The sequence below is a fragment of the Actinomadura sp. NPDC023710 genome, from assembly GCF_040639875.1.
Lineage (GTDB): Bacteria > Actinomycetota > Actinomycetes > Streptosporangiales > Streptosporangiaceae > Spirillospora > Spirillospora citrea.
The window spans coordinates 221,022-275,469 of sequence record NZ_JBFAGB010000004.1 but is presented as its reverse complement, the minus strand read 5'-3'; the positions used below and the strand labels follow the sequence as shown (position 1 = coordinate 275,469).

Annotated in this window: 54 protein-coding genes and 1 riboswitch (1 of these 55 running past the window's edge); of the genes, 27 read left to right on the top strand and 27 right to left on the bottom strand. The window is 71.8% G+C overall.

What is annotated here, in order from left to right; genetic code table 11:
• On the bottom strand, positions 1–549 hold the 5' portion of the coding sequence (locus AB0H37_RS07040; RefSeq protein WP_329096734.1) for a helix-turn-helix transcriptional regulator. 264 nt of this gene lie to the left of the window's left edge; only the first 549 of its 813 coding nucleotides appear in the window; its start codon is at positions 547–549; its stop codon lies beyond the left edge, outside the window.
• 200 nt (positions 550–749) lie between these two features.
• On the opposite strand from AB0H37_RS07040, the gene AB0H37_RS07035 reads away from it, so the two are divergent.
• From AB0H37_RS07035 to AB0H37_RS07025, 3 genes are all read left to right on the top strand, one after another.
• The gene (locus tag AB0H37_RS07035; RefSeq protein WP_329096732.1) at positions 750–1,508 is read left to right on the top strand and encodes an SDR family oxidoreductase; all 759 of its coding nucleotides are present in this window, start codon (positions 750–752) and stop codon (positions 1,506–1,508) included.
• Between the two features lie 158 nt (positions 1,509–1,666).
• On the top strand, positions 1,667–2,110 hold the full coding sequence (locus AB0H37_RS07030; protein ID WP_360611814.1) for a lamin tail domain-containing protein: 444 nt from the start codon (positions 1,667–1,669) through the stop codon (positions 2,108–2,110).
• A gap of 227 nt (positions 2,111–2,337) precedes the next feature.
• The gene (locus AB0H37_RS07025; protein ID WP_329096729.1) at positions 2,338–2,622 is read left to right on the top strand and encodes an antibiotic biosynthesis monooxygenase family protein; all 285 of its coding nucleotides are present in this window, start codon (positions 2,338–2,340) and stop codon (positions 2,620–2,622) included.
• Positions 2,623–2,651: 29 nt separating this feature from the next.
• On the opposite strand, the gene AB0H37_RS07020 is transcribed toward AB0H37_RS07025, so the two are convergent.
• Both AB0H37_RS07020 and AB0H37_RS07015 read right to left on the bottom strand, forming a co-directional pair.
• The gene (locus AB0H37_RS07020; RefSeq protein WP_360611813.1) at positions 2,652–3,971 is read right to left on the bottom strand and encodes a phosphotransferase family protein; all 1,320 of its coding nucleotides are present in this window, start codon (positions 3,969–3,971) and stop codon (positions 2,652–2,654) included.
• Positions 3,972–3,978: 7 nt separating this feature from the next.
• Entirely contained in the window at positions 3,979–4,599 is a 621-nt protein-coding gene (locus tag AB0H37_RS07015) for a TetR/AcrR family transcriptional regulator (RefSeq protein WP_329096726.1), read from the bottom strand.
• Positions 4,600–4,715: 116 nt separating this feature from the next.
• Between AB0H37_RS07015 and AB0H37_RS07010 the strand changes: the two genes are divergently transcribed.
• Genes AB0H37_RS07010 through AB0H37_RS07000 form a run of 3 tightly spaced genes read left to right on the top strand, consistent with a single transcriptional unit; the run spans position 4,716 to position 7,067 of the window.
• On the top strand, positions 4,716–5,288 hold the full coding sequence (locus AB0H37_RS07010) for a VOC family protein (protein ID WP_329096724.1): 573 nt from the start codon (positions 4,716–4,718) through the stop codon (positions 5,286–5,288).
• Positions 5,272–5,913 (top strand): carboxymuconolactone decarboxylase family protein, encoded by a 642-nt coding sequence (locus AB0H37_RS07005; protein ID WP_179831792.1) that lies wholly within the window; start codon positions 5,272–5,274, stop codon positions 5,911–5,913. The genes AB0H37_RS07010 and AB0H37_RS07005 overlap by 17 nt, the downstream gene beginning before the upstream one ends.
• Positions 5,913–7,067, top strand: coding sequence for an acyl-CoA dehydrogenase family protein (locus AB0H37_RS07000; protein ID WP_360611812.1), 1,155 nt, complete (start codon positions 5,913–5,915; stop codon positions 7,065–7,067). The genes AB0H37_RS07005 and AB0H37_RS07000 overlap by 1 nt, the downstream gene beginning before the upstream one ends.
• A gap of 66 nt (positions 7,068–7,133) precedes the next feature.
• Here the strand turns inward: AB0H37_RS07000 and AB0H37_RS06995 are convergent, their stop codons facing one another.
• Together AB0H37_RS06995 and AB0H37_RS06990 are read right to left on the bottom strand one after the other, a co-directional pair.
• Positions 7,134–10,100, bottom strand: a complete 2,967-nt coding sequence (locus tag AB0H37_RS06995; protein ID WP_360611811.1) for a DUF4132 domain-containing protein — start codon at positions 10,098–10,100, stop codon at positions 7,134–7,136.
• Positions 10,101–10,232: 132 nt separating this feature from the next.
• Positions 10,233–10,439 carry a cell division protein SepF gene (locus AB0H37_RS06990; RefSeq protein WP_179831795.1) on the bottom strand — a complete coding sequence of 69 codons (207 nt, stop codon included), beginning with the start codon at positions 10,437–10,439 and terminating at the stop codon, positions 10,233–10,235.
• Between the two features lie 121 nt (positions 10,440–10,560).
• Between AB0H37_RS06990 and AB0H37_RS06985 the strand changes: the two genes are divergently transcribed.
• From AB0H37_RS06985 to AB0H37_RS06975, 3 genes are all read left to right on the top strand, one after another.
• Positions 10,561–10,923, top strand: a complete 363-nt coding sequence (locus tag AB0H37_RS06985; RefSeq protein ID WP_360611810.1) for a DUF1801 domain-containing protein — start codon at positions 10,561–10,563, stop codon at positions 10,921–10,923.
• 46 nt (positions 10,924–10,969) lie between these two features.
• Positions 10,970–11,347, top strand: coding sequence for a hypothetical protein (locus AB0H37_RS06980; RefSeq protein WP_360611809.1), 378 nt, complete (start codon positions 10,970–10,972; stop codon positions 11,345–11,347).
• A gap of 186 nt (positions 11,348–11,533) precedes the next feature.
• A complete protein-coding gene (locus tag AB0H37_RS06975; RefSeq protein ID WP_229810190.1) occupies positions 11,534–11,929 on the top strand; it encodes an ATP-binding protein in 396 nt (131 codons plus the stop codon).
• 56 nt (positions 11,930–11,985) lie between these two features.
• Here AB0H37_RS06975 and AB0H37_RS06970 read toward each other — a convergent pair whose 3' ends face one another.
• The 3 genes from AB0H37_RS06970 to AB0H37_RS06960 all read right to left on the bottom strand — a co-directional run bounded on the left by AB0H37_RS06970 (position 11,986) and on the right by AB0H37_RS06960 (position 14,131).
• Positions 11,986–12,642, bottom strand: coding sequence for a choice-of-anchor P family protein (locus AB0H37_RS06970; RefSeq protein ID WP_329096713.1), 657 nt, complete (start codon positions 12,640–12,642; stop codon positions 11,986–11,988).
• 45 nt (positions 12,643–12,687) lie between these two features.
• Complete coding sequence (locus AB0H37_RS06965; protein WP_329096712.1) at positions 12,688–13,506, bottom strand: L,D-transpeptidase; 819 nt, start codon at positions 13,504–13,506, stop codon at positions 12,688–12,690.
• Positions 13,507–13,657: 151 nt separating this feature from the next.
• Entirely contained in the window at positions 13,658–14,131 is a 474-nt protein-coding gene (locus AB0H37_RS06960; protein WP_360611808.1) for a MarR family transcriptional regulator, read from the bottom strand.
• A 94-nt stretch (positions 14,132–14,225) separates the two neighbouring features.
• On the opposite strand from AB0H37_RS06960, the gene AB0H37_RS06955 reads away from it, so the two are divergent.
• Positions 14,226–15,416, top strand: coding sequence for a PP2C family protein-serine/threonine phosphatase (locus tag AB0H37_RS06955; RefSeq protein ID WP_329096710.1), 1,191 nt, complete (start codon positions 14,226–14,228; stop codon positions 15,414–15,416).
• A 144-nt stretch (positions 15,417–15,560) separates the two neighbouring features.
• Here the strand turns inward: AB0H37_RS06955 and AB0H37_RS06950 are convergent, their stop codons facing one another.
• Both AB0H37_RS06950 and AB0H37_RS06945 read right to left on the bottom strand, forming a co-directional pair.
• The gene (locus AB0H37_RS06950; RefSeq protein WP_329096709.1) at positions 15,561–17,240 is read right to left on the bottom strand and encodes an ATP-binding protein; all 1,680 of its coding nucleotides are present in this window, start codon (positions 17,238–17,240) and stop codon (positions 15,561–15,563) included.
• Positions 17,237–18,439 carry a SpoIIE family protein phosphatase gene (locus AB0H37_RS06945; RefSeq protein ID WP_329096706.1) on the bottom strand — a complete coding sequence of 401 codons (1,203 nt, stop codon included), beginning with the start codon at positions 18,437–18,439 and terminating at the stop codon, positions 17,237–17,239. The genes AB0H37_RS06950 and AB0H37_RS06945 overlap by 4 nt, the downstream gene beginning before the upstream one ends.
• A 213-nt stretch (positions 18,440–18,652) precedes the next feature.
• On the opposite strand from AB0H37_RS06945, the gene AB0H37_RS06940 reads away from it, so the two are divergent.
• Positions 18,653–19,285, top strand: coding sequence for a sigma-70 family RNA polymerase sigma factor (locus AB0H37_RS06940; RefSeq protein ID WP_360611807.1), 633 nt, complete (start codon positions 18,653–18,655; stop codon positions 19,283–19,285).
• On the top strand, positions 19,282–20,436 hold the full coding sequence (locus AB0H37_RS06935; protein WP_360611806.1) for a CU044_5270 family protein: 1,155 nt from the start codon (positions 19,282–19,284) through the stop codon (positions 20,434–20,436). The genes AB0H37_RS06940 and AB0H37_RS06935 overlap by 4 nt, the downstream gene beginning before the upstream one ends.
• 67 nt (positions 20,437–20,503) lie before the next feature.
• Here AB0H37_RS06935 and AB0H37_RS06930 read toward each other — a convergent pair whose 3' ends face one another.
• Positions 20,504–20,740, bottom strand: coding sequence for a hypothetical protein (locus AB0H37_RS06930; RefSeq protein WP_258944924.1), 237 nt, complete (start codon positions 20,738–20,740; stop codon positions 20,504–20,506).
• 145 nt (positions 20,741–20,885) lie between these two features.
• Positions 20,886–22,367 carry a pentapeptide repeat-containing protein gene (locus AB0H37_RS06925; protein WP_360611805.1) on the bottom strand — a complete coding sequence of 494 codons (1,482 nt, stop codon included), beginning with the start codon at positions 22,365–22,367 and terminating at the stop codon, positions 20,886–20,888.
• Positions 22,368–22,564: 197 nt separating this feature from the next.
• On the opposite strand from AB0H37_RS06925, the gene AB0H37_RS06920 reads away from it, so the two are divergent.
• Complete coding sequence (locus AB0H37_RS06920) at positions 22,565–24,649, top strand: RNA degradosome polyphosphate kinase (RefSeq protein WP_329096698.1); 2,085 nt, start codon at positions 22,565–22,567, stop codon at positions 24,647–24,649.
• Positions 24,642–25,514, top strand: coding sequence for an NUDIX hydrolase (locus tag AB0H37_RS06915; RefSeq protein WP_179831807.1), 873 nt, complete (start codon positions 24,642–24,644; stop codon positions 25,512–25,514). Before AB0H37_RS06920 ends, AB0H37_RS06915 begins: the two co-directional genes overlap by 8 nt.
• A gap of 85 nt (positions 25,515–25,599) precedes the next feature.
• On the opposite strand, the gene AB0H37_RS06910 is transcribed toward AB0H37_RS06915, so the two are convergent.
• Both AB0H37_RS06910 and AB0H37_RS06905 read right to left on the bottom strand, forming a co-directional pair.
• On the bottom strand, positions 25,600–27,090 hold the full coding sequence (locus AB0H37_RS06910) for a CYTH and CHAD domain-containing protein (protein ID WP_360611804.1): 1,491 nt from the start codon (positions 27,088–27,090) through the stop codon (positions 25,600–25,602).
• A 95-nt stretch (positions 27,091–27,185) separates the two neighbouring features.
• Positions 27,186–27,743: a TetR/AcrR family transcriptional regulator gene (locus AB0H37_RS06905; protein ID WP_329096694.1), complete on the bottom strand. Its 558-nt coding sequence runs from the start codon at positions 27,741–27,743 to the stop codon at positions 27,186–27,188.
• A 62-nt stretch (positions 27,744–27,805) separates the two neighbouring features.
• Between AB0H37_RS06905 and AB0H37_RS06900 the strand changes: the two genes are divergently transcribed.
• Positions 27,806–28,201 (top strand): nuclear transport factor 2 family protein, encoded by a 396-nt coding sequence (locus tag AB0H37_RS06900; protein ID WP_360611803.1) that lies wholly within the window; start codon positions 27,806–27,808, stop codon positions 28,199–28,201.
• Between the two features lie 20 nt (positions 28,202–28,221).
• Here AB0H37_RS06900 and AB0H37_RS06895 read toward each other — a convergent pair whose 3' ends face one another.
• Entirely contained in the window at positions 28,222–28,674 is a 453-nt protein-coding gene (locus tag AB0H37_RS06895) for a GNAT family N-acetyltransferase (protein ID WP_329098442.1), read from the bottom strand.
• Positions 28,675–28,859: 185 nt separating this feature from the next.
• Between AB0H37_RS06895 and AB0H37_RS06890 the strand changes: the two genes are divergently transcribed.
• The 3 genes from AB0H37_RS06890 (at position 28,860) to AB0H37_RS06880 (ending at position 30,630) form a co-directional block, all read left to right on the top strand.
• The gene (locus AB0H37_RS06890) at positions 28,860–29,189 is read left to right on the top strand and encodes a WhiB family transcriptional regulator (RefSeq protein ID WP_329096691.1); all 330 of its coding nucleotides are present in this window, start codon (positions 28,860–28,862) and stop codon (positions 29,187–29,189) included.
• A gap of 117 nt (positions 29,190–29,306) precedes the next feature.
• On the top strand, positions 29,307–29,924 hold the full coding sequence (locus AB0H37_RS06885) for a rhomboid family intramembrane serine protease (protein ID WP_179831812.1): 618 nt from the start codon (positions 29,307–29,309) through the stop codon (positions 29,922–29,924).
• Between the two features lie 241 nt (positions 29,925–30,165).
• On the top strand, positions 30,166–30,630 hold the full coding sequence (locus AB0H37_RS06880) for a hypothetical protein (protein WP_329096689.1): 465 nt from the start codon (positions 30,166–30,168) through the stop codon (positions 30,628–30,630).
• Between the two features lie 93 nt (positions 30,631–30,723).
• On the opposite strand, the gene AB0H37_RS06875 is transcribed toward AB0H37_RS06880, so the two are convergent.
• The 4 genes from AB0H37_RS06875 to AB0H37_RS06860 all read right to left on the bottom strand — a co-directional run bounded on the left by AB0H37_RS06875 (position 30,724) and on the right by AB0H37_RS06860 (position 34,362).
• Entirely contained in the window at positions 30,724–31,482 is a 759-nt protein-coding gene (locus AB0H37_RS06875) for an SDR family oxidoreductase (RefSeq protein ID WP_179831814.1), read from the bottom strand.
• Positions 31,483–31,567: 85 nt separating this feature from the next.
• The gene (locus AB0H37_RS06870) at positions 31,568–33,025 is read right to left on the bottom strand and encodes a hypothetical protein (RefSeq protein WP_329096686.1); all 1,458 of its coding nucleotides are present in this window, start codon (positions 33,023–33,025) and stop codon (positions 31,568–31,570) included.
• An 85-nt stretch (positions 33,026–33,110) separates the two neighbouring features.
• Positions 33,111–33,896 carry a sporulation protein gene (locus AB0H37_RS06865; RefSeq protein ID WP_179831816.1) on the bottom strand — a complete coding sequence of 262 codons (786 nt, stop codon included), beginning with the start codon at positions 33,894–33,896 and terminating at the stop codon, positions 33,111–33,113.
• Between the two features lie 142 nt (positions 33,897–34,038).
• Positions 34,039–34,362 (bottom strand): multidrug efflux SMR transporter, encoded by a 324-nt coding sequence (locus AB0H37_RS06860; protein WP_179838293.1) that lies wholly within the window; start codon positions 34,360–34,362, stop codon positions 34,039–34,041.
• A gap of 33 nt (positions 34,363–34,395) precedes the next feature.
• A riboswitch (guanidine-III (ykkC-III) riboswitch) is annotated at positions 34,396–34,467 on the bottom strand.
• 236 nt (positions 34,468–34,703) lie between these two features.
• Between AB0H37_RS06860 and AB0H37_RS06855 the strand changes: the two genes are divergently transcribed.
• Positions 34,704–34,904 (top strand): hypothetical protein, encoded by a 201-nt coding sequence (locus AB0H37_RS06855; RefSeq protein ID WP_179831817.1) that lies wholly within the window; start codon positions 34,704–34,706, stop codon positions 34,902–34,904.
• A gap of 69 nt (positions 34,905–34,973) precedes the next feature.
• Here the strand turns inward: AB0H37_RS06855 and AB0H37_RS06850 are convergent, their stop codons facing one another.
• Complete coding sequence (locus tag AB0H37_RS06850) at positions 34,974–36,311, bottom strand: UDP-glucose/GDP-mannose dehydrogenase family protein (protein WP_179831818.1); 1,338 nt, start codon at positions 36,309–36,311, stop codon at positions 34,974–34,976.
• A 267-nt stretch (positions 36,312–36,578) separates the two neighbouring features.
• Between AB0H37_RS06850 and AB0H37_RS06845 the strand changes: the two genes are divergently transcribed.
• The gene (locus tag AB0H37_RS06845) at positions 36,579–38,411 is read left to right on the top strand and encodes an acyl-CoA dehydrogenase (protein ID WP_360611802.1); all 1,833 of its coding nucleotides are present in this window, start codon (positions 36,579–36,581) and stop codon (positions 38,409–38,411) included.
• Between the two features lie 171 nt (positions 38,412–38,582).
• Positions 38,583–39,149, top strand: coding sequence for a dihydrofolate reductase family protein (locus tag AB0H37_RS06840; protein WP_360611801.1), 567 nt, complete (start codon positions 38,583–38,585; stop codon positions 39,147–39,149).
• An 80-nt stretch (positions 39,150–39,229) separates the two neighbouring features.
• On the opposite strand, the gene AB0H37_RS06835 is transcribed toward AB0H37_RS06840, so the two are convergent.
• Complete coding sequence (locus tag AB0H37_RS06835) at positions 39,230–39,679, bottom strand: hypothetical protein (RefSeq protein ID WP_360611800.1); 450 nt, start codon at positions 39,677–39,679, stop codon at positions 39,230–39,232.
• Between the two features lie 507 nt (positions 39,680–40,186).
• On the opposite strand from AB0H37_RS06835, the gene AB0H37_RS06830 reads away from it, so the two are divergent.
• Positions 40,187–41,548 carry a hypothetical protein gene (locus tag AB0H37_RS06830; RefSeq protein ID WP_360611799.1) on the top strand — a complete coding sequence of 454 codons (1,362 nt, stop codon included), beginning with the start codon at positions 40,187–40,189 and terminating at the stop codon, positions 41,546–41,548.
• Between the two features lie 38 nt (positions 41,549–41,586).
• On the opposite strand, the gene AB0H37_RS06825 is transcribed toward AB0H37_RS06830, so the two are convergent.
• The 4 genes from AB0H37_RS06825 to AB0H37_RS06810 all read right to left on the bottom strand — a co-directional run bounded on the left by AB0H37_RS06825 (position 41,587) and on the right by AB0H37_RS06810 (position 46,975).
• The gene (locus AB0H37_RS06825) at positions 41,587–42,993 is read right to left on the bottom strand and encodes a dihydrolipoamide acetyltransferase family protein (protein ID WP_329096675.1); all 1,407 of its coding nucleotides are present in this window, start codon (positions 42,991–42,993) and stop codon (positions 41,587–41,589) included.
• Between the two features lie 5 nt (positions 42,994–42,998).
• Entirely contained in the window at positions 42,999–43,982 is a 984-nt protein-coding gene (locus AB0H37_RS06820) for an alpha-ketoacid dehydrogenase subunit beta (protein WP_179831824.1), read from the bottom strand.
• On the bottom strand, positions 43,979–45,109 hold the full coding sequence (pdhA, locus tag AB0H37_RS06815) for a pyruvate dehydrogenase (acetyl-transferring) E1 component subunit alpha (RefSeq protein WP_329096672.1): 1,131 nt from the start codon (positions 45,107–45,109) through the stop codon (positions 43,979–43,981). The genes AB0H37_RS06820 and pdhA overlap by 4 nt, the downstream gene beginning before the upstream one ends.
• Positions 45,110–45,355: 246 nt before the next feature.
• Complete coding sequence (locus AB0H37_RS06810; RefSeq protein ID WP_179831826.1) at positions 45,356–46,975, bottom strand: hypothetical protein; 1,620 nt, start codon at positions 46,973–46,975, stop codon at positions 45,356–45,358.
• Between the two features lie 95 nt (positions 46,976–47,070).
• Between AB0H37_RS06810 and purS the strand changes: the two genes are divergently transcribed.
• The 4 genes from purS to purL all read left to right on the top strand — a co-directional run bounded on the left by purS (position 47,071) and on the right by purL (position 52,147).
• Positions 47,071–47,313 carry a phosphoribosylformylglycinamidine synthase subunit PurS gene (gene purS, locus AB0H37_RS06805; protein WP_089315160.1) on the top strand — a complete coding sequence of 81 codons (243 nt, stop codon included), beginning with the start codon at positions 47,071–47,073 and terminating at the stop codon, positions 47,311–47,313.
• Between the two features lie 225 nt (positions 47,314–47,538).
• Positions 47,539–47,979 carry an ATP-binding protein gene (locus tag AB0H37_RS06800; RefSeq protein ID WP_360611833.1) on the top strand — a complete coding sequence of 147 codons (441 nt, stop codon included), beginning with the start codon at positions 47,539–47,541 and terminating at the stop codon, positions 47,977–47,979.
• Between the two features lie 101 nt (positions 47,980–48,080).
• Positions 48,081–48,761: a phosphoribosylformylglycinamidine synthase subunit PurQ gene (purQ, locus tag AB0H37_RS06795; protein ID WP_179831828.1), complete on the top strand. Its 681-nt coding sequence runs from the start codon at positions 48,081–48,083 to the stop codon at positions 48,759–48,761.
• A 1,091-nt stretch (positions 48,762–49,852) separates the two neighbouring features.
• Entirely contained in the window at positions 49,853–52,147 is a 2,295-nt protein-coding gene (purL, locus tag AB0H37_RS06790) for a phosphoribosylformylglycinamidine synthase subunit PurL (protein ID WP_360611832.1), read from the top strand.
• 55 nt (positions 52,148–52,202) lie between these two features.
• Here purL and AB0H37_RS06785 read toward each other — a convergent pair whose 3' ends face one another.
• Complete coding sequence (locus AB0H37_RS06785; RefSeq protein ID WP_179831829.1) at positions 52,203–52,382, bottom strand: DUF1737 domain-containing protein; 180 nt, start codon at positions 52,380–52,382, stop codon at positions 52,203–52,205.
• 282 nt (positions 52,383–52,664) lie between these two features.
• Between AB0H37_RS06785 and AB0H37_RS06780 the strand changes: the two genes are divergently transcribed.
• Positions 52,665–52,922, top strand: coding sequence for a hypothetical protein (locus AB0H37_RS06780; protein WP_360611798.1), 258 nt, complete (start codon positions 52,665–52,667; stop codon positions 52,920–52,922).
• Between the two features lie 253 nt (positions 52,923–53,175).
• Here the strand turns inward: AB0H37_RS06780 and AB0H37_RS06775 are convergent, their stop codons facing one another.
• Positions 53,176–54,090, bottom strand: a complete 915-nt coding sequence (locus AB0H37_RS06775; RefSeq protein ID WP_360611797.1) for a LysR substrate-binding domain-containing protein — start codon at positions 54,088–54,090, stop codon at positions 53,176–53,178.
• Positions 54,091–54,448 lie beyond the last annotated feature (358 nt).

The following is a 54,448-nucleotide window of genomic DNA, read 5'->3' as shown; positions in this document are numbered from 1 at the left end:
CAGGAGGTGGGTGATCTGGTCGCGCATGATCTCGCGCGAGCCGACCAGTTGCGCCAGGGCGGCCCAGCTCACGAACGCGGTCATCCGGGGAGGCGACTCCCGGTCGAAGACGGCGGACCTGCGTGCCATCCGTCGTTCCAGGTCGGCGTCCAGATCGTTCGCCGGCCCGGCCGTGAGCGCCGCCCTGGCGTAGTCCGGGGTCTGGAGCAGGCCGGGGATCACCGTGGGCTCCCACATGCGGATCCGGGACGCGCGCCGCTCGAACCCGGCGAGGGACGAGAGCCAGTCGCCCTCGTCCGCCGCGCCGGCGAAGCCGACCAGGTTCGTGAACATCCCACCGGTGTTCCAGAGGCGGTCGACGGTCTCGGCGTGGGACGGCTTCAGGTGAAGCGTCGCGGACTCGTACCGGGAGACGGTCGAGCGGTCGCAGTCGAGGACGTCGCCGAGGGCCTGCCCCGACATGCCGTTCGCCTCGCGGTGGCGGCGCAGATGAACCGCGATGAAATGCCACATCGAGCGTGACGGGTCCAGTGAGTCCCGGGCGTGCATGGCCCCTCCGGTTTGTCGCGATCCATTCCGGAACGTAGCGAACCTATCGCGGAGAGTGCGGGTCGCGGGCCGCATCAGCGGAAACGTCCGAAGTGGCCGCGCCGACGCCGCCGCCCAGGGCGCCCGGGAGCCGGACGCCGGGTGTGGTCGTCGCGCCGGGGGCGGGCGATCATGGATATGGGTCCAGGGGAGGGGGCGGCGTGGGTCGGGCTTATGTGGTGACCGGTGGCGGGCGCGGCGTCGGGCGGGCGATCGTGGAGCGGCTGGCGGCGGACGGCGGGCATGTCGTCGTCATCGAGGTGGACGCGGCGGCGGTCGACTGGGCTCGGGAGCGGGCGGACGTGACGGCGGTCGTGGGGAGCGCGGCGGACGAGAAGGTCGCGGAGCGGGCCGCCGACGCGGCGCAGGACGCGGGGACGCTCGCCGGGTGGGTCAACAACGCGGCGGTGTTCCGGGACGTCGTCGATCCGTCCCCGCAGGAGTTGCTCGGACTCGTGGCGCTGAACTTCGACCCGGCGGTGGTGGGGTCGGTGACCGCCGTCCGGCGCTTTCTGGACGCGGGGGCGGGCGGCGCCATCGTCAACGTGTCGTCGCATCAGGCGCAGCGGCCGGTGCGCGGTTCGCTGCCCTATGCCACGGCGAAGGCGGCGGTGGAGGGGCTGAGCCGCGCACTGGCCGTCGACTACGGGCCGCACGGTATCCGGACGAACGTCGTCGCGCTCGGGTCGATCACCACCGCGCGGTACGAGGACTTCCTCCGGCGGCAGGAGCCCGGGGAGGCCGCGCGCATCGAGAACGAGATGCGGCTGCTCCACCCGGTCGGGCGGGTCGGGCGGCCGGACGAGGTGGCCGCCGCCGTCGCCTATCTGCTCTCGGACGAGGCGAGCTTCGTCAACGGCGCCGTGGTCCCCGTGGACGGCGGGCGGCACGCGGTCGGCCGCGATCCCGAGGAGGTCTGAGAACCCCGTGTTTCCCCGGACTACCTGGGACAACGCGGTAAGTGGGACGCGCGGTCGGGGCCTGCGGTTGGCCTCCGGCCCGGACACGGCCATAACCCCCTACGGGTCGGCGAATACCGGTACATCTAGGGATTCGTCGATCGAAGGGGTGCCCAGGGGTGAGGAAGCTTCTCGTTACGGGGGCCGCCGCCGTCGCGGTGGCGGGCGGGGTGCTGGTGGCGACGCCGGCGGAGGCCGCGAGCGCCGTTCAGATCTACCGGGTGTACTACGACTCGCCCGGGAGCGACAAGGGGTCGAACGCGTCGCTGAACGGCGAATGGGTGCAGCTGTTCAACACGTCGAAGTCGTCCAGGAGCTTGAAGGGGGTCAAGGTCCGCGACAAGACCGGGTACACGTACACCTTCGGTTCCTTCACCTTGAAGGGCCGCAAGTCGGTTTACCTTCACACCGGCAGGGGCTCCAACAGCGCGTCGCACCGCTACTGGGGCCGGAAGTGGTACGTGTGGAACAACACCGGTGACACCGCGTACCTCCTGTACGCCGATGGCCGGGTGGCGGACAAGTGCTCGTGGGGTCGGACGGGTTCCTCGAAGTACTGCTGAACGGGTCCGCGTCGCCCTGAGCGCGAGCCACCGGTCCTCCCGGGCCGGTGGCTCGCCGCCGTTCCCAGGCCGCTCGGGGCACAGGCCCCGGCCGCGGAAAGTCGCCGCACCGGCGATGACTTCTTCGCGCCGGTCGTGTCCGTACTGGTGACCAGGGTGCGGCAGGGGATGCCGAGGACGCTCGCGCATGACCCGGCCGCCGGCACCGAGTGGACGACGAGGCCCAAATGATCATCATTGCGGGAAGGCTGTACGTGGACGCCGAGGCCCGGGACGCCTATCTGGCCGGCTGCCGGAAGGTCGTCGAAACGGCGCGGTCCGCGCCGGGCTGCCTCGATTTCGCGCTGTCCGCCGACATGCTGGAACCGGACCGGATCAACGTGTACGAGCGCTGGGAGTCCGGCGAGGACGTCGAACGCTTCCGCGGCGACGGCCCCGGGCCCGAGCAGGCGGCGCGCATCCGTGACGCCGAGGTGACGAGGTACGTGATCTCTGCCGTCGAGGCCCCGTGAGCGGGTCCGGCGATTCCCGCCAGGCGGCGTCAGCCGCCGGGGAGGGAGAGGTGGCGGGGGTTCGCGACCGTCAGTCTGTCGGTCACCGAGGCTCGTACCGCGGCCACGACCTCGTCCATCCGGTCGTCGAGGGCACCCGTGCGGACGGCCTCCGCCAGATCGGCGTCGGTCGCGCATCCCAGGGGCTTCAGCCGGTTCTGGTGGGCGGTTCCGTGGGCGTCGCCTAGAAGGAGTTCCCTGCGGGCCATACGGAGGGCGGACGCGGCGACGCGGGCATGGAAGCGGAGGCGGTCGTCGGGCTGTTCGGCCTCCGCGAGGAACGCACCCACGGCGTCGATGAGAGCGTGCGCGTCCGGCCGGTCGTGCGGGGCGTTGTCCGGCGTGACCGCATCTTCCAGCGGATCCCGCATGGTCGCCGGCTCCGTCAATCCCAGGGCCAGGAGCAGATCGTGTTCCTGTTCGCAGACCTTCCGGCCCAGGACGGCGTACTCGATCGAAGGGTCGGAACCGCTGAGGAAACGCTCGGCCTGGTGGCGGCACAGGATCGTCCAGCGGAGGGTGCCGTAGACCTCCCACCAGTGCAGCTCTTCGAGCGTGGGCGGCGTGCCCCCGGCGGCGGCATAGCCGGCGAGGAGGTCCTCACGCGTACCGAAGCCGCCGACGGGGTGCGGGGAGCCGAACCGCCACGCCTTCACGCAGAGCCAGCCGAGGTCTTCGACCGGGTCGCCGAGGTGGGTGAGCTCCCAGTCCAGGACGCCGGTCACACCGCCGGGGGAGATCATCAGGTTGCCGTTGCGGAAGTCGCCGTGGACGACCGTCCGGGCCCCGGGCGCCGGGCGATGCCCGTCCAGCCAGCGCAGCGCCAGTTCCACGGCCGGACGGGCCTCGAACGCCGCGTAGTGCTCGGTGAGCGCGGCCAGGGCGTCGTCGCCGGGCAGCCCCGGAACGGGCGACATCGTGTGCAGCCGGGCCAGGATGCCGCCCAGCTCACGCGCCAGGCCAGGACGGACGCCCGCGAAGCGCTCGTCGCGCAGCAGCCGCCGCGGGATCGTCTCCCCGGTCAGCCGTTCCATGATCATGTAGGGGGCGCCGTCCAGGTCGTCGCCGTGATCGGCCAGACCGGGGACCGGGACGCCGGCCGCCGCGGCGGAGGCGAGCAGGCCGGCCTCGCGGCCCATCGCGGTGGGATCGAGGGAGCCGGGCGGGTCGCGGCGCAGGACGAGGGGACGGCCGTCCGCGTCGAAGGACCAGGTCTCCCGGCTGGCGCCGCCGGACAGCCGCCGCAGCCCGGTGACCCGGGCGCCGAGCCGGTCCGCCAGCGCGGCGGCGAGGTCGCGGGTCGGTTCCATGGCTCTCCTAGTCGGGCAGGCCGAGGGCGCGGACGCTGAGGGTGTCCAGGGTCTCCAGGAGGCGTTCGGCGCCCTGCGGATCGCTGCCCTGGACGATCCACAGGTACAGGGAGTGGTCGACCATTGTGGCGAGGGCGCCCGCCGCCGTCTCCGCGTCGAGGTCGGACGGGACGAGCCCCTCCCGCTGCCAGCGCGCGATCACCCGCGCGGACCGTCCCACCGAGGAGGCCCGATGCTTGCGCCGCAGCTCCTGGAACTCCTCGTTGAACGTGGCGACCTGCTCGATGATCGCCATCATTCGGGCGTTGCGCAGGTAGGCCTCGTAGTAGGCGCGGTTGGCGCGGCGGACGCGGTCGGCGGGGCCCGGCCCCGCGGACGGCACCAGCGCGTGGTCGGTCATCTCCTCGAACAGCCGGTCGGCGACCTCCAGGAACACCGCTTCCTTGGTGGGGAAGTAGGTGTAGAAGGAGCCGTAGGCGACGCCCGCGTGCCGGGTGATGTGCGCGACCCGGGTCTCCAGGAAGCCGCGCTCCTCGAACACCTCGCGGGCGGCGGTGAGCAGGCGCTCCCTCGTCCGGGCGCCGCGCTCGGTGAGCGGCCGGCCGCCGGGATCGTCGCCGCTGCGCATCGCCGTGGTTCCTCCCGCCGGGGGTTGACAACCCGGGAACGATATTCGAGCATCAGGCAAGTTGATATGACTGTCAAGTCAACTTCCGTGGCGCACTCCCGCCGCAAGGAGGTTCCATGAACACCGAGTTCGAGCTCGGCGGCATCAACCATCTGGCGCTGGTGTCGTCGGACATGAGACGCACGGTCGACTTCTACTCCGGCGTCCTCGGCATGCCCCTGATCAAGACCATCGACCTGCCGGGCGGCATGGGGCAGCACTTCTTCTTCGACTGCGGCGGCGGCGACTGCGTCGCGTTCTTCTGGTTCCCGGACGCGCCGGACGGCGTCCCCGGGGTCTCCGCTCCCAAGGGGCGGCCCGAGCAGGGCGAACTGCTCAGCGCCGTCGGATCGATGAACCACGTCGCGTTCCACGTCCCGACCGACAAGTTCGACGAGTACCGGCGGCGGCTCAAGGACAAGGGCGTCACCGTCAGCCCCGTCCTCAACCACGACGACAGCCCGCTGGGCGTCTCCGGCGAGGTGCACGACGGCGTCTTCGTCCGGTCGTTCTACTTCCAGGACCCGGACGGGATCCTCCTCGAATTCGCCTGCTGGACGCGCACGTTCGACGCCTCCGACGTCTCCCACGAACCGAAGACCGCCGCCGACCGGACCGCCGGGAAGGACAGGCATGCCGCGACTGCGTGAGGTCCCCCGCGCCGAGGTCACCGACGAGCAGATCCTCTTCTTCTACGACCACCTCTTCGCGCCCGACCGCGACCCGGCCGTCGACCACGGCACCGCGACCGGCTCGCCGGGCGACTGGTGGACGGTGTTCGCCCAGTCCCCGGACGTGTTCCGGCACGCCGTCCGAGGCTTCGCCCTGTACCGGGGCGCCGACCTCGACCCGGTCCTGCGCGAGCTCGGCCAGTGCCGGGCCGGGTGGGCGCGCGGCAGCCAGTTCGTCTTCTCCCAGCACTGCAAGCAGATGCGGGCCCTCGGCATGCCCGAAGAGAAGATCGAGTCCATCCCGCACTGGCAGACGGCCGACTGCTACGCGCCCCTCGAACGCGCCGTCCTCGCCTACACCGACTGCCTCGTCCTGGACGGCGGCCGCGTCCCCGACGCCGTCTTCGAGGTGCTGCGGAAGCACCTCCCCGACAAGGAGATCCTCCAGCTCACCTACATCACCTGCATGTACGACATGCACGCGACGATGTCCCGGGCCCTGCGGCTGGAGTTCGACGACCGTCCCGAACCGATCGTCGAGGTCGCGGCGCCCGAGGGGTACGGCGATCGCGACATCTCCGCCGACCTCACCGGGGAGGGCTGATGCTGTTCCCCGTGCCCGATCGTGTCCGGGACGTCCGCGACGCCGTCCACGCCTTCATGACCGAACGCGTCGAACCGGCCGAGCCCGCCCTGAACGCGGGCGACCGCGAGAAACTGCTGAAACTGCGCCAGGAGGCGAAGGACGAGGGACTCTGGGCGCTCGGCCACCCCGCCGAGCTGGGCGGCGGCGGCATGCCGTTCCTCGACTACGTCTACATCAACGAGGTGCAGGGACGCAGCGAGTGGGGGCAGCTCGCCCTCGGCACGTTCACCCTCCAGGACTCGCTCATGCTGCACAAGTACGCGAGCCCCCGGTGGCGCGACCGCTACCTCGCCCCGATGGTCGCCGGCGAGGTCTCCCCCAGCTTCGCGATGACCGAGCCCGCCCACGCCGGCTCCGACCCCACCCAGCTCCAGACGAAGGCCGTCCTGGACGGCGACCACTGGGTCATCAGCGGCCGCAAGTGGTTCACCACCGGCGCCGGCGAGGCCGCCTACACCACGGTCATGTGCCGGACGGAGCCCGAGGGCGCGTCCCCGCACCGCTCGTTCAGCATGATCATCGTCCCGACGGACACGCCCGGCTACGAGATCGTCCGGGAGACGCCCGTCCTCGGCCTGAACGGCGGCCACTACGAGGTCGCCTACAACGACGTCCGGGTCCCCGCGGACAACCTCCTCGGCCCGCGCGGCCACGGCTTCGTCATCGCGCAGGAGCGCCTCGGGCCCGGCCGCATCTTCCACTGCATGCGCTGGCTGGGCCAGGCCCAGCGCGCCTTCGAGCTGATGTGCGCACGCCTGGGCTCCCGCGTCGCGTTCGGCGAGCCCCTCTCGGCGAAGCAGCTGATGCAGCAGCACGTCTTCGACTCCTACACCGAGATCCAGTCCGCCCGCATGCTCACCCTCCAGGCCGCCGAGCAGATCGACGCGGGCGACCAGGCCCGCATCGAGATCGGCGCCATCAAGGTCGTCGGCGCCCGCATGCTGCACAACGTCATCGACCGCGCCATCCAGACCCACGGCGCCGCCGGCCTCACCGACGACACCCCCCTCTCCCGCATGTACCGCCACGCCCGCGAGGCCCGCATCTACGACGGCCCGGACGAAGTCCACATCCAGAGCACCGCCAAACGCATCCTCAAACAATTCGGCTAGGAAGAACCGGCCTCACCCCGCCCACGTCCGGTCGCCCGATCGGGCGGGTCCAGGCCGTACCGGCGATCAGGTGGCCGTCAGTTCGGCGAGGTCGGCGAGGACTTCGGAGGCGGTGATCGCGTCCAGTTCGGAGAACCGCAGGGGCCGGGGCCCGGCCCGCCGACCGAGGTCGGCGCCCTGGTCGAGCCGGACGCGGTCGATTCGCTGTTCGGGCCAGTGGCCGATGTCACCGACGACGATGCCCGGATCGACGCTGATGACGAGGGCTCGGCCGCCGGGCAGCTCCCGGAGGACGCTGACCTGGATGCCGTTGTCCTCGGCGCTGCCCCGCCGCCATCCGCGCCTCTCCATGCCGACCAGCCTGCCGACCGGCACCGTGACGTCGTGGAAGCGTCCCAGTTCGGTGCCCGCGCGCTCCTCCTCGGTCAGCGCGTACGTGGGACGGCCCAGTTGCGGGAAGGGCTGGTTGATCTCGTAGGCGTCGAACACCTCGGCCCACGCCTCCAGGTCGCGGGACAGGTGGAGCGGGTGGGCCACCCCCACCCGGGCCGTCTCGGCCAGAGTCAGCTCGTCGTCCTGGAGGTCGGCGAACGACCTGTCCTCGGCGAGACGGAACGCGCGGCCCTCCTCAGTGATCCACACCAGCCGCCGGGCGATGTGGCGCACCAGTGGATGATCGACGATGAGGGTCCGGAACTCCTGGACGCTCCACCGGTGCTGCACGATCATGGCTCGCTCGAAGCGCCGGAGCCGCTCGTCCGCCACGGTCCGGACGTCCTTCTTCAGGGCGGCGAACTGCCGGTGGGCGGCCGGGGCCAGCTCCTGGTGGTCGCGGACCCCCGGCTTGGGCAGGGCGGCGCGACGCTGACCGGTGTCGTCGACGACGTAGGGTCGGAGCCGCTCGTCGAAGCCCGCGGTGAAGCCGCGCGGGCCGTAGTCGAGGAACATCTCCCCCCGCTCGTCCAGCCCGAAGTCGGGAACGAGCCGGTCGCCGAGCTGATCGGGGCTCAACCCGAGATCCTCGGCCAGGACGTCGATCCGCTCCTGCGCCTTCCCTCTGAGGCCCTTGTACCTGACCTTGGTGGCCGTGTCGTGGAGGTGCATCAGGGCCACGTCGCCGCCGATCGCGAGCAGGACGTCCAGGCCCTTGACCGCCTTGCTGTGGCCGCCGTCGCCCGGCCAGGCCTGGATCACCGGCGTGAACCTGCGCACCGTCTCGTCGTCGCCGAACAGCCCCAGGGCCGTCAGCACCCAGGAGCAGTCATCTGCGGCGTAACTCTGCTCGCGCAGGCCCGACAACTCGAACAGCCGCCAGGCGAGTGCGGCGAGGGAGGCGGGGGTGCAGATCTCCCTGACGACGTCGATGCCCGCGTACGGCTTGTCCGGCTTGGAGATGGAGAGCATGGTGACGATGTGGTCGACCGCGTGGGCGGGAAGAGCCCGGCCGTTCTCCCGAAGGAGCACTTGGGGGAGGAGGTACGGATCCTGCCAGACCGGCCGCCGCGGCATCTCCGCCGGAAGGTCGTCCAAGGGGTCGGCGGCGAGCAGCGCCTTGGCGGCCTTCGCGGCCTTGGCGCCGTACTCACCGGCCACTTCGAGGATTCCTTCGTCGCCTTCGGCCCCGGCGATGCGCCGAAGAGCCGCCTCCGCCTTGAAACGCTGCGGCCCGGTCTTTCCCAGCGCGGCGGGAATGAGGGCACGGATCTCCGCCCGCCCCTCCGACTCCGGCTTCCCGGCGGTCAGCGGTTCGAGGCCCCTGACGGCCACCCGCTTGAACTGGGGACGCTCCCGTGTCCACGGTGGTTCGACCAGCAGCCTCGGCAGGGACTCCGCCGCGGCCTCCGGCGCCCAGCGGGCGGCCGACTCGTCGATCGACTCGACGACCGCGCGGGCCGGCGCGGACAGCCGCGGCAGAACAGCGGCGACGAGGCCGGGGCCGGCCGCCACATGGTCGCGTAGCAGCCGGACGGCGTAGGAGGAGATCGGCGACGGCCCCGACGCGGCCGCCTCGCCGAGCAGCCGCAGCGCCCGCCGGGGAAAGTGGCGCGCCGTCTCGATCACGGCCTTGTGCGCGTGCGGCCGGTCGAGGCGGTCCACCAGAAGCCGGAATGCCTCGTCCGTGGCCAGCACACCGAGTGCCCGCAGCAACTCGTAGGGGTCGCGGCCGGTCTCGGTCTCCTCCTCGGCGACGGTGGCCAGCGTCGGGGCCAGCGCGGGACCGACGCCCTCGACGGCCGTGGGGAGCACGCCCGGTCTGCCGTTGAGCCAGTACCACCCGCTCTCCCCGGTGAGCAGTGTGGCGAGATGGTCGGCCGACCCCATCGTGCGCAGCACCATCATCCAGGTATGCGGCTGCAACCGGGGCAGGGAGGCGCAGAGTTCGTCGACCCACGCGGTCTGCGTCGGCACCAGGTACGCGGCGGCCAGGCGCCGCATGCCGTCACGGCGGCGCTCGCCCAGCGCGTCGACCGCCTGCCGGTACTCCGACTCGTCGGCGGCCGCGAGGAAGCCGCGAACCCGAGCCGCGACCAGTTCGAGGCAATCCAGACCGCGGTTGTAACCGGGGTCCTGCTTGTCCAGACGGCGGAGCCGGAAATGGCGCCCGTCCTCCCGCTCCTCCCAGGCGTAGCCGTCGACGAAGACGCCGCTGAGTTCGACCGTGGCCGCGGCGGCGAACACCAGGCCGTGCTCGGCGATCCACGCGTCCGCGAAGGTGGCGAACGGCTCCTCGCCGTAGGCGTAGTCGTCCCTGAACGGCCACTCCGCGGCGAGGCCGGCCGCGATCACGGCGGCGCCCTGAGGGTTCGCCTCGCCCCGCAGGTGCGCGCGGGCGGGACCGACCAGGTCTCGGAGGCTCTGCGGGTCGTCGAGCAGATGGTCGATCTCGTCGCGCGTCTCCTTCACCCACTGCTGGACGGCGTGGACGGCGCCGGTGTCGAGTTCGAGCGAAGGTCCGTGCGTCCCACCGCGACGTGGATGGAGTGCGGCACGCCAATCATCAGGAATGACGAGAAGATCCTCGTTCTGGGGCATGCGGGGCAGAATAGTGTCGTCGCCCGACAGAATCAGGGAAGCGCGGAACGGAATTCGCGCACATGAACCGCCATCACGCCGACCGCCACCTCGACGCGGGCGGATCGACCGCCCCCCGCGCGCATCCGGCTCTCACGGCTGGAGGAGGAAGAGTTTTCGGTCGACGCGGTCGAGGGCGCCGCCGCGGCCGAAGACCAGGCCGGTGGCGAAGTCGACGAGGCGTTTGGCGTCGCCGTCCGGAAGGTCCGTCAGGTCCATGAGCACGGGCACGCCCTTGCGGAAGAAGTGCCCGACGTACAGGACCTCGTTGTAGTTCTGGGGACGCAGCGACTTGACCACGGCCCCAGTCTGCCCGGCGCCTCCGCAGGGTCAAGTGACCCACGCCACAGGCAAGAAATCTCTCCCGATTGTCGATCCGCCCGTCCGCCGAGCGACGCGTTCGTGACGAGAGGGGATCGACATGGGTAAGCACGCGAATGTTCAGCAGTACGTGGCGGACGTGCCGGAGGGGCTGCGGGACGTCCTGGAGAAGGCGCTCGCGGTGGTCGGTGAGGCGATGCCCGAGATCGAGCCCGCGCTGTGGCACGGCCAGCCGACCTGGAGCATCGGGGACAAGCCGGGACAGAAGCCGGTCTGCTTCCTCAAGGCGTACCCCAAGCATGTGACGTTCGGCTTCTGGAAGGGCCAGTTGATCGAGGGCGGCTCCGACCGCCTGGAGTCCATGTCCAGGCAGATGGCCGGTGTGAAGCTGCGCGACCTGGACGACGTCGACGCCGACCTGTTCACCGGATGGGTGGAGCAGGCACGCGCCCTGGAAAAGTAGTCAAGGATGCTTGACGTCAGGACCACTTGACGAACACACTCGCATCATGGTCACTCCAGATGGGATCGAGCGAGACGTCACGCTGACGACTGCGGCGGCCCGGTACGACGAGTTGTGGGTCCGGGACGCCGTCGGGGAACCGCCGCTCCGGCGCGAGGAGGTCCTCGAACTCCTCGCGCTGGGGGAGGTGATCGCGAGGAAGGCGGTCTACGGACGGCAGCTCGCCGTCCGCTCGGCCCGCCGCGCGGGCGCCTCCTGGGCCCAGATCGGGGGCGCGATGGGCGTCAGCAAGCAGGCCGCCTGGGAAGCGCACGGCAAGTGGATAGACGACCAGGCCGAACAGAACCGCCGCAGCGACTACCAGGGCCTGGACGAGAACCAGGCCGCGGCCGCCCGCCACCTGGCGGGCGACATGGACGAGTAAGCCCCAGTGAGGAGGGGCGCACCCTCCACGGTGATGTCTCCACCCCGGTGACCGGGCCCCGCGACAACCCATGCGCCGGCCGGAGGAGAGCGCTGCAATAAGCACAAAAAAGTTTCTCTCGGTTAGCGCTGGGAAATCTGTGTGCTAGAGGGAACGGAGGCGATTGGCATGGAGGTCGTTCTTGAAATGACCCTGCCGAGGAACGCAGAGAGCGCTCCGCTGGTGCGGCACACGCTCGACGCCTCTCTCCGCGGGCTCGGAGTGGGTTCCGAGATCCGTGCCGATATCGCGCTCGCCCTGGGCGAGGCGTGCGCGAACGTCATTCAGCATGCCGCGGCCGGAATGGAGTACGAGGTCCGGGCGCGGATGGACGGCGCGCGGTGCGTCGTGGACGTCATCGACGGGGGCACGGTGGACGGGGCGGACGGGGCCGCGGCGTGGGAGCGCGTGGAGGCGCCGCCGCTGGCCGAGCACGGGCGGGGGCTTCGGCTGATGCGGGCTTTCACGGAGGGGGTTCAGATCGCCGGGCGCGCTCACCGGAACGGGTCGATCGTGCACTTCGAGAAGTCGCTGGCGAGCTGACGGCATGGAACGGCCCGGCGGGCGGGTGCCCGCCGGGCCGCGGCTCTCGGGAGCGGTCAGCCGGTGACCGGCAGGTCGTGCTCGACCGGGGTCGGCGCGGGCGCCTCGGCGGGGCCGTGCGCGGGGCCGGCGGCCTTGCCGCAGGTGGCGGACGCGACCCGGATGGCGCCCTTCTTGCCGGGCAGGGCCAGTTCCATGGCGGTGACGGCGAGGCGGCCGTCGGCCATGCGCTGCTGCTTGTTGAGGACCAGGGCCGTCCGGCCGAGGCCGTCCACGTCGACGGGGACGGTGGTGTTCGGCGGCGGGGTGGAGTCCAGACGCTTACCGGCGAGCGTGGCGCGGGCGAGGTGGGCGCCGCCCTTCCCGGCGGTGCACTTGGCGGTGACCGCGTCGGCCAGCAGTTTGGCGGACGGGACGGACAGGTGCGCGACGGCCGAGCGGGCGCGGGCGGCGGAGGCGTCGACGTCCAGCGCGGACGCCTTGACCAGCTTGGTGCGGTCCTCGCGGAGCAGGCTCTTGCTGACCCGGCCGGTGCTGGAGGAGACGGCGGGCACCGGCGGGACGGCGAGCGGCCCGGTCACGGTCAGCCCGTACGCCGAGCCCTCGCTGCCGGGGGCGGCGGCGAACGCCGGCGCCGGGGCGGCGGCCGCGGCGAGGCCGGTGGCCAGCAGCCCGGCCGTGGCGAAACGTCTGGCGGCATGGATGTGACGCATGAACGTACTCCGATTCTGGTGTGAGCTGGGAGTGGTGCCGGCCGGTCAGGCCGAGATGAACACCAGGGAACCGAGCGGCACCCGGGACAGCGCCTTCAGCGCGTCCGCGGGCACGCGCACGCAGCCGTGCGTGACGGCCTGGCCGAACACCGAGGTGTCGGGCCAGCCGTGGAGTGCGACGGTGCCGGGACCGCCGCCGAAGGTGTCGAGGGTCGCCGAGTGGGTACCGAGCGGCAGGACGATGGGACTGGGCGTCTTCTTGGCCGGGGCGAGCGTCGCCATGACGAACGTCCGGCCGGTCGGCGTCGGGGTCCGGACGTCGCCGACCGCGACCGGCCAGCGCCCCACCGGGCGCGCGGACCTCTCCAGGACGAGCCGCCTGCGGGTGAGGTCGACGCGGACGGTGTAGGGCGTGCGCGCGGTCTTCAGCGCGGTGCCGGGAACCCACCCGGTCGCCCCGTTGGGACGGCTCGGCAGGAGCACTCTCCGCCAGTCGCCGGAGGTCTCCACGACGGGCACCCACGTGGGGCCGTCGAGTTCGGTGGTCGGAAGGGTGGCGAAGCGGTGGCCGGCCGGACGGTCGAACACCGGCGCCGGGCTGGTCGGGTGCACGACGAGGCCGTCGGTGGCGCCGTCGGGCGTGGTGTCCGCCGGGGCGCCGGTGACGGTCGTGAAGGTCGTGGCCTCGGGGACCTTGGCGGCCGCGGCGTTTCCGCCCTTGGCCCCGCCCCTGGTTCCGGCCGACGCCGCGCCGTGCCCGGAGGAGGAGCCGCCGCAGCCGGCGGCGGAAAGGAGCAGGGCAGCGGTGATCCCGCCCGCGGTGGCGGCACGCAGGGAATGCCGAGGGGCACGTATGGTCGCCATGAGCGGGGATGTTAGTAGTGGTGAGGGCGGCCGTATCGAGAATGGCGAAAACGCTCCGGAGGCCGCCGTCGTAAATGTAGATAATTCTCTATTTAGAAGACACTTTGCGGAGCGTCACGACTTTTCGGGGAAAACGGATTCAATGGACGGTTCACGCGAGCATGGAGAGGGAACCGCCGTCGTCGCCGGGACGGGTGGCCGCCTCGTGGAACTCGGCGAGCCCCCACAGCAGCGCGGCCTGCGCGGCGGCCGGCATCTCGGCCAGCACGCGGGTGAGGTCCTCGCGCCGCCGCAGCCGGAGCCGGTCGAGGAGCGCCTGACCGTCGGTGCTCAGCCGGACGGTGACCTGGCGCCGGTCGCGCCCCGGGTCGCGCGTCAGCAGCCCGGCGGCCTCCAGCCGGTCGCACAGCCGGCTCGCCGACGAGACCAGCGCGCCGAGTTCGCCCGCCAGGCTGCTGATGTTGACGGGCCCCCGCTCCAGGACGAACAGCGCACGCAGTTGCGTGGACGGAATAGGGACATCCGGGGCATTGTGGGCGCGCGACCACACGTTCAACAGGGTGGCGGCCGCATCATCGAGCGCAGCCGCGGATTCCGCGGCGTCCTCACCCGACGTGGCCACCATGCCCTCCACTGTTACACACGACGTCGCCCACGGCATCCCGGGACCTGCGGGTCCGCCGGCCGCCGGGACCGTGCGCGACGAGGCGAGGATCGAGATGCACGGTGCACCCGGGGAGAACGGGCCGTTCGAGGCCGCCAGGAAGGCGATCTGGGCGGCCCCGCCGAACGAGGTGATCGCCGTCGCGGCCGCCGTCCTCGGCCGGCACGCCGGCGGTGCGGACACCGAGGTCCTGATGATCGACTACCGGCAGGCGTACCTCGTCCGGACGCTCGCCGCCGGTGACGACGTCCCCGTGGACAACACCCCGCCCGGCCGGGCGTTCGCGTCGCAGCGGATCGTCCGGGAGGACGGGGAAGGGCTCACCCACCTGCCGCTGACCGTGAAGGGGGAGCGGATCGGGATCCTGTCGGTGCGGCTTCCGGACGGCGGGCCGCCCTGGCTGGACGACTTCGCGGGCGTGCTCGCCCGCGCCCTCAAGATCGCCGACCAGGCCACCGACCGGTACCGGCGCCTGCGACGGCGGACGCGGCTGACCCTGGCCGCCGAGATGCAGTGGGATCTGCTGCCCGCGCCCGCCTACCAGGCGTCCGAGCTCGGTTTCGCGGGCCAGCTGGAGCCCGCGTACGCGGTGTGGGGCGACGCGTTCGACTGGGCCACGTCCGGCGAGCGGTTCACGCTGACCGTCAGCAACGGGATGGGGTCGGGCACCGAGTCGGCGGAGCTCACCCATCTGGCGATCAGTGCCCTGCGCAACGCGCGCCGGTCCGGCGGCGACATCGTCGAGCAGGCCGAGCTCGCCGACGAGGCGGTGTTCGGACGGCACCGGGGCGAGCGGCTCGTGGACGCGCTGCTGCTGGAGTTCGACCTCGCCGACGGGCGGGTCCGGGCCATCGACGCGGGCTCACCGAGGATCAGCCGGATGCGGGGCGGCGCGACGGAGCAGATCGGTTTCGTGGCGCAGATGCCGCTCGGGATGTTCGGCGACACCCGCTACGTGCCCCAGGAGTTCGCCGTCGAGCCAGGCGACCGCCTGGTCATCGTCAGCGACGGGGTGCACGCCGCCCGGTCGCCCGCCGGGGTCATGTACGGGGACGCCGGGCTGCCCCAGGCGATGCGCGCCACCCGGCTGCAGGATCCGCCCGAGGCCGTCCGCACCATGGTCCGCCACTACGTCGAATTTCACGAGGGCACCGAGCCGGCCGACGACGCCGTGGTCGTGTGCGTCGACTGGACGGGACGGGACCCGGACGCCGGCAAGGCCGACGCGGCCGGTGAGGACGCCTGACGATCCTGCCGACGCAGCCGTCGATCCGGCGAACGCCGAAGCCGAACGGTCCGTCCTCGCCCGGGTCGGGGGACACGGGCGCGGTGGTGGGGGACGGGGATCAGGAGGCCCTCGCCGGGCTCCGGACCAGCTCACCCGGGGTGCTCAGTCGTCCGGATCTCCGGTGCCCTCTCCGGCACCTTCTTCAGTGCCGGTCGACGGCTGTGCCGGCAGCGTCCACCGGAACGTGGTCCCGGGCGTGACCGTGTCCGGCTCGGCGTGCTCGTCGGCGGCGAGCCAGATGCGGCCGCCGTGGTACTCGACGATCTTCTTGCACAGCGCCAGGCCGATCCCCGTGCCGGTGTACTCCTCGCGCGAGTGCAGCCGCTGGAAGATGAGGAAGATCCGGTCGGCGTAGCGGGGGTCGATGCCGATGCCGTTGTCGGCGCAGCCGAACTCCCACTCGTCCCCGGTGCGGCGGACGTCGATGGTGACGCGCGGCGGCACGCCCTCCCGGCGGAACTTGATCGCGTTGCCGACGAGGTTCTGGAACAGCTGGACCAGCTGGGTGCGGTCGCCGGGCACGTCGGGCAGCTCCGCCACGTCCACCTCGGCGCCGGTCTCCTCGCGCAGCGTGGAGAGGTTGTCCAGCGCCTGCCGGACGACCTCGTCCAGGTCGACGGAGTCCTCGGGGCGCGACAGCCGGCCGACGCGGGAGAAGCTCAGCAGGTCGTTGATCAGGGCCTGCATGCGCTTGGCGCCGTCCACGGCGAACGCGATGTACTGCCGCCCGCGCTCGTCGAGCTGGTCCCCGTACCGGCGTTCGAGCATCTGGCAGAAGCTGGCGACCTTGCGCAGCGGTTCCTGCAGGTCGTGGCTCGCGACGTAGGCGAACTGCTCCAGTTCGCCGTTGGAGCGGCGCAGCTCCTCGGTCTGCTCGTCGAGCCGGCGGGACTTGTCCTCGCTGGTGCGCCACTCCTCGATGATCCGGGCGCGCATCGCGTCGATGATCGCCGCCAGCTCGTTGATCTCCGCCGGGCCGGGGACGTCGAGGCGGTGCCCGAAGTCGCCCTCGGAGACGGCGCGGACGCGTCCGGTCAGGGTCGACACCGGCGTCAGCACGGTCCGGCGGAACAGCAGGGCGAGCAGCAGCGCGGCGGCGACGACCATGGCGAGCGCGGCGAACGTGGACCACTGGGCGGTCCTCGCGCGGGAGTTCAGCTTCGCGGCGGCCCGGTCGTGCAGCGCGGTGATGCCGGTCTGGAGCGGCGTCATGTCGCCGCGCGCCTGCACGAGCAGCCGGCTCGCCAGCCGGCTCTCACCGCGGTCGATGCCCTGACCGCCGGGCCCGGCCGCGACCCGGTCGGCGAACCCCGCCCGCCAGGCGCGCGAGTCGGCGGTCGCCCTGGCGAGGAGCCGGTCGACCTCCTCGTGCCCGGGCACCCCGGCGAGGAGGCGGCGCATGCGGGCGGCGGACGCCGCCTCCTGGCGCACGGCGGCCCGGTACTGCTCGACGTGCTCGCGCCCGCCCTCCTCGGCGTACGCGCGGATGGCGGTGTCCTGGCCGGTCACGGCGGTGGAGAGCCGGAACTGCTCCAGCGTCGCCGGGTCGACGCGCTCGATCAGGACGTCGCGGGCCTGCTCGTTGCCGTACAGCGCCATCCCGGCCTGCACGAACGTGGCCAGCAGAAGGGCGCCGAGGACGGCGGAGCCGATCCGGTAGATCTGGACGAGCCGGACCCGGCCCATCCCCCGACCCTCGGGGATCTGCGCGCCGGGCAGCACGGCGCCCGGTCCGGCGGCCCGCGGCTCCTCGCCGGTCTCGGCGGGCGTGGCGGCGGTCACCGGTCGTCCCCGCGGCTCAGCATCAGCAGAGCGAGGTCGTCGGCCAGGACGTCCCCGTTCAGCCGTTCGGCCTCCGTGATGAGCCCGTCGACGAGCACGTCGCCGTGCCTCCCCTCCTCGTGCGCGGCCTGGGCGAGTCGCAGCAGGCCGTCCACGTCGAGGTGCCCGCCGTCCTCGCCGGCGGACCCCTCGATCAGCCCGTCGGTGTAGAGCAGCAGCCCCCACTCGTCGCCGAGCTCCAGGTCGGCGGCGGGCCATCGGGCGCCCGGGAGCAGCCCGAGCGCCGGGCCCCGGGGCTCGTCCGGGAGGGGCTCCACGCCGCCCGGGGAGAAGAACAGCGGGCACGGATGCCCGGCCCGGTGCACCCGGGCGGTGCGCCGGTCGGGCGCGATCGTCACCATGCAGACGGTCGTGAAGATCTCGTCGCTCCACCGCTCGTGCTGCAGTACGGCGTCGAGGGTGTCGAGGAGGCGCGAGCCCGTGTGCCCGGCGAGGACGAGCGTCCGCCATGCCATGCGGAGCCGGACGCCGAGGGACGCCTCGTCCGCTCCGTGCCCGCTCACGTCGCCGATCACGGCGTGCACCGCGCCGTCGGCGGTCTCCACGGTGTCGTGGAAGTCGCCGCCGAGCAGCGCGCGGTCACGTCCAGGCCGGTAGCGGGTGTGGTGCCGCAGCGCCCGGTCGTGCAGGATCGGCACGGGCAGCAGGCCGCGTTCCAGCCGGGCGTTCTCCCTGCTGAGGGCCCGCGCCTCGACGAGTTGCCGCTCGGACTCGTCGGCGCGCTTGCGCTCGATCGCGTAGCTGATCGCCCGGGTGAGCAGCGCGCCGTCGGCGTCCTGCTTGACGAGGTAGTCCTGGGCGCCGGCGGCGACGGCCGCGACGCCGACGTGGGCGTCGGCGAGGCCGGTCAGCACGAGGACGGCGGTGGTCGGGGCGTGCTCGCGCACCTGGTGGAGGGCGTCGAGGCCCTGCGCGTCCGGGAGGGACAGGTCGACGATGACGCACTGGATGTCGGACCGCAGCGCGGCGAGGGCCTCGGTGAGCGTGGCCGCGACGGTGATCCGCAGGCCGGGCTGCGCCTCGGTCAGCAGCTCCTCGAACAGGAACGCGTCGCCGGGATCGTCCTCGACGAGAAGGAGGTGCGGGGAACCGGCGACACCGAGAAGCCGCTCCGCACCGCGACTGGGCATCGCGGCCATGTCTCAGCTCCTTCTGTCCGGCGTGGCCGGGCCGACGTCAGGTGGGAGGCCCTTGTCATCGAGCAAATGTTAGAGGTATCGGGCGCCCTGGGGGCACGCGGAGCGGCTAAACGGCGCTCTCCCGGCGGAACCTGCTCGCCTTCCGGTAACGATGCCGCCCCCCGCGCCACTACCTCGTGACATGACCTGAACGGACGGACGGAGGAGCACGCGGTGGCAGACGAGGCCCCCGATGAACAGCGCTTCACCGCGATCTACGACGAGTGCCGCCAGCGCGTGTGGGCCTACGCCGCCGCCCGCGCCGGCGGCCAGGTCGCGGACGAGGTGGTGAGCGAGACCTTCGCCGTGGCGTGGCGGCGCCTCGCCGACGTCCCGGACCCGGCGCTGCCGTGGCTGCTCGGCGTCGCCCGGAACGTGCTGCGCGACGGGCACCGCGCGCGGGTGCGCCGCGAGTCGTTCGCGGCCGAACTCGGCCGGTGGGCGCCGCGCCAGACCGGCGACGTCGCCGAGGACGTGGCGGAGCGGCTCGCGGTGCTGCGCGCGATGGCGGCGCTGCCCGAGGGGGACAGGGAGATCCTGATCCTCATCGCCTGGCAGGGCCTGACCCCGCGCGAGGCCGCCCGGGTCGTCGGCTGCTCGCCGGCGGCGCTGCGGGTGCGCCTGCACCGCGCGCGCCGCCGCCTGGTCCGCGCGGCCGAGGACGAGCAGTCCGACGCCCGGACGGCACGCGCCCGACCGGACCCGCCCCACCCGCCCACCCGGGCCGACACGAGACCGGGGCCGGGTGGCGCGGCGGCGCAGGGAGGACGTTCGCAGATCGGGTTCATCAAGGAGGAGACGGCATGAAGGATGTGATGCGGGTGTTGCGGGATGCCAGGCCTGAGGAGATGGGCCCGGGGGCGCCGGTGGACGAGGGCGTGCGGCGGGACGAGCTGGCGCGGGCCATGGCGGCGCCGCGTTCGGAGGCCGGGAGCGCCGCGCCCGTGCGGCGGCGGGTGCGGCCGGCCTGGGGGCTGGGGCTGGCCGGGGTGGCCGCGGCGGGTGCGGTCGCCGCGGCGGCGGTCTTCGTCGCCCCCGGCGGGGACGGGACGGAGCCGGGCAGGCAGGGCGGAGGCGGCGAGCGGGTTCTCGACGCGCGGACCGTCCTGCTCGCGGCGGCCGAGAAGGCGGACGGGCAGACCGAGACGATGCGGGCCTTCTGGCACCAGGTGACGGTCTCGTCCTCCACGTACACGGTCGGGAAGGGCGGCGGCCGCTACGCCGTCACGGTCAGGAGCAGGGCGGAGAGCTGGACGCCGAGCAGGCCCGGCGGCAAGGCGTGGGCCGCGGGGCAGGAACTGGGGGCCAAGCCCGCGACGAAGGAGGACGAGGAAGCGTGGCGGCGTGCCGGGTCGCCCGGCACATTCAAGATCGAAATTCCCGTGGTGCCGGGCGGCAAGGGCCGCCTGAAGGGGTTCACGGTGAAGACGGCGCCCGGTCCGCGCAGTTTCAACGGCTCCGCGCTGGTCGACGGCGACAAGGTGTTCTGGCTGGGCCGGAACGTGACCATGAAGGATCTGCGGTCGCTGCCGTCCGACCCGAAGCGGCTCAAGGCCGAACTGCTGCGCTGGTACAAGGGCCACGACACCGAGTCGAACCGGCCGATGGCGTCGGACCGGTGGCTCTACACCGTGGCGCGCGGACTGGTGATGGACATGCCGGTGAAGCCGGGGGTGCGGGCGGCCGCGTTCCGGATGCTGGCGGGGCTCCCGGCAGTGCGGTCGCTCGGGAAGGTCACCGATTCGCAGGGGCGGACGGGGAACGCCATCGCGGTGGACGAGAAGACGCCGCAGGGCGTGATCCGGGAAGAAATGATCATTGATCTGGCGTCGGGCACCGCGCTGGCCAGCAGGAACGTCATGGTGGCGCCGGCGGCCGGGGCGAGCGTCCCGGTGGGGCGGACGATGAACTCCACCGCCCTGGTCGGCGCCGAATGGACCGATTCCAAGCCGCGCTGACGTCATTGCGGAAGGGACGGTGCCGGCGCGGTGCCGTCCCTTCCCGGCGTTAGTGGCCGGGTTGTGATCAGGCGCTTCTGGGAGTGCGGCGCGCGGTTTTCTGTGCGGCTTTGCGGCCCGCGGCGGCCGCCTTGGCGCGGTTCAGGCTTTCGCGGACCTTGGCGGCGCCGCGCGCCGCGGTCACGGTGTCCTTGGCGCGGCCGGCGTAAACGGCGAGCACCTCGGCGACGGGCGGAGGCTGCCATTCCTCCTTCGCCACGATCGGCAGGACGGGGACGGGTGCGGCGGCGGAGTTTCCGGACACGGGGTTTCCAGTCACGGGGACGAGCGCGAGATGCGATTGGCAGTGCGGGCACTGCACCCCCGGATGGGTGTCTCTGCTCATAACAAGAATCATTACGCGTGGGTCTGACAAAACAACCCCCCGCCTTTAGCGGGCTTCCGGGCGCCTATGTGCTACGGGCGCCCGGGTGGGCGGCGCGGACGCTCCCCATGCGGTTGTCGTGGCGCGTTCGGTCGTCGTGGCGGACCAATGACGCGCCGCAGCACAGCAGCGCGATGATGACGGCGAGCCAGGCCACGGCGCGTCCGGCCCGCAGCCCGTATCCGCAGGTGATCCACAGAAGGTGCAGGCCGGCGCGGCGCCACGGGTCGCGCTCGCCGTGCCGCCGCATCTCCAGCGCGCTGTAACGGAAGTCGCGGGCGAGGCGGTCGTGGTCGGAGTCGGCCGTGGCGCGTGCCAGCGCCAGGTACAGGGTGTGCAGCCGGTCGTCGTGGCCGGCGCCGTCGGCGAGGTCCTCGGCGAGGACGGCACGGTCGCGGCGGCGCAACGGCCGCGGCCTGCGCCGTCCGGGCGCGGTCGCGAACGCGCAGTCGCCCGTGATCCGCAGGGCGTCCGGGCGCCGCAGCCCGAGGAAGCCGCAGCCGCTGAGGTCGACGTCGGCGAGCAGCAGCCGGGTCGCGTCGGCGCGGCGCAGCGAGAGCAGCCGGACGCCGGACGGGCCGGTCCCGGCGGGCTCGGCGAGCCCCTGGATCGGGTGGGCCAGCGCCCGGACGGCGGCCGGGCCCCCGAACACCGCGTCCTCCAGGTCGAGTTCGGCGTGCCGGAGCCGGAAGTCGGCCTCCCCGTGGACGATCGCGCCGCGGGCGATGACCTGGCGCGCCGCCGCGTGCACCCGCAGCCCGCCGTGCACGGACGCGTCCGACAGCGCGATCCGGCCGCCCGCCGCCAGCGGGCCGAGCCAGGCGCCGTGCCGGAACCGCGCCCGCTCGAACCGGGCGTGCCGCGTCACCTGGACGCGTTTGAACGACACGTCGCCGCGGAAGCACGCCCCCTGCATCGCCGCGTCCCGCCCGAACCGCGCGCGGTCGAAGCAGGCCGCGCCCATGAACACGGCGCCGCGGAAGGCGGCGTCGGCGTGCCACCGCGTCGCGCCGAAGAGGGCGTCGCCGGTGAACACGGCCTCCTCGAAGGAGGCGTGCCGGTGGAACCGGGCCTCGTGGAAGGACACGTTGCGCCCGAAGCGCGCCCCCCGGAACGACACGTTGCCGAAGAACCGCGCGTCGTAGAACGACGCGCCGCCGAGGAAGCGGGCGCCGTCGAACGAACTGTCGCCCTCGACGCAGAAGCCGCGCAGTCCCGCGTCCGGGGGCAGCACCGCCCCGTCGAACCGGGTCCGGCCGAGGTGGGGCCGCCCGTCGGGCCCGGTGGCGGCGTCCAGCACCCCGTCCAGCAGCCACGGCGGGACGGTGACGCCGCGCAGGTCGAGATCGGCGCCGGGGCGCAGCGAGCCCATGAACCGCTCGAACTCGCGGGGGCGCAGGTGGGCGGGGCAGCCGCCCAGGTCGACCACGGCCCGGCCGGTGCAGCCGTCGACGGCGGTGCAGCGCGGCCAGAACACCGTGGGCGGCGAAGCCTCGTGAGGAGTCACGGTCTTCGTTCTACCCACGCGGGGGCGCGCAGTGAAGGTCTCCCGGTGGCCAGGTCGTTGCAACCACCCGGCCACGCCCGGCGGGGAGGGAAGGACGGAGTGATCTGCGTGAACCGCGGGAATGATCGACGTATCAGATACATCGATGGAACCCGCAAGTTCGACTTTCGTTAACCTAAGTCAGGGAAAATTCTGGCATGACCGTCAACCCAGGACATGTCCCCCCACAAACCGAGGCGCTGCCCGACGACCGCTTCCTCGACCGGGAGGAGAGCTGGCTGAGGTTCAACCAGCGCGTCCTGGAGCTCGCCGAGGATCCGGGCCTGCCGCTGCTCGAACGCGTCCGCTTCCTGTCCATCTTCTCCAGCAACCTGGACGAGTTCTTCATGGTCCGCGTCGCCGGGCTCGCCCGCCGGATGGCGACCGGCCTGGCCGTCCAGTCCGCGAGCGGCCGCCAGCCCCGCGAGGTGCTGGCGCGCACCGGCGCGGTCGCGCACGAGCTGATGCAGCGGCACGCGTCGTGCTTCCGCAAGGAGATCCTGCCCGCGCTCGAAGACGAGGGCATCGACCTCCTGCGCTGGGACGAGCTGGCCGAGACCGAGCAGGAGCGGCTGCGGCGGCTCTTCCGCGACCGGATCTACCCCGTGCTCACCCCGCTCGTCGTCGACTCCGCGCACCCGTTCCCCTACATCTCGGGCCTGTCGCTGAACCTCGCGGTGATCGTCCGCGACCCGGAGACCGACGCCACGATGTTCGCCCGGGTGAAGGTGCCGCCCCTGCTGCCGCGCTTCTTCGAGGCGTCCCCCGACCGGTTCACGCCGCTGGAGGACGTCATCGCCGCGCACCTCGGGCAGCTGTTCGTCGGGATGGAGGTCGTCGAGCACCACGCGTTCCGGGTCACCCGCAACCAGGACCTGGAGATCGACGACGACATCAGCGAGGGCCTGCTGCAGGCGCTCGAACGCGAGCTGCTGCGCCGCCGGTTCGGCCCCGTCGTCCGGCTGGAGGTCGAGGAGTCGATCTCCGAGGGGGTCCTGGACCTGCTCACCTCCGAGCTGGGGGTGGACGAGGGCCAGATCTACCGCGTCGTCGGGCCGCTGGACCTCGGCGGCCTCGCCGCCATCGCCGACCTGGACCGCCCGGAGCTGAGGTACCCCCCTTTCGTCCCGTCGAAGGAGGCGCTGCCCGAGGACGCGAGCATCTTCAGCGCGATCCGTGAGCGCGACGTCCTCGTCCACCACCCCTACGACTCGTTCACCACGACCGTGCAGCGGCTGATCGAGGACGCCGCGACCGACCCGCGCGTCCTGGCGATCAAGCAGACGCTGTACCGGACGAGCGGCGACTCCCCGATCGTGGACGCGCTGATGAGCGCCGCCGAGGCCGGCAAGCAGGTCGTGGTCGTCGTCGAGCTGAAGGCCCGGTTCGACGAGCGCGCCAACATCGCCTGGGCGCGCAAGCTGGAGACCGCCGGCTGCCACGTCGTCTACGGGTTCGTCGGGCTGAAGACGCACTGCAAGCTCGCGCTGATCGTCCGGCAGGAGTCCGAGGGCCAGCTGCGCCGCTACTGCCACATCGGCACCGGCAACTACCACCCGAAGACCGCCCGCCTGTACGAGGACTTCGGGCTGCTCACCGCCGACCCCGAGGTCGGCGAGGACGTCAGCGCCCTGTTCAACCACCTCACCGGCTACTCGCGGCAGAGCTCCTACCACCGGCTGCTCGTCGCGCCGAACAGCCTGCGCTCCGGGCTCGTCCAGCGGATCGAGCACGAGATCGACAACCGGCGGGCCGGGCACCCCGCCCGCGTCCGGATCAAGTGCAACGCCCTGGTGGACGAGGTGATCATCGACGCGCTCTACCGGGCGTCCCGGGCCGGGGTACCGGTGGACGTCTGGGTTCGCGGGATCTGCGCCCTGCGTCCCGGCGTGCCCGGCCTGTCCGACATGATCCGGGTGCGCAGCGTCCTCGGCCGGTTCCTGGAGCACTCCCGCGTGTTCGCGTTCGAGAACGGCGGCGAGCCGGAGGTGTGGCTCGGCAGCGCCGACCTGATGCACCGCAACCTGGACCGCCGCGTCGAGGCCCTCGTCACCGTCAACGACCGGCCCCAGCGCGACGACCTGCTCGCCCTGATGGACCGGGCCATGGAGGAGGACACCCACGCCTGGGCGCTGGACTCGGAGGGCACCTGGACGCGCAGCCGGGCCCGTCCCGGCGAGATCCTCCAGGACATCCAGACCCACCTGGTGAAGAGCCGCCGGTGGAGGACGATCGATGCCTGACGTCATCAGGGCCGCCGGGGCGCTGCTGTGGCGGGACGGCCCCGAGTTCGCGCTGATCCACCGCCCCCGCCACGACGACTGGTCGCTCCCCAAGGGCAAGGTCGACCCGGGCGAGCACGTGCTGCGCGCCGCCGTCCGCGAGATCGAGGAGGAGACCGGCGTCGTCCCCCGCCTCGGGCGGCGGCTGCCGACCGTCTCCTATCCGATCGGTACCCGGACCAAGCGGGTCGAGTACTGGGCCGCCCGCCCGGTCGCCGTGAGCGCGTTCACCCCCAACGAGGAGGTGGACGAGCTGGTGTGGCTGCCGGCGGAGGAGGCCGAGGCCCGGCTCAGCTACCGGCACGACGCCGACCTGCTCCGCGAGTTCCTGCGGGGGCCGCTCCACACCGCGCCGCTGGTGATCCTGCGGCACGCGCAGGCGGGGGAGAAGAGGGCGTGGCGGGAGGCCGACGAGCTGCGCCCGCTGGACGAGGCCGGCCGCGCCGAGGCGGCGGACCTCGCCGCGCTGCTGCTCTCCTACGGGCCCCTGCGGACTGTGAGTTCGGCGACCGCGCGCTGCCTGGAGACCGTCCTGCCCTACGCGCGGCGCGTCCGCGTGCCCGTAGAGACGGAAGCGGCGTTCACGGTCGGCGAGACCAACCCCGACCAGGCCGTGGAGCGGCTGCTGTCCATGGCGGGCACGCCCGCGCTGGTGAGCACGCACGGCGAGATCGTCTCCGAGCTCATCGCCGGCCTCTGCCGGAAGCTGGGCGAGAAGGTCCCGGACGACACGACCCTCGACAAGGCCGAGTTCTGGACCGTTCACCTGGCCGACGGCACGCTGGCCGCCCTGGAACGCCACACCCCCCGGACGGCGGAGTCCTAGGCACGCCCGCGTCGCTGAACCTGTGCGGCCCGGATCCGCGCGGCCTTTGGTCCGGCGCAGGCCCGGACCCGGGACTCACGCGGGTCTAGAACGACGGGCCCAGCGTCCGTGACCAGGTGGTCGTCAGGAGGTCGCGGGCCTTCTCCGCCTCCGCCTGCTCCCTGCCGTAGAGGACGCCGACCGCGAAGGCGTCCGCGGTCGTGCGGGCGCGGGCGGCGGCCCGTTCGAGGTGCTCCATCGCGATCACGGCGTCCTGGTGGGCGCCGAGGACCTCCTGGATGCGCTTGGTGTCCTTCACCACCCGCTTGGCCGCCGCGCCCAGCACGGGGACCGCCAGCTCGGCCGCGTACCGCGCGCGCTTGGCCGCCTTCCGCGTCTCGTGGCGTGCGAGGTCGGGGTCGGCGGAGGTCTTGATCGACGCGTAGTCCCCGGCCATCCGCTCCCAGGCCCGGGTGACGAGCGCGGGCAGCTCCTTGCGGGCCTTCCTGCCGGCCACGGCCGCCAGCGGCGGGTCGGCGACCAGCCCGTCGAGGCCGTCGAGCAGCGCGAAGTACCGCGCGTCCCGCAGCGCCGAGTTCAGGTGCCGGTACGCGGCCCGCTCGTGCCGCTCCAGGTCGTCCAGGAGGAAGCGCGGCGCCTCCGCGAACCGTATCCGGAGCACCTCCAGGTCGCGGACCTCTCCGAGGGTCTGCGCCACCCACCGCAGCTCGGGCCCGAGCGGCGCGGTCCGCTCCGCGTCCAGGACGGGCCGGTAGCTGCGCAGGACGCTCCTCGTCCGGCGCACGGCCACCCGCATGCGGTGGACGGCGTCGTCCTCGCCCAGCCGCGCCCCGGGGTCGAACCGCAGGATCGCCTCGACCTGCTCGGCGAGGTAGGCCAGCACGACCTCGCCGGTCGTGATCGCAGGGGCCTTTCCGTTGCTGGTCGCCGCCGTGATCCGCGACCGGGCCTCGGCCCGCTGCCGCGCGGCCTCCGACGGCGCGACGCCGTCCCCGAGCAGCCTCGCCAGTTTGGACGCCGACTTGGCCTTCTTCGCGCCGGACTTGCGCAGGCGCTTGCCCGCGGCCTTCAGCAGCTCCGGCGTGCCCGTGCCGAGCTCGACCTCGATCTCCCGCCACCGCTCGGGCTCGGCCTCGCGCCCGCGCCCGGTCACCAGGTCGTCGGCGACCTCCGCGAGGGCCTCGCCGTCCGCGCCGAGCAGGCGCACGACCGTCCGGCGGGTCTCCAGGGTCGCGACGGGTCGCAGCTCCGCCCCGCGGGTGTGCGCCGCGACCAGCGCGGACAGGCGCGCCGGGACGAGGAGGGGCCGCCCGAGGGGTGCCCGGAACTCGTGCTTCTCGTCCTGCCCGGCCGGCATCTTCAGGTGCCAGCCCGCGTCGGGCCCGCCCCGGCGCCGCCGCAGCGTGATCTTGTTGGCCGCCAGGCGCAGGTCCGCGGTGTCGAAATAGGTGGCGTGCAGCTCCCGGACCTCCGGCTCCCCGACCGACGCCACGCCGGTGAGCCCGTCCAGATCCGGCAGGACGAACCCGGCCGAGGCGTCGTACTTCTGCTCGATCTCCAGATGCCGCTCGGCCACGCGCTGCTCCTCAGGATGGGTGACAATCGGGAAACACACCCAGGTAGCCAGCATTCCACGCCAAGGTGAACACCAACAGAATCCTTCCCCGGCGGCTACGGAACCAGGACCGCGCGGCAGGCCGTGATGATCAGCTCGTCGACCTCCGGCGGCGGGGCCCGGCGGTCGAGCAGGTGGCGGTGGACGGCGCCGTAGGGGACGTCGACCGTGGCGAAGACCACGCGCTCGCGGTCGACGCCGCGGCGCCGGGCGAACGCGGTCAGCGCGTCCGCCGTCCGGGCGTTCAGGGCGTCGAGGGGGCCGGCCAGTTCGGCGGGCCAGGCGGTGGCGAGGTCTCGGCGGCGGTGCAGGAGCAGGACGGCCGCCTCGGCGGGGTGCCCGCGGCACCAGCGAGGCGTGTGCAGGGCGGCCGCCACGGCGTCGCCCGCGTCCAGGGCCGCCACGAAGCCCTCCTGGAAGCGGCGGACGCAGCGGGTCCACAGGGTGGCGAGCAGCAGGTCGCGCGACCCGAAGCGGTGGTACAGCGAGCCGGACGGGGCGCCGAGGCGCTCGGCGATGGCGGCGATCGTCGCGGCGGACGGCCCGCCCTCGGCCGTCACCGCCAGCGCCGCGTCGAGGATCCGGTCCTCGCCGAACTTGGCCGGTCTTCCCATGCGCGCCCTCCGATGATAGTAGTGAGGACATTCTAGAACATAGCCTCTAAAAAGGAGCGGCCATGACGGCGTCCGAGATCGTTCGGGGTTTCTACACCGCGACCCAGGCGGCCGACGGGGCGGCGATCCTCGCGCTCCTCCACCCGGAGTTCGAGGCGCACACGGCGCCCGGGCTGCCGTGCGGCGCGGGCGGCGCCTTCCGCGGCCCCGAGGAGACCCTCGTGCGGGTGTGGGGAGCGGTCTTCACCGAATTCGACACGGCCCCCTACGCCGAGACCTGGCATGAGACCGGTGACGGCCTTGTCGTGGTGACCGGGCGCTACCGGGGGACGGCCAGGGCGACCGGCCGTTCGTACGAGGCGGAGTTCGCGCATCTCTGGCGGGTCACGGAGGGCAGGATCTCCTGGCTGCACCAGTACACCGACACGGCCCGGTGGCGGGACGCCCTCGTCCCGTGACGCGGTCTCGCCTGGCGGGCTCAGGCGAGGTGGTACTTCATCCCCATGTGGGACGGGCGGAAGCCGATCTTCTGGTAGAAGCGGATCGCGTCGGGGCGCTGGCGGTCGGTGGTGAGCTGGACGACGCGGCAGCCGCGGGCGCGCGCCCGGTCGATGGCCCAGGTGATCATGACTTGGCCGAGCCCGGCGCCGCGCTGCTCGGCGGCCACGCGGACGCCCTCGATCTGGGCGCGCTCGCCGCCGGTGTAGGTGAGGCCGGGGATGAAGGTGAGCTGGAGCGTGCCGGCGACCGCGCCGGCGATCTCGGCCACGACCAGTGTGTTGTTGGGGTCCTTCTCGATCGCGGCGAACGCTCGGAAGTAGGCCTCCGGTATCTCCTCACCCGGTGTTTCGCGGGTGGATCCCAGGGGATCGTCGGCGAGAAGCCGGACGATCTCGGGCAGATCGTCGACCGTCGCCTCGCGGAAGGTCACTTCTTGATCACTCTGCACACCTCCAAGGTTATCGGGGCGCTAAGTTGCAGCGTTCGCTCATGTCTTGTAGTACTACGATGTGTAGTACTACGCTGAGTGGAGACCCCCCGGCTCGGACGGCGGTCTCATCGCCGCGCAGGGAGAAGGCAATGCACAACACAGGGTCAATGCACCACACCCAGTCAATGCACAACACCGAGAACGAGGAACACTGGACCGACCACGCCATCTGCCGCGGCGCGGATCCCGACCTGTTCTTCCCGATCGGCTACTCCGCGCCCGTGCTCCAGGCCCAGGAGGACGCGGCCAAGGAGATCTGTTCGCACTGCCCCGTGCGCGCCGACTGCCTCGCGTGGGCGCTGCGGGTGGGCGAGCCCGACGGCGTCTGGGGCGGGACGACCCCCGAGGAGCGGCGCTACCTGCGCCGGACGGCCGACGCCCCGGCGCGGCGGCCGCTGCCGGTGATCGTGGTGCGCGGCGACGCCTCCGAGTCGGAGCACGCGTCGGCCGCCTAGCGGGCCGCTCGGGCGGCACCCGGACGAAGGGGCCGCCCCGCAGGAAGGCCACCGGCACCTTTCGACCGTCCGGTGCGTTGGGGGAGTCAGGGACGCACAGACTTTACGGTGGCTGACATGAGCTTTACCCCCGACCGGCAACGTTCCGAGGGCCTGGCGAAGCACGGTGTCCGCGCCCTGGGGTCGGCGGTGCTGATCCTCACGGTGACCATCGTGATGTGGGTGCTGGAGGCGTTCGACTACACGACGAACGGCTGGCTCGACCGGTTCGGGATCCAGCCGCGCGACGTGAACGACCTGCCGGACATCTTCACGGCGCCGTTCATGCACGCCGGCTTCGGGCACCTGACGGCCAACACGGTCCCGTTCCTGATCCTCGGGTTCGCCGCGGCGGCGCGGGGCATCGCCAAGTTCCTCGCCGCCAGTCTGATCATCATCGTGGTCGGCGGGCTCGGGGTGTGGTTCCTCAGTCCCGCCAACACCCTCGGGTCCAGCATCCTGATCTTCGGGTTCTTCGGCTACCTGGTGGGACGCGGGATCTTCGAGCGGCGGCTGCCCGACATCGCCATCGCGGTCGCCGTCGTCGCCGTCTACGGGACGATGCTGCTCGGCGTCCTCCCGAGCGATCCCACCGTCTCCTGGCAGGGCCACCTCTTCGGCCTGCTCGGCGGCGTCCTCGCCTCGTGGTTCCTGCGCCGCGGCAAGATCGAGGCCCCCCGGGGAGCATCCGGCTGACGCCGGCCGCCCGCCGCGTGCAGGCGAAGCGGGAGCGGAGGCTCTCCGCGAGCAGGGCCCTGAGCGCCGCCCGATCGCCATCCCGGGTATGTCGCTAAAAATCCCTTTTGCGGAGAATGGATGTCAATCTGGTGACTCCATTGTTTTGTCGTTGCCATGGCTCTTCTTGATTTTCGCCGGGTATCGGTCACCCCGAGGCGGGCGAGCTCGCCCACCAGGGGGAACGAGCAGGGGGAGAAGGATGAGCGTGCGAAGAGCGATGGCCGTAGCGGCCGCCGGGGCGGCCGCGGGGGCGTTCGTCGTGATGGGGTCGGGGGCGGCGGAGGCGCGGGCGGATACGCAGCTCTGCGAATACTCCGTCACGGCCCGGGACGGACTCAACGTCCACGAGCTGCCGAGCGTGCACGCGAAGATCGTGGGCGTCCTGAAGTACCAGCAGAAGCCGTGGGCCGACTGCAAGAAGGAAGGGTTCACCGAGATTCGCGGCAACGTCCCGGTCCAGCTCCGGCACGGGTTCATCGACGTCAAGTACCTGCACAGGATCCGCGTCATCCCCACCGGCGGCGTGGAGACGGGCGCCGGCGGCACGTCCACTGGCACGTTCGCCGGCATGGACTCCGCGCTCGCCGCGGCGGGGCTGGCCACCGTCCTCGCCGGCGGCGGGATGGCGCTCGCGGCACGGCGACGGGCGACCGGTCCCGCCTGATCGGCGCGGCGGCGACGGGGCGGTACGGCCTCGGCCCCGTCGGTCCTGACGCGTGAGGGGCGGCCGCGTCGCCGTGGCGCGGCGACGCGGCCGTCAGCTCCGCGAAGGGTTCGGCCTGACGGTGACGTCCGAGACGACCGCGTCCCGGGGCGTCTCCAGCGCGGCGACCAGCACGCGCGCGACGGTGGCGGGAGCCGCGAAGTCGTCCTCGGCGTAGGGGTGGCCCTCCTGGGCGCGCACGCTGCGCTGCATCTCCGTGGCCGTCCGCCCCGGGTAGACGGTCGTGACGCGCAGGGACGGCTCCTCCGCGCGCAGCGAGTCGGCCAGCGCGCGCAGGCCGAACTTGCTCGCCGCGTACGCCGACCATTCGGGGTTGGCGCGCAGCCCGGCGGTGGAGTTGACGAACACCACGTGCCCCTCGGCGGCGCGCAGCGCGGGCAGCAGCAGCCTCGTCAGCTCCGCCGCCGACACCAGGTTGACCGACAGGTGCTCCAGCCATTCGTCGGCCTCGGTGCCGGCGACCGTCCCCAGATGCACCATCCCCGCCGCGTGGACGACGCCGTCCAGCCGGGCGGGGATCCCGGCCGCCGCGAGCCGCGCCTCGATGCGCCGCGGCTCGGTCAGGTCGAGTGCGATCGTGCCGATGGACGCCGCGCGCGGCGGCGAGGCGACCGCTCCCCGGTTGATGACCTGCGTGGCCGCGTGCGCGCCTCCGCGCAGCGTCGCGGCGAGTTTGTCCAGGCGCTCGGCGGAGCGGCCGGTGAGAAGGAGGTCGTGCCCGCGCTCGCGCAGCAGCTCCGCCACCGCCGTGCCGATGCCGCCCGTCGCGCCCGTGATCAGATACGTGCCCATGGCGTCCCATTCTCGTGGATTCCTACCCCGGATGGACGCCCGGGGCGGTGCCCTGGTTCGGTTCCGCCCCGGGACGGTCCGCGGCTCAGTTCGGGCGCAGCACCCGCGTCGCCCCGGCGATCAGCGCCGTCACCAGCACCCACCCCGTCGCGACCAGCGCGTACGCCACCCAGCGGGACCAGTTCACCGCGTCGTAGGACAGCTGCTGCCCGAACGTGTCGAGCGGGATCAGCAGGTCCAGGGTGTAGATCAGAGCGTGGAAGGAGGGCAGCTCGTCCGGCGGCTTGACCGCGCGGGGATGCTCGATCGAGAACACCGTCGTCCCGACGGCCAGCAGTGCGGCGAACCACGCGAACGCCAGCCAGGGCCGGTAGCCGAACCCCACCGTCCAGTCGAGCACGTGGTTCCACGCCCCGGGGACCGGATGCAGCCCGCGGCGGCGCGCCCGCAGCTTGGCGAGCTGGACCTTCCGGGCCAGATCGTCGTGGCCGATGCTGTGGTACCAGCTGGCGAGCTGCTCGTACGGCTGGAGGTGGAACTCCGCGTCCCGCGACACCCAGCTGAGCCGGTCCTTGAACTCGGCGCCGCGCAGCGTCTGGTACGTCATGCCGTTCAGGTACAGCTCGTCCGGCCAGATGTCCGGATGGTCCATGACCAGGTCGATCCTGGAGTACGACAGCGACACCCGGCCCTTGATCCGTTCCGCCGGCCACAGCAGCAGCTCGTCGGCCTGCATGTGGCTGGCGTGCAGCGCCATCCGGGCCGGGTCGGAGGAGTCCAGGCGGCTGCGGGAGAACGACAGGACGCCGTTGATGCGGGCGCTGCGCAGGCGGATGGTGCCGAGCGTGCTGAACCCGTGGCTCAGCTCGGCGGTGTCCTCGACGACCATGTTCTGCGCGTCCAGGGCGATGCGGCCCGGGTTGGTGAGCGTCGTGCGCTCCATGAACAGCCCGCCGTTCATCCGCGCGCCCACGAACCGCATCCCGCCGGTGATCTCGGCGTCCCTGATGAACGCCCCGGCGTCCACGACGAGGGCGCCGCCGGAGACCGCCCACTTCTCCGGCGCGGACGCGGTGACCCGCGTCCCGTTCATCCGCAGGCCGCCGAGGATCTGCGCCCGCGGCAGCCGGACCTCCCCCTCGATCTCGGAGCCGGACAGGCTGAGGAAGCCGTCCGCGCGCAGGCCGCCGCCGTCGAAGCCGGGCATCCGGCAGTCGGAGAACCGGAGCTGGCGCGTCTCGGCGTTGGCGAACACCGGCTCCTCGACGAGCCGGCAGTCCTCCAGCAGCAGCTCGGCCTCGACGCGGCCGCCCGCGACGTCCAGCCGCCCGGTGACGTAGGCGCCGCGGAGCCGGACGGCCGCGACCGCGCCGGGACGGGGCTCGCACTCGCCGAGCAGCAGCCGGGTGATGATCTCGGCGCGGACGATGCGGTCGGGCAGGGGGCCGGCGGGGCGGTCGTCGCCGAGGACGACGGCCGAGCCGTTGGGGAACGCCGTCCACAGGCGCCGTTCCGCGTCGCTCAGTCCGGGGGGCAGGGGCACGGGACCTCTTTCTACGCGGAGATCCCCTTCGCGATCAACATCGCGAAGGGGATCTCCGATGAGCGGCCGGACGGCTGGACGGCGATCAGAAGAAGCCCCGCCGGCGCCCGGCGTCCCGCAGGAAGCCGTCGAGCTGCTGCTCCCAGTTGGTGTGCTCGACGGTCGCGTAGTCGACCGTGAACCGGCTGAACGCGTCATGTCCCTCGGTGAACACCCCGCCGCGCTTGTCGAGCTCCAGCACGACCTCCATCGACTGCGGGTAGGACACGAACGTCACTTCGAGCTGCTTGATGCCGCGCGCGTACTGCCCCGGCGGATAGAACTCGATCTCCTGGTAGAAGGGCAGCTCCTGGTGGACGCCCCAGATGCGGCCCTTCTCGCAGTCGGCGTTGCGGAACTGGAAGCCGAGGTTGGAGAACGCCACGAGGAGGCGCTCCTGCGCGGGCAGCGGGTGGACGGCGATCGGGTCGAGGTCGCCCGGGTCGACCGCGCCCGCCACCTCAAGCTCCGTCGCGATCCCGACCGTCGTGCCGTGCAGCTGCCGCCCGTACATGTGGGTGAGCGGCGCCTCCCACGGGATCGGGAACTGGAACGGGATGCTGTGCCGCGCGCCCTCCTGCAGGCTGAACCCGCCCGCGACCGGCAACTTGGCGTACTCCAGGTTGGAGCTGTACTCGTTGTCGCCCGACTCGACCTCGACCTTGGTGCGCAGGGCGAGATTCACCGACGTGATGTCGGAGTTGAACTGGCCTCCGATGATGGCGATCTCGCCGGTGACGACGCCGCCGGGCGTCGTGTTCGGGTCGTGCAGAACCGTCTCGATCGAGGGGCCGCCGATGCCCATCGCCTGACGCAGCTTCTTGAAGACCAAGGTCCGTCCTCCCGTGTTCGAGCGACTCCCCGCGCTCTCGTCCCATAGACGCTGTTACGGGAGATTACGTTCCGGGAACCTGGCCTACCTGCGATGGCGGTGGCCGTTCCTGGCCGTTCGTGCTGCTCTTCCGTCCTGCCGGTCAGTGGCCGCCTCCGGCGAGGTTCAGCCCGACGACCCCGAGGACGATGAGGGCGAGCGCGACGATGCGGGTCGCGGAGACCTCGTCGCCCATGACGAGCATGCCGAGGGTCGCCGTCCCGACGGCCCCAATGCCGACCCAGACGGCGTAGGCGGTGCCGACCTCCAGGTGCTTGAGGGCGACGGTGAGCAGGCCGAAGGACGCTACGGCGAACACGAGGAATCCCGCCGACTCCAACGGCTGGGTGAAGCCCTTGCTGGCCTTCAGGCACAGGGCCATAGCGACCTCGAAGAGGCCGGCGACGATGACGAGGATCCAGGCCATGGTGGCGCTCCCGGAGAACGAGACGAGTACTGTCACGCGCCGTCTTCGCGTTCCGGGTACGGCGCACCTCGTCCGGGAGAAGCCCCGTTCTGAGCGTGGCCCTCACCTCCCCCAACGGCCCGGGAACGGGCGATGTTCCCCGCGCCGGAAATGGTGCGGCCCCGCACGCATCGCCGATGAGCGCTTGCCCCGGCCGCCTGTTGCGGGTCCGTGGGCTTGCCGGACGGCTCTCCATGAGCCTCCTCATCCTCTGGGGCCCGCGCAGGTGAGGCCTGCGCGGACGATCGGATGCGGAGCTCCGCCGCGGTAGCCGCGGTGACGCACTCACAACGGAGAGACCCGTGGCAAACGAAAGCGCCCAGAACCCCGAGGCTCACGAGGCCGGGCAGAACATGGACGCCGCGCAGACCGACCTGTACCAGGCCGGTCAGGCGTACCTGAAGGACCCGACCCCGGAGAACAAGACGGCCATGGACGAGGCGCACGACAAGGCGACCGAGACCACGGCCGAGGCTCGCCGCCTCACCGGCGGAAGCCAGTGACACCCGGGCGGTAGCGAGCCGGCTCCCGCCTCACCCGTCCCCGCGCCGCTCGGCGCGGGGACACCTTTTTCAGGAGCGGCCCAGGGCTCGGTACTCCCAGCCCGCCGCGCGCCAGCGGGCGGCGTCGAGCGCGTGGCGCCCGTCCACGACCCGTTTGTGCCGGACCACCCCGGCCAGCGCCTCCGGCTCGACCTCCCGGAAGTCCGACCACTCGGTCAGCAGGACGACGACGTCGGCCTCCCGCGCCACGTCGAACGCGCTCTCGCCGTAGGTCAGCTCGGGGAACGCACTGCGGGCGTTGTCGAGGGCCACCGGATCGTAGACGCGCACGTCCCCGCCGAGACCGTGGATGGTGCGCGCCACGTCCAGCGCGGGCGCGTCCCGGATGTCGTCGGAGTTGGGCTTGAACGCGGCGCCCCACGCGGCGACGCGCTTGCCGGCGAGGTCGCCGCCGAGCAGATCCCGGACGAGGTCGACGGTGCGGGCCCGGCGACGCCGGTTGATGTCGTCCACCTCGCGCAGGAACGACACGGCCTGGCCGACGCCGATCTCCTCCGCGCGGTGCGCGAACGCCCGGATGTCCTTGGGCAGGCAGCCCCCGCCGAACCCCAGGCCCGGCCGCAGGAACTTGCCGCCGATGCGGTCGTCCAGCGCCAGCGAGTCGGCGAGGTCCTTGACGTCGGCGCCGACCGCCTCGCAGACCTCGGCCATCGCGTTGATGTAGGAGATCTTCGTGGCGAGGAAGGAGTTCGCCGCGACCTTGACCAGCTCGGCGGTCGCGAGGTCCGTGCGGATCACGGGGGTGCCGAGGTCGAGGACGGGCCTGAACGCCGCCCGCAGCCGCTCGTGCGCCCAGTCGGACGTGACGCCGAACACCAGCCGGTCGGGGCGCAGCGTGTCGTCCACGGCGAAGCCCTCGCGGAGGAACTCGGGGTTCCAGGCCAGCTCGACGTCGGTCCCCGCGGGCGCCAGCTCCTGCACGAGGCCGGTGAGGCGCGCGGCCGTCCCGACCGGCACGGTGGACTTGCCGACGACCAGCGACCTGCGGCGCAGATGCGGCGCCAGGGAGCGGACGGCCGCGTCGACGTAGGTCAGGTCGGCGGCGTCCGAACCGGCCTGCTGGGGCGTCCCCACGCACACGAAGTGGACGTCCCCGAACTCTCCGGCCTCCGCGAAGGAGGTGGTGAACCGGAGCCGGCCCGAGTCGAGCGCCTTGGTGAGCAGCTCCGGCAGCCCGGGTTCGAAGATCGGGACCTCGCCCGACGCCAGCCGCTCGATCTTGCGCCGGTCGACGTCCACGCCGAGGACCTCGTACCCCAGCACGGCCATGCAGATCGCGTGCGTGGCACCGAGGTAGCCGGTCCCGATGACGGTCAGCCTCGGGGCGGCCTCCTCCTCCTGCCTCATTGCGCACCTCCTCGTGCACCGCGGTGAATTCGCGCCCGCCTGATCTTGCCACCCCTCGCGCGCGGGGCGTAGGAGGGTGCGGCTCAGGGGCTCTTCGTGACGTGGGTCACGCGGAGTTGCCGGACGTGGTATCGATGTGGCCTGCCTCCCCGGAAACCGCACGATTGGGGTGGTTGTCAGTGGTTACCAGCGGGTAGCATGATGTTGAGTTACTGACCAGTACGTAGCGGGGCCTCCGGTCACCGCCGGAACCAGACGGAGTCTCGAATGGGGCACTACAAGAGCAACCTCCGGGACCTGGAGTTCAACCTCTTCGAGGTGTTCAGGCGCCAGGACCTCCTCGGCAGCGGCCCGTACGCCGAACTGGACGAGGACACCGTGCGCAGCATCCTCGACGAGGTGAACCGGCTGGCCGAGGGCCCGCTCGCCGCCTCCTTCGAGGACGCGGACCGCAACCCGCCGGCGTTCGACCCCGCCACGGGCACGGTCACGATGCCCGAGGGTTTCAAGAAGTCGTTCAAGGCGTGGATGGACTCCGAGTGGTACCGCCTCGACCTCGCCCCCGAGTTCGGCGGCAGCGGCGCCCCGCGCTCGCTGACCTGGGCCGTGGCGGAGCAGGTGCTGGGCGCCAACCCGGCCGTCTACATGTTCGCCTCCGGCCCCGGTTTCGCGCAGATCCTCTGGCACATCGGCACGCCCGAGCAGAAGAAGTTCGCCGAGCTGGCCCTGGAGCGGCAGTGGGGCGCCACGATGGTGCTGACCGAGCCGGACGCCGGCTCCGACGTCGGCGCCGGGCGCGCCAAGGCCGTCCAGCAGCCGGACGGCACCTGGCACATCGAGGGCGTCAAGCGCTTCATCACCTCGGCCGAGCACGACATGTCCGAGAACATCTTCCACCTGGTGCTGGCCCGCCCCGAGGGCGCCGGCCCGGGCACCAAGGGCCTGTCGATGTTCCTCGTCCCGAAGTACCTGGTGGACGTGGAGACCGGTGAGCTCGGCGAGCGCAACGGCGCCTACGTGACCAACGTCGAGAAGAAGATGGGCCTCAAGGTCTCCACGACCTGCGAGCTCACCCTCGGCGAGAAGCACCCGGCGATCGGCTACCTGGTCGGCGACGTCCACCAGGGCATCCGGCAGATGTTCCTCGTCATCGAGTACGCGCGGATGATGGTCGGCACCAAGGCCATCGCCACCCTGTCGACCGGTTACCTCAACGCGCTGGAGTACGCGAAGGAGCGCGTCCAGGGTGCGGACATGACGCAGATGACGGACAAGTCCGCTCCGCGGGTGACGATCACCCACCACCCGGACGTCCGGCGCAGCCTCATGACGCAGAAGGCCTACGCCGAGGGCATGCGCGCGCTCGTGCTGCTCACCGCGTCCTACCAGGACGCCGTGCAGCTCGCCGAGTTCGAGGGCCGCAAGGACGAGACCGCCGAGAAGGTGAACGACCTCCTGCTGCCGATCGTGAAGGGCTTCGGCTCCGAGCGGGCGTACGCGCTGCTCGGCGCGGAGTCGCTGCAGACGCTCGGCGGGTCCGGGTTCCTGCAGGAGTACCCGATCGAGCAGTACATCCGCGACTCCAAGATCGACACCCTGTACGAGGGCACCACCGCGATCCAGGGCCAGGACCTGTTCTTCCGCAAGATCCTGCGGGATAGCGGCGAGGCGCTCAAGGTGCTCGTCGGGGAGATCCGGGAGTTCGCCGGCTCCGAGGCCGGCAACGGCCGGCTCAAGAACGAGCGCGCGCTCCTCGGCCGCGCCCTCGACGACGTGCAGGGCATCATCGACCCGATGGTCGGCTGGGCGCTCGGCTCGATGGAGAACCCGAAGGAGCTCTACAAGATCGGGCTCAACTCCTCGCGCCTGCTGCTCGCCCTCGGCGACCTGATCGTCGGCTGGCTGCTGTGCCGCCAGGCCGAGGTGGCGCTGAACGCGCTCGGCGGCGACGTGTCCGACTCCGACCAGGCGTTCTACACCGGCAAGGTCGCGGCCGCGCAGTTCTTCTGCCAGACCGTCCTGCCCCGCCTGGCCGCCGACCGCGCCATCACCGAGTCCACCACCCTGGACGTGATGGACCTCCCCGAAGACTTCTTCTAGCCCTCGCCACTGTGGCCCTGCCCGCCCGGGCAGGGCCACAGTGCTGCCTGGACGCCGCCGCTGAAATATTTTCGGACACGACCCGTGGAGGATGTCGAGAACGTGGTGCCGGCTCCGTCCCAGGGTCACCAGCGGCCACGACCGGCCGCGTGACGAAGGAGATCCGGCACCATGCGAAAGCTCATAGTCCAGCAGTGGGTCACCGTCGACAACATCGCCGCGGAGGAGGACGGCGGGCTCAGCTACGTGGCGGTGGAGCCCTTCTCCGACAAGTCCGATCCCGCGTTCAAGGCCGCCGTGATGGGGTTCATCGACTCGGTCGACACGATGATCCTCGGTGCGAACACCTACGCGCAGACCAAGGACTACTGGCCGAACGCCTCCGAGCAGGGCGAGTACGGCGAGAAGCTCAACAACCTCGCCAAGTTCGTCGCCTCCTCGAAGCTGGATGACGCCCCCTGGGGCGGCTTCCCCGCCGCGACCGTGACGCGCGACCCGGCCGCCACCGTCCGGGAACTCAAGGAGCAGAGCGGCAAGGACATCTGGCTGTGGGGGAGCTTGAGCCTCATGCGCTCCCTGCTGGCCGCCGGCGTCGTCGACGAAGTCCGGATGATGGTCTGCCCGGCATCACGGGGCAGGGGAACGCGCCTTTTCGAGGATCGCCAAGACCTGAACCTGATCGAGGCCGCCCCCTTCGACAACGGCATCCTGCTCCTGCGCTACGAGATCAAGGAATAGGCCCATGCGGCCGGTGTCCGAGCCAGGACACCGGCCGCCGTGCCGGTCTGGCGGCCGTTCTCACGGCTTTGGACAAGCCGTCACGCGAATGCCGTGTCCGTCATGCGTCGAGCCGCGTTCAGGAATTCCTCAAGCTGGTCAGGGGTAAGGTCCAAATCGCCGACCATACCTGACAGAAGTATGATCCTCGTGCCATTGGCGGCGTCAGCGCTGATACCGTTCTGGGCTTCTACGGGCAACTTCTCGACCGCGATCTTGATGAGTGTCTCGGCCGTCTGGGCGTCCAGGTCATCGGGGTCGCCGAGTCGGAGCCGCACCGATGTGACGAACTCGATGATCTCGGCGTCGTCCACAGGTGATCCATCGCGGACGAAGCGCCGCAGCGCCGCCTCGAAGAAGGCGGCGGTCGCCAGTGACAGGTACTGGTTGGCCGTGGCGATGTCCATCTGGGAGAGCAGTCGCCGGTGCTCGTCGATTCGTCCGGTGAGTTGAGCTCGCAGGGTGGCTATCTGGTGGTCGGTCACCGGCATCGTCTCGCCTCTTCATTTCGCTGGGTGGATCGCCTGCTGCTCGACCGGGTATGCGACAGTCGCTGCCGCGACCACTCCCCACTTGGCACTGGAAGCGTCGACTGAACCGGTATCCGGGTGAAAAAACTGCCTTATTCTAGCGAGTTCCGGTTGCCCGGGTGTGCCGAGACTCCCGCCGTTCGGACCCGAGATCGTCCCGAACCTCTGCAACCGACTCGGGCTCCTCGGCGGTGCCGTGTACCGGCTGGACGAGCGGCTCCCCCGACTCGGCTTCTGTGCGAGATGGCGCGGGATGGTGGGCCTTGCGGGGGTTATGGCGGGGGGTGTCGCGGTTGACTACTGTTGCCCGGGTCCCTCGCCCGTCTCCTCTCGACCGGATGAACGATGCGTGCGCTGCCCCTCGCCGTCTCTGTTGCTGGACTGCTGGTCGTCGCCGGATGTGCCGATGCCGACCGGGCTGAGAAGGTCGCTCCTCCGACGGTCCGTGCGGGTGGGGCCCGTCCCACCGTGGAGCCTCCGGGAGCGTTCGCCAAGGAGGGGTGGTTCGGCGGTGCGGACGGGCTGCATGCGCGCGTGGCCATCAGGGGCGTCGAGCGGCAGGCCGCCAAGTCGGTGCTGCGCTACAGCGTGACGTCGCTGGACTCGTCGGTGAAGTCGGTGCCGTTCGAGGTCGCGCTGCTGGACACGGCCGGGCGCCGGCTCTACAAGCCGACGGGCACCACCAGCGGCTCCGGCTTCGCGCCCGGCACGACCCGGGAGATGACGGCCGACTACCCGCTGATTCCGGCGACCGTTCAGAAGGTCACCGCGATCACACCCGGCACGGGCGGAGAGTTCACCGGGATCCCGGTGGTCGCCGCGTCTGGCACGCCGTCCGCGACGGCGACACCGTCCCTCTCGTCCGCGCCGCCTGGCGGGTCGGTCCCGTCGTCCCCCTCGGCGTCGTCTACCCCTTCGGTCGGGGCCGAGCCGGAGGTCGGAGCCGAGCCGTTCCTGGCGGGTGCCCCGTCCCCGATCACGACCTCCCCGTCGGGTTCGCCCTCGACGACCGTGCCGGGTGGGAACCCCGTCGACCTGTACGACATCGTCGAGGGGGAGAAGCGGACCGTCTCGTCCGGCGGATCGAGCGTTACGGTCAGCCTGCGCAGCGACGGCCTGTTCGAAAGTAATTCGGGCAAACTGTCGAGCCAGGGAAAGGCCGTCCTCGACGAGGTCGCTCAGCAGATCAAGACGAAGGCGGCGGGTGCGCTGACGTTCGAGGGACATGCCGGCGACGCGAAACTGTCCGGGGAGCGGGCCCAGGCCGTCCTGAGCGAGGTGAAGACCAAGCTCGGCGCCGGATTCACCTACACGGCCAACGGCAAGCAGGACGGTGACGGTGTCGACATCACCTACCAGCTCAAGTCGACCGCGCCGGGCTCCGGCCGGCCGGCCTCTTTCCGGGCGCAGGACGGTCAGAAGGTCGCGTCACGCACGGCTCCCTTTGGCGCCGCCAAGAGGCGCCTTGAGGTCAAGCCCTTCTACCGGGACGGTGCCTACATCGTCGCCGTGTTCGACATCGTGAACGAGGGCCCCGGGACCACGCCGCCGGACGCGTCCTATCCGAACCCGAGCTACCCGGGCGGCGTGTTCGGGGCGTTCTCGATCCAGGTGCCGGGCCAGAAGGACGTCTACCGCGCCGTTCGTGTCGGCCCTCCCACGCCAGGCCGTCCGACCAACTACGTCGACGCTGGACGGGCAGTGTTCCGTACCGCGGTCAGCGAGCCCGTTCGAGGCTTCGTCTACCTTCCCGCCCCGCCCGGCGACGTCACGTACGTGACCTTTGACGCCGGACCGTTCGGCAAGGTCGAGAAGGTTCCCGTCTCCTGAGCGTGGGGGCCGGCTCTGGGCCGGCCCCCACGGAACCGTCAGCGGCTCCAGGCGAGCATGCGGATCGGGTCTTCCAGCATGTCCCCGACGTCGCGCAGGACGCGGGAGCCCAGCTCGCCGTCCACGATGCGGTGGTCGAACGAGAGCGCCAGGGTGGTCACCTTGCGGATCGCGAGCTCGCCCTCGTGGACCCACGGCATGTCCCGGATCTGGCCGAACGCCAGGATCGCGGCCTCGCCCGGGGTGAGGATCGGGGTCCCGGAGTCCACCCCGAACACGCCGACGTTCGTGATCGTGATCGTTCCGTCGGACAGGTCGGCGGGGGACGCCTTGCCCGCGCGGGCCTTCGCCGCCAGCTCGTTCAGAGCGCGAGCGAGGCCCGGCAGGTCGAGCTCGTGCGCGTCCTTGACCTTGGGGACGATGAGGCCGCGGTCGGTGGCCGCCGCGATCCCCAGGTTCACGTAGCGCTTGACGACGATCTCTGCGCCGTCCGGGCCGTCCGCCCACGTGGAGTTCACCATCGGGTTGCGCGCTACCGCGGTGAGCAGCGCGCGCGCCACCAGCAGCAGCGGCGACACCTTCACGTCCGCGAACTCGGGCAGCTCACGGAGCCGCTTGACGGTCTCCATCGCCGGTGTCACGTCCACCTGGAGGAACTCGGTGACGTGCGGTGCGGTGAACGCCGACCCGGACATCGCCGCCGCGGTCGCCTTGCGGACGCCCTTGACGGGGATCCGCTCCTCGCGCGGGCCCGCCTGGACCGCCGCGGCGGGAGCCGTGTGAGCGTGCGACGGGGCCCCGGACTGCGCGGCGAGGACGTCCTCGCGCGTGATCGATCCCTGCGGACCCGACCCCGTGATGGACGCCAGGTCCACCCCGAGATCCCTGGCCATCTTGCGGACGGGCGGCTTGGCCAGCGGCAGCCCGTTCCCGGCAGGGCTCGGGCGGGCCGCGGGCGCCTGCGGGACGGGCGCGGGTGCGGGCACGGCCGGAGCCGCGGGCGCCGCGCCGTTGGCCGGCCTGCGGGGACGGCGCCTGGTCGTCCCCTCCTTCACGCCGTAGCCGACCAGGACGGGCGTGCGCTTCGGCGGCTCCTGCGGCGACACCATGCCCGGCTCGTTGACGGTCGGGACGCCCTCCTCGCGGAGCGCGGCCGCCTGCGCCGGGGGCTCGGACACCGGTGTCGCCACGCCGCCCTCGCCGCCGGCGTCCACCGCGATGATCGGGACCCCGACGTCCACGGTCTGCCCCTCGGTGACCATCAGTTCGGTCACCACGCCCTCGAACGGGCAGGGCAGCTCCACGATCGCCTTCGCCGTCTCGATCTCGACGATGGTCTGGTTCACCTCGACGGTGTCGCCGGGCTGGACGTGCCACTTGACGATCTCGGCCTCCGTCAGGCCCTCGCCCACATCCGGCAGTTTGAACAGTTTGGGCTGGCTCACCGGCGTCACCACGCGAAGGTCCGGTCGACCGCGTCCAGGATGCGGTCGAGGTCGGGCAGGTAATGGTCCTCGATGCGGGACGGCGGGTACGGGGTGGAGAACCCACCGACGCGTAGCACCGGCGACTCCAGCCGGTAGAAGCACTTCTCGGTGATCCGGGCGGCCAGCTCGGCGCCGTACCCGTTGAAGACCGGGGCCTCGTGGACGACGACGCAGCGTCCCGTCCGGTTCACCGAGTCGGTCACCGTGCCGATGTCGAGCGGGTTCAGCGAGCGCAGGTCGATGACCTCCAGCTCCCGCCCCTCCTCGGCGGCGGCCCCGGCGGCCTCCAGGCACGTCTTCACCGCCGGCCCGTAGGCCAGCAGCGTCGCGTGCTCGCCCGGCCGCACGACCGCGGCCCGGTGCAGCGGTGTCCAGCCGGTCGCGTCCGAGTCGGTGTCGACCTCCGCCTTGTCCCAGTAGCGGCGCTTGGGCTCGAAGAAGATCACCGGGTCGGGGGAGGCGATCGACTGCTGGATCATCGAGTAGGCGTCCAGCGGGTTCGAGCACGCCACCACGCGCAGGCCGGCGGTGTGCGTGAAGTACGCCTCGGGCGACTCGGAGTGGTGCTCCACCGCGCCGATGCCGCCGCCGCACGGGATCCGGACGACGACCGGCAGCTCCAGCGCGCCGAGCGAGCGCATCCGCATCTTCGCCAGCTGCGTGATGATCTGGTCGGCGGCGGGGAACACGAACCCGTCGAACTGGATCTCCACCACGGGACGGTAGCCGCGCAGCGCCAGCCCGATCGCCGTCCCGACGATGCCGGACTCCGCCAGCGGGGTGTCGATGACCCGCTCCTCGCCGAAGTCCTTCTGGAGGCCGTCGGTGATGCGGAAGACGCCGCCGAGCTTGCCGACGTCCTCGCCCATCACCAGGACCTTCGGATCGTCCTCCATGGCCTTGCGCAGGCCCTCGTTGAGGGCCTTGCCGAGGGTCAGGGTGCTCACTTCGCCTCCTCCTCGAACGACGCCAGGTAGGCGGCGAACTGCTCCTGCTCCTCGGTCATCAGCGGGTGCTCGTCCCCGTACACGTGGTCGAACATCGACAGCGGCTCCGGGTCGGGCAGCGCCAGGCACGCCTCACGCAGCTCCCTGGTGATCTGCTTGGCCTCGTCCTCCACCTTCTGGAAGAACCCGGCGTCCGCCAGGTCGCCGCGCACCAGATACGCCTTGACGCGCTCGATCGGGTCCTTGAGCTTCCACGCCTCCTCCTCGGCCTTGAGCCGGTAGCGCGTGGGGTCGTCGGTCGTGGTGTGGGCGCCCATCCGGTACGTGTACGCCTCCACGAGAGTGGGGCCCTGACCCGTCCTGGCGTTCTCCAGGGCCTTCCTGGTGACGGCCAGGCAAGCGAACACGTCGTTGCCGTCCACGCGGATGCCCGGGAAACCGAAACCCTGCGCACGCTTGTAGAGGGGGATCCTGGACTGCCGTTCGAGGGGCTCGGAGATGGCCCACTGGTTGTTCTGGCAGAAGAACACGATCGGCGCGTTGAAGACCGAGGCGAACACGAAGGATTCGTTCACGTCGCCCTGGGACGTCGCCCCGTCCCCGAAGTAGGCGATCGTGGCGCCCGCCGACGGGGTCCCGAGCACTCCGTCCCGCTGGATGCCCATCGCGTACCCGGTCGCGTGCAGCGTCTGGCTGCCGATCACGACGGTGTACAGGTGGAAGCCGTGCTCCTTCGGGTCCCACCCGCCGTGGTTGATGCCCCGGAACATGCCGAGCAGCTTCAGCGGCTCCACGTCCCGGCACCAGGCGACGCCGTGCTCGCGGTACGTCGGGAAGACCATGTCGTTGGCGGACGCCGCCCGCCCGGAGCCGATCTGCGCCGCCTCCTGCCCGAGCAGCGACGCCCAGAGGCCGAGCTCGCCCTGCCGGGTGAGCGCCACGGCCTCCTGGTCGATCCGCCGCACGATCACCAGGTCGCGGTAGAGGCCGCGCACGTCCTCGGCGCCGAGGTCCAGGGGGTAGTCCGGATGCTCGACCCGCTCGCCCTCGGGGGTGAGCAGCTGGACGAGTTCGGGCTCGGCGACCTTCGGGGTGTCGGGCGCGCCGCGCACGGAGTCGATCGTCATCGATGACACTCCTCGTTCGGGGCCGTCACGCGGGGTCGCCGCGTAGCCGGCCGATGCCAACGGCCCCGTCCCCGGTAAGGGACAAAAGCCGCAAGGCCATCGTGGCAGACATCACACCCTGCGATGCAAGCCCCCGCCACCGCGATGCGAGTCCCACCACCGGGGGTCCTACCCCCGGCCCTACCCCGCGACCCGGACGTGACGCACGTTTCGTCCGCCGTTCCCGGCGTCGGCCCCCGACGCCCGCTACTCCCGGGAGAGCGCGCGGGTGGCCCCGGCCGCGACCGTCAGGCCGAGGAGCAGGCCCGCGGCGACGATGAAGTTGGCGATCCACTGGTAGACGCCCTTGGGCGCGAACTCCATCTCCTGGCCGAGGCTGCCGATCGGCAGGAGGAGGTCGAGCGTGTAGAAGAACGCGTTGAAATGCGGCTTGTGGCCCTCGTCCAGGACGTCGGGCCGGTGGATCGAGAAGACGATCGTCCCGAAGGCGAGCAGGCCGATCAGCCAGCTCGCGGCGCGGAACGGGCGGTAGCCGTAGCCGACCAGCCCGTCCTGGAACCAGCCGACGATCTTCCGGGGGACGCCCTGCGTCCTGCGCCGGTCCCGTGCCTTGGCGAGCAGGACGGAGCGGCCGTCGGCGTCCAGCCCGAGGGAGCGGTAGGTCTGCGCGAGCCGCTCGTAGGGCTGCGGGGCGTAGCCGTCGGTGTCGCGGCGCAGCCACGCCAGCCGCTCGCGGGCGGTGAGCGGCGGTTCGAGGGTCTCGTACTGGAGGCCGTCGAGCTGGAGGCGCTCCGGCCAGGACGCGGCGTCGTCGCGCAGCAGGTTGATGCGCGCGTAGGACAGGTCGGCGGTCCCCTTGATCGGCTCGGCGGTGCGCATCAGCAGCTCCTCGGCCTGGAGGCGCTGCAGGCCGAGTGCCGTCCCCTCGTCGTGGAGCAGGCGGGCGTCGCGCAGGCTGAGCTGCCCGGTGACGCGGGCTCCGGAGAAGCTGACGGCGCCGACGGCGGTGAACCCGTCCGAGCAGTAGATGTCGGTCTCGACGGACAGGTCGTCGGCGTTCAGGGCGGTCCGCTTGGGGGCGGACAGGCGGGCGCCGACGAACGACAGGTAACCGCCGACGCGGGCGCCGCGCAGCCGGACCTCCCCCTCGGCGCTGAACCCGCCGTCGCAGAACACGTTCGCGGCCACGTCCAGGCGGCTGGCGTACAGGGCGGCGCCGGACGGGTTGTACAGCCGCGCGCCCCGGAAGATCAGCTGGCCGCCGACGCGGGCCCCCGGCAGCCGGACCTCGCCGTTGGCGGCGAACCCCTGATCGCAGTAGACGTTCGCCTCGACCGAGAGGCGGTCGGCGAGCATCGCGTCCCCGCCCGGGTTGGACAGGTGCACGCCCGACATGTTGAGGATGCCGGTGATGTTCGCACCGTCCAGCCACAGGCCGCCGTTGATGCGGCTGCCCTCCAGCCACAGGTGGCCGTCCACCCGCGTGCCGGAGGCGATCAGGCCGGGCAGCCGGCAGCGCATCAGGTGGACGCTGTTCATGCTCGCCCAGTACAGGTGCGGCGCCTCGTCGAAGTCGCAGCCGGTGAGCGCGAGCGGGACGTGGACCTCGGCGTGCCCGAGGTTCAGCGAGCCGGTGATGCGGGCGCCGCCGAGCCGCACGGCGGCGACCTGGCCGGGCTCGGCCTCCACCGCGCCGACGAGCAGCGCGACGAGGACCTCCGCCCTGACCATCCGGTCACGTCCCCACCGGTCGGAGCGTGTGATGTCGTCCATCGCCTGGTCGCCGGACGACAGGTCGATGGATTCGCCCTTGGGGAACGCCTCCCACAGGCGGCGCTCCACGGGCGTGAGGTCCTCGATGTTCATCGGCAGGCTCCGGGGGTGCTGATGGCTCGTGATGGGCCATGGTGCCGTACGCTTCAGGATCGTAAGCAAAAGCGCAGATCAGTGAGGGGGCGACCGTGGCGCGTGTCGTCGTGGACGTCATGCTCAAGCCGGAGATCCTCGACCCGCAGGGGCAGGCGATCGCCCGCAAGCTGCCGCAGATGGGGTTCGACGGGGTCGTGGCCGTCCGGCAGGGCAAGCGGTTCGAGGTGGAGCTGGAGGGGGACGCCGACGAGGCGGCCCTGGAGAAGGTCGGCAAGATCGCCGAGACGCTGCTGGCGAACCCGGTCATCGAGAACTACGAGGTTCACGTTCTGTAACCGTCCGGGGGCGTGGCCGATACCGGCCCGCCGCCCGCACCGGCGGTAGAACGGCGCTCGGTTTCCGGCCGCGACATGGCCCGTTCCAAATGGCGGGACCGCGACTGTGGCGGTTACGGAAGATTCCTCCGGGGAAGTGTTAGCTGCGTTGAGTCGTCGAGCACGCTCCGGGACCGGGGGCACGGTCGGGACGCCCGGAGCATGACACGAGGTGTCCGGGTGGATATGCGGTTCTCGCTCGCGCTGCCGCGCGACGCGCTGAGCATCCCGGTGGTCCGGCGGGTGACGGGCGACGCCCTGCGAGGGCTCGGCGTCGCGGAGGACTGCGTCGACGACCTGCTGGTCGCGATCTCCGAGGCCTGCACGAACGTGATCGAGCACGCCCGCGCGAACGGCGACTACGAGGTGACCGGGCACGTGGACGACGGCACCTGCCTGTTCAAGATCGTGGACTGGGGCCGCGGGCTCCGGTCCGCCCCGCCGGAACCCGAGCCGCTGAGCGAGTCGGGGCGCGGGATCAGGCTCATGCGCGCGCTGGTGGACGACCTGGACATCGACTCCGCGCCCGACCGGGGTACCGTCGTTCACCTGCGAAAGCGCCTGACCTGGAGGGACGGGGCGCTGGTACGGCGCCTAGAAAGCAACCTCATTCCCAACGCCGGGTAGATTGGGACCTGCGCGCGGGGGAATGCGACGCGCATCGGGGTTGATCGGCGGAGGAGATCCCGATCGTCTCGGCCGCACCTCATTTCGGAGGAACAGAACAGATGGACGCTGCCCGGGTTGGGATCATCACCTTCCCAGGTTCCCTTGACGACAAGGACGCCGCACGCGCGGTGCGGCTTGCCGGCGCGGAGCCGATCGCCCTCTGGCACGGCGACCGCGACCTGCGGGGGGTCGACGCCGTCGTCCTGCCCGGCGGGTTCTCCTACGGGGACTACCTGCGGGCCGGGGCGATCGCCCGGTTCGCGCCGCTGATGTCCGAGGTCGTGGCCGCCGCCGGCGACGGCCTGCCGGTCCTCGGCATCTGCAACGGGTTCCAGGTGCTGTGCGAGTCGCATCTGCTGCCCGGCGCGCTGCTCCCGAACGCGGGGCTGCACTTCGTCTGCCGCGACCAGCGGCTGCGCGTCGAGAACGGTGACACCGCCTGGACGTCCGAGTACCACGAGGGCCAGGAACTGGTGATCCCGGTGAAGAACCGGGACGGCCGCTACACCGCCGACCGGGAGACGCTGATCGAACTGGCCGACTCCGGCCGCATCGTCGCCCGCTACCTCGACCTGAACCCGAACGGCTCCCAGGACGACATCGCCGGGATCTGCAACGAGGCCGGCAACGTGGTCGGGCTCATGCCCCATCCCGAGCACGCCGTCGAGTCGCTGACCGGGCCGTCCACCGACGGCCTCGGCTTCTTCACCTCGATCGTCAAGAGACTGGTCAACGCATGAGTGAGCAACGGCCCCACGCTTCCGGAAGGGCTATGCGAGACGAGGACGAGCCCTCGATGGAGTGGCTCGGCGAGCTCAAGTCCGACGCGGACGACCCGGAGCTCCAGCCCATCAACCCTGCTGTGACGCAGGGTTTCAAGGCCATCCTCGAAGAGGACCAGCCGTCCTCCCAGCCCGGCTCCCAGGACCCGGCCCCCGAACCGGCTCCCGGGCCCTTCACCGGGCCCATCCCGGTGCTGAACGACGCGGAGCCCGCCCCGGGCCCTGCGGCGTCCCAGGGGGTGTCCGACCAGGAGTTCGCGCGCGCCCTGGAAGAGGAGCGCTCTAGCGGCGACCCCACGTCCACCGTCGCGGACCCGTCGCTCACCGTGCCCGACCTGAGCCCCTTCGCCGCGCCGCCGCCGCCCACCCGCGGCACGGGCACCGGCCCGCAGCCCACGGTCGGTCATGGCACCGGCCCGCAGCCGCCGGTCGGTCACGGCACCGGCCCGCAGCCCGCCGTGGGCACCGGCACGGGCCCGCAGCCCCCCGTAGGCCACGGCACGGGTCCCCAGCCCGCGTTCGGCACCGGCCCGCAGCCGACCGTTCGCCCGGGCACCGGCCCGCAGCCTCTCATCGACCTGAACACGGGCCCGCTGTCGCAGGGCCCCGGCACCGGCCCGCAGCCCCCCGTAGGCCCTGGGACGGGCCCTCAGCCCGCCGTGGGCACCGGTACCGGCCCCCAGCCCGCCATCGGCCGCGGCACGGGCCCGCAGCCCGCCGTGCGCCCGGGCACCGGCCCGATGCCCGCCATCGGACGGGGCACGGGTCCCCAGCCCGCGGTCGGCCTCGGCACAGGGCCCCTGCCCGCCGTCCGCCCAGGGACGGGCCCGCTGCCCAGGGTCGGCCCCGGAACGGGTCCGCTGCCCAGGGTCGGCCCGGGAACGGGTCCGCTGCCCGCGGTCGGTTCGGGCACCGGCCCCCAGCCCGCCGTCGGGCGCGGCACGGGCCCACAGCCTGCCATCGGCTCCGGGACGGGCCCCCAGCCCGCCGTAGGACGGGGAACGGGGCCGCAGCCCGCCCTCGGGCGCGGCACCGGTCCGCAGCCCGCCATCGAGGCGTCCGCGCTCTACGACCAGGGCACGGACACGGTCGCCGTCGCCGCCGCGTCCCCCGAGCGTCCGCAGCCGTACGCCGAGCTCGGGATGAACGAGGAGGAGTACCAGCGCGTCCGCAACATCCTCGGACGCCGGCCCACCTCGGCCGAGCTGGCGATCTACTCGGTCATGTGGAGCGAGCACTGCTCCTACAAGAGCTCCAAGGTGCACCTGCGCCAGTTCGGCGACAAGGCCCCGAAGACCGACAAGCTCCTCGTCGGCATGGGGGAGAACGCCGGCGTCGTCGACATCGGCCAGGGCTGGGCGGTCACCTTCAAGGTGGAGTCGCACAACCACCCGTCCTACGTCGAGCCGTACCAGGGCGCCGCGACCGGCGTCGGCGGGATCGTCCGCGACATCATGTCGATGGGGGCGCGTCCCATCGCCGTCATGGACTCGCTGCGCTTCGGCCCGGCCGACGCCGCCGACACCCAGCGCGTCCTGCCCGGCGTCGTCGCCGGCGTGGGCGGTTACGGCAACTCCCTCGGCCTGCCCAACATCGGCGGCGAGACGGTCTTCGACGCCTGCTACGAGCAGAACCCGCTCGTGAACGCCCTGTGCGTCGGCGTGATGAAGCACGACGACATCAAGCGCGCGGTGGCCCCCGGCCCCGGCAACCAGGTGATCCTGTTCGGCGCCCTGACCGGCCCGGACGGCATCGGCGGCGCGTCCGTGCTCGCCTCGGCCACCTTCGACGAGGAGTCGCACCAGAAGCGGCCGTCGGTCCAGGTGGGCGACCCGTTCATGGAGAAGCTGCTCATCGAGTGCTGCCTGGAGCTGTTCCACGAGGACCTCGTGGTCGGCATCCAGGACCTCGGCGCCGCCGGGGTGTCGTGCGCGACGACGGAGCTGGCCGCGGCCGGCACCGGCGGCATGCACGTCGACCTCGACACCGTCCCGCTCCGCGACCAGACGCTCCGCCCTGAGGAGATCCTCATGAGCGAGTCGCAGGAGCGCATGATGGCGGTGGTCGAGCCCGCCAAGGTCGAGCGCTTCATGGAGATCTGCGCGCGCTGGGAGATCCCGGCCACCGTGATCGGGACGGTCACCGACACGCGCCGGCTGGTCATGACGTGGCGGGGCGAGACGATCGTCGACATCCCGCCGGTCACGGCGGCCGACGAGGGCCCCGTCTACCACCGTCCGCTGGCGCCCCCGCACGACCTCGGCGCCCTGCAGTCCGACACCCCGGGACGGCTCACCCGCCCGTCCAACGGCGACGAGCTGCGCCGGACCGTCCTCTGGCTGGCCGGGTCCCCGAACCTCGCCGGCAAGACGTGGGTGACCTCCCAGTACGACCGGTACGTCCTGGGCAACACCGTCATGGCGATGCCCGAGAACGCCGGCGTGGTCCGCATCGACGACGAGTCGGGCCTCGGCATCGCGCTGTCCCTGGACGGCAACGGCCGCTACGCCCGGCTCGACCCGTACGCGGGCGCGCAGCTCGCGCTGTCCGAGGCGTTCCGCAACGTCGCCGCGACCGGCGCACGGCCCCTGGCCGTCACCAACTGCCTGAACTTCGGCTCCCCGGAGGACCCGGGCGTCATGTGGCAGTTCGCGCAGGCGGTCGAGGGCCTGGCGGACGGCTGCCAGTACCTCGGCATTCCGGTGACGGGCGGCAACGTCAGCTTCTACAACCAGACGGGCACCACCCCGATCAACCCGACCCCGGTCATCGGCGTCCTCGGCGTCCACGACGACGTGCGCCGCAGGGTGAACATGTCGCTGACCACCGACGGCGCCACGATCGCCCTCCTCGGCGAGACCCGCGAGGAGTTCGGCGGCTCGGAATGGGCGCACGTCGTCTACGGCCACCTGGGCGGCCTGCCGCCGCTGGTCGACCTGAAGGCCGAGGCGGCTCTGGCGTCGGTGATGGTCGCGGCCGTCCGCGACGGCCTGGTCAACGCCGTGCACGACCTCTCCGACGGCGGCCTGTCGCAGACGCTGGTGGAGTCGTGCCTGCGCGGCGGCCTCGGCGCCCGCATCACCCTGCACGGCGACCCGTTCGTCTCGCTGTTCAGCGAGTCGGTCGCCCGCGCCATGGTCGTCGTCCGCCCGGGAGCCGAGTCCCGCCTCGCGGCCCTGTGCGAGTCGGCGGGCGTCCCGGTCAGCCAGATCGGCGTGGCAGGCGGCGACAGCCTGCACGTGACGGGCCGCGGCCCCGAAGGCGACCAGCAGGAGCTGTTCAGCATCGGCCTCTCCGAGCTTCGCGAGGCCCACGAACGCATGCTCCCCACCTACGCCGACTGACTCAGGCAAAGCGAAGGGCGCCCCCACGCCGGGGGCGCCCTTCGCATGTCACCCGCTAGCCCGGCCGGCGAGTGAGGGCCTGAGCGACGATGACGCGATCCCCGTTGAACGTGACCGACGGGGAACCATGCAGCTCATAGCCCAAGTCGAGCGCTTCACTGACCCGCCGGCAGAACGTCTCGTCATCAGGCCCGGTAAGAACCCGATACCGCGGAAGCTCCCGCTTTTCACCCATCCCCCGACTCTAGAGGACCGAGTTCTCAAGGCCTGAGACCGCGCCGAGCGGCGATGCCCGCCGCTGCCGCTCTGTTCTGCCGCCCTCGGCCGTGACGGCTCCTACCGTCTCGTGCAGGGGGCGAACCCTTGCGCTCCTGCTGGCGGCCACCCTGCCTGATCTTCTGCCGCCGCCCCGCGCTTGCCGGAAGCAGGTTCGGCTGGACTGTCCTCTCCGGAAACACAAACCAGATCGGTGATGCGGCCTCGCGGTCGCACCACCCAACATGTCGGGAGTTACCTGATGTACACCGTGCGCAAAAAGCTGGCCAACTGGCTCCTCGTGCTGATCCGCCTGATCGACCCGGCCCGCACTCTCGTCGTCAACACGACCTGCACGGACGCGGCCGAGATCGAGAAGGTCGCTCTGGAGAGGGCCGGCGCCTGCTTCGGGCCGGACGGCAAGTACACGATCGTGCCCGGTTACACCGTCAAGCCGGACGTGTACATGCACCAGTTCACCGGGAAGTTCACGGCCGTGGTGACCGTACGAGAAGGCTGATCCGACTTCTCGGGGTCGACGCCTCGCCGCGTCGAGCCCACAAGCAGCGGCCCTCCCGACACCGGGGGGGCCGCACTTTTCTTTCTCCCATACGGCACGCTGCGACCAGGGTGAAGGCGGCTTGTCCTGCACCCACGGCACGCGGACCGGCGCGGTCGCCCCGCTACCTCCTCAGGTCGCAGGGGTGGGCGGCTCCGTGACCGTGGTTGCGGCGGGCTGCGGGGCGCCGTTCGCGGGCTGGGGCGGTCGGCGTTCAGCTGGTCGTTCGGTCCGCCGCGGGCAGCCAGCCGAGTCGTTCGGACATGTTCCGGGCGCAGGTGACGACGGCGCGCACGTGGTCGGAGTCGTCGGCGGCGCGCCACAGGATGGACCAGGGGTAGAACGAGGCCGGTTCGCTGAGCGGCCGCCAGATCGTCCCGGGGAGCGCGGAGATGCAGGAGGAGGGTACGCAGTACAGGCAGCGGCCCTGTGCGACCAGGGCGGAGGCGGCACGGATGCTGTCGACGGTGCCCTGGTACACCGTCGGGGTGAAGCCGGCGGCCCTGCACATCTCGACGGTGAACTGGTTGAACTCCGGGGCCTTCATCTCCTCGGCGAGCAGGAGCGGTTCGCGGACGAGGGCCTCGACCGGCACCGCGTCCAGGTCGGCGAACCGGTGCCCGCGGGGGACCAGGACTCCGAGACGGTCCCGGCGGAACATGTGCGAGGCGACGCCCTGCGGCGCCAGGGCGGCGCGGCCGATGCCCACGTCCAGGCGCCCGTCGAGGAGTTGCTGGTACTGCTCGGGGACGCCGACCTCCACCTGGTGGATCACCAGGTCGGGGTAGAGCGCCTGGGCCTCGTGCAGGATCTGCGGCATCGAGTCGTAACTGGCGTCGATGATGCCCACCCGCAACGTCGGCAAGATGCCCTGGGAGGTACGGGCGACCTGGGCGGCGCGCTCCACGTGGGCGAGGATCTGCCGCGCCTCGACCAGGAACGCCGCTCCTGCGGGAGTCAGCGCGACATAGTGCGTGGTGCGCTCCAGCAGACGCACGCCCAGCTCCCGCTCCAGCCGCTGTACCTGCTGGCTCAGGGCCGACTGCACGATGTGCTCGCGGGCGGCGGCGCGACCGAAATTGAGTTCCTCGGAAACGGCCACGAAATAGCGGAGCTGGCGCAGTTCCACGTCCCCGCCTTCTGAGGCCGAACAGCGAGACCTTCTCGCAGAGACTACATCGCGGCGTGCGCCTGGAGAGTTCGCCGACCCGGCGCCGGACACCCCTCATGCCGTGCGCGAACGAGCCGCGCTCCGCTGGAGCCGACCGCACGGTCTCCTCCACCCGCGCATGCGGGTCACGACCTCTGCCGGCGGTTATCGCCCTCACTGATCGAGCTTGCTCGGATCGCTCGTTACGGTCGGCTGAATACTGAGGTCGACTGGTAGTGGGCGCTAAGGGCACGCCGATTCTCGCCAGGGACCACAAGCCTGACTTCCTGCCTCGGCAGGTGCTGTATCGCATGCACGCCGTCGGCATCCGCACGTC

Excerpts from the sequence above, each read along its gene's own strand:
- AB0H37_RS07025 (WP_329096729.1), top strand. The coding sequence starts at position 2,338 with ATGATCATCATTGCGGGAAGGCTGTACGTGGACGCCGAGGCCCGGGAC.
- AB0H37_RS07020 (WP_360611813.1), bottom strand. The coding sequence starts at position 3,971 with ATGGAACCGACCCGCGACCTCGCCGCCGCGCTGGCGGACCGGCTCGGC.
- AB0H37_RS07015 (WP_329096726.1), bottom strand. The coding sequence starts at position 4,599 with ATGCGCAGCGGCGACGATCCCGGCGGCCGGCCGCTCACCGAGCGCGGC.
- AB0H37_RS07010 (WP_329096724.1), top strand. The coding sequence starts at position 4,716 with ATGAACACCGAGTTCGAGCTCGGCGGCATCAACCATCTGGCGCTGGTG.
- AB0H37_RS07005 (WP_179831792.1), top strand. The coding sequence starts at position 5,272 with ATGCCGCGACTGCGTGAGGTCCCCCGCGCCGAGGTCACCGACGAGCAG.
- AB0H37_RS07000 (WP_360611812.1), top strand. The coding sequence starts at position 5,913 with ATGCTGTTCCCCGTGCCCGATCGTGTCCGGGACGTCCGCGACGCCGTC.
- AB0H37_RS06995 (WP_360611811.1), bottom strand. The coding sequence starts at position 10,100 with ATGCCCCAGAACGAGGATCTTCTCGTCATTCCTGATGATTGGCGTGCC.
- AB0H37_RS06985 (WP_360611810.1), top strand. The coding sequence starts at position 10,561 with ATGGGTAAGCACGCGAATGTTCAGCAGTACGTGGCGGACGTGCCGGAG.
- AB0H37_RS06980 (WP_360611809.1), top strand. The coding sequence starts at position 10,970 with ATGGTCACTCCAGATGGGATCGAGCGAGACGTCACGCTGACGACTGCG.
- AB0H37_RS06975 (WP_229810190.1), top strand. The coding sequence starts at position 11,534 with ATGACCCTGCCGAGGAACGCAGAGAGCGCTCCGCTGGTGCGGCACACG.
- AB0H37_RS06970 (WP_329096713.1), bottom strand. The coding sequence starts at position 12,642 with ATGCGTCACATCCATGCCGCCAGACGTTTCGCCACGGCCGGGCTGCTG.
- AB0H37_RS06965 (WP_329096712.1), bottom strand. The coding sequence starts at position 13,506 with ATGGCGACCATACGTGCCCCTCGGCATTCCCTGCGTGCCGCCACCGCG.
- AB0H37_RS06960 (WP_360611808.1), bottom strand. The coding sequence starts at position 14,131 with ATGGTGGCCACGTCGGGTGAGGACGCCGCGGAATCCGCGGCTGCGCTC.
- AB0H37_RS06955 (WP_329096710.1), top strand. The coding sequence starts at position 14,226 with ATGCACGGTGCACCCGGGGAGAACGGGCCGTTCGAGGCCGCCAGGAAG.
- AB0H37_RS06945 (WP_329096706.1), bottom strand. The coding sequence starts at position 18,439 with ATGGCCGCGATGCCCAGTCGCGGTGCGGAGCGGCTTCTCGGTGTCGCC.
- AB0H37_RS06935 (WP_360611806.1), top strand. The coding sequence starts at position 19,282 with ATGAAGGATGTGATGCGGGTGTTGCGGGATGCCAGGCCTGAGGAGATG.
- AB0H37_RS06920 (WP_329096698.1), top strand. The coding sequence starts at position 22,565 with ATGACCGTCAACCCAGGACATGTCCCCCCACAAACCGAGGCGCTGCCC.
- AB0H37_RS06915 (WP_179831807.1), top strand. The coding sequence starts at position 24,642 with ATGCCTGACGTCATCAGGGCCGCCGGGGCGCTGCTGTGGCGGGACGGC.
- AB0H37_RS06905 (WP_329096694.1), bottom strand. The coding sequence starts at position 27,743 with ATGGGAAGACCGGCCAAGTTCGGCGAGGACCGGATCCTCGACGCGGCG.
- AB0H37_RS06900 (WP_360611803.1), top strand. The coding sequence starts at position 27,806 with ATGACGGCGTCCGAGATCGTTCGGGGTTTCTACACCGCGACCCAGGCG.
- AB0H37_RS06890 (WP_329096691.1), top strand. The coding sequence starts at position 28,860 with ATGCACAACACCGAGAACGAGGAACACTGGACCGACCACGCCATCTGC.
- AB0H37_RS06885 (WP_179831812.1), top strand. The coding sequence starts at position 29,307 with ATGAGCTTTACCCCCGACCGGCAACGTTCCGAGGGCCTGGCGAAGCAC.
- AB0H37_RS06880 (WP_329096689.1), top strand. The coding sequence starts at position 30,166 with ATGAGCGTGCGAAGAGCGATGGCCGTAGCGGCCGCCGGGGCGGCCGCG.
- AB0H37_RS06875 (WP_179831814.1), bottom strand. The coding sequence starts at position 31,482 with ATGGGCACGTATCTGATCACGGGCGCGACGGGCGGCATCGGCACGGCG.
- AB0H37_RS06860 (WP_179838293.1), bottom strand. The coding sequence starts at position 34,362 with ATGGCCTGGATCCTCGTCATCGTCGCCGGCCTCTTCGAGGTCGCTATG.
- AB0H37_RS06850 (WP_179831818.1), bottom strand. The coding sequence starts at position 36,311 with ATGAGGCAGGAGGAGGAGGCCGCCCCGAGGCTGACCGTCATCGGGACC.
- AB0H37_RS06845 (WP_360611802.1), top strand. The coding sequence starts at position 36,579 with ATGGGGCACTACAAGAGCAACCTCCGGGACCTGGAGTTCAACCTCTTC.
- AB0H37_RS06840 (WP_360611801.1), top strand. The coding sequence starts at position 38,583 with ATGCGAAAGCTCATAGTCCAGCAGTGGGTCACCGTCGACAACATCGCC.
- AB0H37_RS06835 (WP_360611800.1), bottom strand. The coding sequence starts at position 39,679 with ATGCCGGTGACCGACCACCAGATAGCCACCCTGCGAGCTCAACTCACC.
- pdhA (WP_329096672.1), bottom strand. The coding sequence starts at position 45,109 with ATGACGATCGACTCCGTGCGCGGCGCGCCCGACACCCCGAAGGTCGCC.
- AB0H37_RS06810 (WP_179831826.1), bottom strand. The coding sequence starts at position 46,975 with ATGAACATCGAGGACCTCACGCCCGTGGAGCGCCGCCTGTGGGAGGCG.
- AB0H37_RS06800 (WP_360611833.1), top strand. The coding sequence starts at position 47,539 with ATGCGGTTCTCGCTCGCGCTGCCGCGCGACGCGCTGAGCATCCCGGTG.
- purQ (WP_179831828.1), top strand. The coding sequence starts at position 48,081 with ATGGACGCTGCCCGGGTTGGGATCATCACCTTCCCAGGTTCCCTTGAC.
- AB0H37_RS06785 (WP_179831829.1), bottom strand. The coding sequence starts at position 52,382 with ATGGGTGAAAAGCGGGAGCTTCCGCGGTATCGGGTTCTTACCGGGCCT.
- AB0H37_RS06780 (WP_360611798.1), top strand. The coding sequence starts at position 52,665 with ATGTACACCGTGCGCAAAAAGCTGGCCAACTGGCTCCTCGTGCTGATC.